Below are 55,719 nucleotides of genomic sequence, written 5' to 3'. Positions count from 1 at the left end.
TGCTGAACGCCGTCGATGTGCAGGTCGGGGCCGATGGCTCGGTGACGACCGTTGCGGCCGATAGTGCCGTTTATCGTGCAGCTTTTGCACGCACGGTGACGATCAGCGCGACCGTCACCGTGTTATGCCTGCTGTTCGGCTACCCGGTGGCCTATCTGCTCGCGACGTTGCCGGAAAAGCAGAGCAACCGCCTGATGCTCTTCGTGATCATCCCGTTCTGGACGTCGCTGCTCGTGCGCGCGACTGCGTGGTATGTGCTGCTGCAACCCGGTGGCGTCATCAACAGCGCATTGATGAGCTTCGGGATCGTCGGTCATCCATTACCGCTCGTGTTCAACCGCACCGGAGTGTTGATCGGCATGACGCATATCCTGCTGCCGTACATGATCCTCGCGATTTACTCCGTGATGAAAAACGTTTCGCCGGTGTACATGCGCGCGGCGAAATCGCTCGGCGCGCACCCGGCGGAGGCTTTTGCGCGCGTCTATATTCCGCAGACGCTGCCCGGTGTCGGCGCCGGATGCTTTCTCGTGTTCGTGCTCGCGCTCGGCTATTACATCACGCCGGCCCTGCTCGGCGGCGCCGGCGACGAGATGATCAGCCAGCTCATCGCATCGCAAACCAACGATCAGCTCAACTGGGGCCTCGCGGGTGCGCTGTCGTGCTATCTGATCGTGTTCACGGCGTTGTTCTATTTCATCTTCAACCGGCTGGTCGGTATCGACCGCTTGCGCTTCGGCTAACGGCGGCGGCAAGACTCGACGATCCTTCATATTGCTCACCAACAGGCGGACCCGATGAAAGACGGACGGACCCGGCTACTTTCGGAGCGCATCGCTGGCGCCGGATTGCGCGTGCATTGCGCGATCATTTTCTTTTTCCTCGTTGCGCCGATTCTCGCGATCGTGCCGCTGTCGTTCAACTCGGGCTCGTTCTTCTCCTACCCGATGCAGGGCTTTTCGCTGCGCTGGTATGCGCAGGCGCTGAGTTCGCCGGACTGGCAACGCGCGTTTGCGAACAGCATCGGCATCGGTGCGGCCGCGACGCTGATCGCGACGGTGCTCGGCACGCTCGCCGCGCTCGGGTTGAGCCGGACGCAGTTTCCGTTCCGCTCGATCGTCATGCCGATCATCGTGTCGCCGATGATCGTACCGATCGTGGTCGTCGCGGCGGGTTTCTATCTCGTCTTTTCGCCGCTCGGGCTCGTGAATTCGTATGCGGGCGTGGTGCTCTCGCATGCTGCGCTCGGGACGCCGTTCGTCGTCATTACCGTGACGGCATCGCTGCTCTCGTTCGATCAAACGTTGCTTCGCGCCGCGGCGGGCCTTGGTGCTCCGCCGTGGGTGACTTTCCGGCGCGTCACGCTTCCACTGATCGCGCCGGCTGTCGCGACCGGCAGCATCTTCGCCTTTGCGACTTCGTTCGACGAAGTGATCGTGATTCTGTTTATCGGCGGGCCGGAGCAACGGACCGTGCCGCGCCAGATGTGGAGCGGTATCCGCGATCAGATCGATCCGTCGATCCTGGCCGTGGCCACGCTGTTGATGGCGTTCGCCATCGCTTTGTTCGCCTGCATGAACTGGTTGCGCAAGCGCGCGGCGGCGGCCAGCCGCTCGTTCGCCTGAGTTCGCCCGATCACTGTAGGTTCGCCGGTGGTGCAATTAGAAATTGCAGAGTAATAAGATTAAAATCTCGCCACGCCCGGCGTTCCTCCAAAAGGCAGTCCGAACAAACCCACCCATGAACAAGACCGATTTCGAAGTGCATGACGCGCGCTTTCGCGCGCTGATCCAACCGAATGCGCCGCTCGAAAAGCTCTACGGCGAGTGCCTTTGGGCCGAGGGCCCCGTCTACTTTCCGGCGGGCGACTATCTCGTATGGAGCGACATCCCCAATAGCCGCATGCTCCGGTGGGTGCAGGGCATGGGCGTGGGGGTCTTCCGCGCGAATTCAAACTTTTCGAACGGCAATACGCGGGACCAAGAGGGTCGTCTCGTGACATGCGAGCATGGCCTGCGGCGCGTCACGCGCACCGAGCACGACGGCAGCATCACCGTTCTGGCCTCGGCTTATGACGGCAAACGGCTCAACTCGCCGAACGATGTCATCGTCAAATCGGATGGCTCGGTATGGTTTACCGATCCCGATTACGGCATCCTCAGCGACTACGAAGGCGGCCGGGCCGAGAGCGAGATCGGCCGATGCAATGTCTATTGCGTGCAGCCGAAAAGCGGCACGGGCGAGGCTGTGCTCGTTGCGGACGACTTCGTGAAGCCGAACGGTCTTGCGTTCTCCCCCGACGAGAGCCGGCTCTACATCGCGGATTCTGGGGCATCGCACTTCGAGAATGGGCCGCATCATATCCGCGTATTCGATGTCGTCGACGGCAAGTTGCGCAACGGCCGCATGTTTGTCGAGATTCAGGAAGGCATCCCCGACGGCATGCGGATCGACGAGCAGGGCAACGTCTGGACCAGCGCGCTCGACGGTGTACACTGCTACTCGCCCGCGGGCGAGCTGCTCGGCAAGATCTTGATTCCCGAAGTCGTCGCCAACCTGACATTCGGCGGGCGGCTGCGCAACCGCCTTTTCATCACGGCGAACTCCTCGCTTTACTCTCTATGCGTTGCAGTGCGCGGGGTGGCGCCATAACCCTTTAAGGCCAAGACACTGAATGAGTACAATGAGCTCGACGCAGCGATTCTTCTCCAATCGTCCCCGCTTCATCATCGGTCTCATTTTCGGTGTCGTTGCCTACCTTCTGGATCCCTGGCATTTGCGTCCCATTCAGCACGCGCTGCTGGCATGGGATAGTTGCATGTGGGTCTTTCTGATCCTGATCTGGTTCAGGATGGCGAAGGCGAGCCCGGCCGAAGTGCAACGCGTGGCCGAGCGCGAGGACGAGGGCGCGACGGCCATGCTGACGATCATTACAATCGCGGCCGTCGCGAGTATCGTCGCGATCGTCGTCGAGCTCTCGCAGGCGAAGGGACTCGGCGGCCGCGCCGCGCTTGTGAATTACACGCTCACAGGGGCGACGATGGTCGGCACATGGCTCCTGATTCCAACGATTTTCACGCTGCAGTATGCGCGTTACTACCATCAGTCGGGCGACAAGACATCGTTGAAATTTCCGGAAGAAAACCCAGAACTCGACTACTGGGACTTCCTTTATTTCTCGTTCACGATCGCCGTGGCATCCCAGACGTCCGACGTCACGGTTTGCTCGAAAGAGGCGCGGCGTACCGCGCTCGCGCAATCGATCCTGTCATTCTTCTTCAATGCGGCGGTGCTCGGGTTATGCGTCAATATCGCAGCCGGGCTGTTGGGATCGTAACGGAGAAGCGCTGAGCCGCTTCGGTTCGGCCCCGGATTCGACATCGCGGCCAACGGAATGTAAATTGGTTGGCGTCCGCATACATCGATGCGGACGCGACCGATGCTTCCCGACCCGCGGGCATCATCGCCATCGGGAGGTGACTGCGATGAGCGAACAACCTGGCAAAAGCGAAGCGCCTGACGAGGCGCCGCTAGAACGCCCCACCGATCTGCCCAAGCCAATTGGCGACGCCGTGCCCGCGCCGGAGGAGCCGGGCCTCGATCGGCCACTGCCGCCGACAACGCATCCTGATCAGACTTCCGACGAAACGGGCGAGCATCCCGAGGAGCCGACGGAGGCGCCGCCGGCCGAGACTTCGGAGCCGCTCGGTGATGCTATCCCCGCGCCGGCGGAGCCCGGCCTCGATCAGCCGCTGCCTCCGAAAAAGCCGCCGCCCCGTTGACAGGGTCCACGCTTACCGCACCGATGACCGGTGTGCTTGGCCGACTGGCCGTCTCACCGGTCACTTCAGGTCGGCTGTCGTGGGGATCATCGCGGCAAGCCCGTGCCGCATGCCATCGTCAGCAACGAGCTGCCACAGGCTCGCCTGCTCGATCCAGAATTGCTTGCCGGACTTCGCGATGCGAATGCCTCGATAGTTCCTGGCGTACCCGTCTTTCGTCACCCGCTCGATAAAGTTGCTGCGCTCGTTGCGATCGGGCGCCGCGGCGGAAAGGCGCGAGGGAAGTCCGACCAATTCATCCCATTCGTATTCGAACCGCCGCTGCGCAGTCTTGTTTCCATAGATGAACAGCGGATCGGCCGCGGTATCGTGCGCAAGCAAAAGGAACGGCGCCGACTCGTAGAGCCAGCGTGCGCCTTCGGGCCCGCTCATGCCTGCCGGTACCAGCTCCTCGCCGAGGAACCGGCGGTAGCTTTGCGTCAGAAGGTCGAAGAAGGGGGCATCAGTGCGTCGATCCATCAGGGAGGCTCTCCATTTCGTGCGGGTGCGTAGCTTTACGTCGCGCCAATTAAACCAGGATTGGCGAAGCCGTGCTCGCACGACGGACGATAGCTGATGGGCTGATGGCGTTTCTTTCGTGGTGCTAACGGATTGCGGACCTTGTCGTCATTCCGGTTGCCCGCGCTCGCGCAGCAGGTCGGACAGGCTGCGCGCAGCCGGTTTCAGCGGCAGCCGATGCTGAGTCCACCCCATTTGCCGTGCGGGCGTCAAGGCGCGCAGCCGCGTGGCAGACCAGCGGAAGAATCGATACACGCGCGGATGCGAGAACGCACCGCTCCAGAATCGCCAGATGAGCTGCTCGCCGCGACTATGGTTCGCGCCTTGGCCGCGCAGCGGGTGCGCGACCTGCTCGTCCGGTGCCCGATTTGCCTCCGTTCTCAGTCGCACCAGCAATTGCGGAATCGGTATGCGAACCGGACATACTTCGCCGCAGGCGCCGCAAAGGCTCGAGGCTGTCGGCAAATCGGCGGTCGCGTCGAGCCCCAGTAAATGAGGGGAAATGATCTTGCCGATCGGTCCAGGGTAGGTCGTGCCGTACGCTTGCCCACCGATGCGTGAGTACACCGGGCAGTGGTTCATGCATGCGCCGCAACGAATGCACTGCAGTGTCGCGCGCAACTGTTGGTCGGTATAGGCTTGCGTGCGGCCGTTGTCGAGCAGCACGAGATGCATTTGGCGCGGGCCGTCGAGCTCGCCGGGCCGTCGCGGGCCGGATATCAGATTGAAGTAGGTGGTGATCGCCTGCCCGGTTGCCGAGCGCGTGAGCAGGCTCGCGAGCGGAACGATGTGCTCGAGCTTCGCCACGACCTTCTCAATGCCCATGATCGCGATGTGCACGCCGGGCACCGTCGTGGAAAGCCGGCCGTTGCCTTCGTTCTCGACGAGCCACAACGTCCCCGTGTCAGCCGCCGCGAAGTTGACGCCCGAAATGCCGACGTCGGCTTCGACGAATGCGCCCCGCAATGCTCGCCGGCCCGTCTGGATCAACTCGTCGACGTCTTCCGTATACGGAGTATCGGGTATGTGCGCTTCGAACAGCTCGCCGATCTGCTCGCGCGTTTTGTGGATGGCCGGCATGACGATGTGCGAGGGCTTCTCGCCAGCCATCTGCACGATGTATTCGCCCATGTCGGACTCGAGGCAATCGATGCCGCGCTCGCCGAGGTAATGGTTGAGCTCCATCTCCTCGCTCGCCATCGATTTTCCCTTGATGACGCGACGCGCGCCGTGGCTTGCGACAATGTCATGAATGATGGCGTTCGCTTCGTCGCTCGTTTCGGCCCAATGGACGCGGACGCCCGCGGCCGTCAGCTTCGTCTCGAGTTGCACGAGCAATTCGGGCAAGCGCGCGAGTGCGTGCCGGCGAACGGCTTCTCCAAGGTCGCGCAGCGCTTCGCGCTCGTCTTCGTCGGGAAACTGCGCCGCGCGTTTCGTTTGCAGAAAGTTCATCGCTCCGCGCATGCTTTTGCGCAGCAACGGGTCGTCCAGTGCGGCTCGTGCGCGCGCCTTGAAATCCGCGGCGGGAACGAATTGCATCGGGCTCGTGCTCATCGGCGGTCTCCTTCGATATCGATCGATTCGGTGACGATGACGACCCATAGCCATCGAGGGCCGTGTGCCCCGTAGGCGAGCGTTTGCTGAATGTCGGAGGTCTTGGACGGCCCCGAAACAAGGACGAGGTTCGTCGGCATGCCTTCATGCCAGCGCTCCGCTTGCGCCGCCGCATGCAGGTCCGGGTGCAACGTATGTTCGTGAACGAGCGTGATATGGAGTGGCGGCGCGAGCGAAGCGGTGCGCGGCGAGCCGGCATCGGGTGCGAGGACGAGCGTTCCCGTTGCGGCGATACCCGAGCGCGCGACGGTGAAACCCGCGTCGACCGTCTCGAACAGCTCCCGCTTCCAGGCTTCGATCGGCCGGTCATAAGACAGCGCTTCGACAGTGGGCGGCAGCGCGTGCGCCAATGCGGCACCTTCACGGCTGCCTTGGTCGACGAGCAGCCGCCGCACGCGATGTTCCGCCAGACGTCGAGCGATTTCGCCAGGCCACGACGTTGCGCTCGAACACCATACCTCGGCATGCGAGGTTTTCAGCGATGAATGCATCGCCTCGATCAGTTCGCGCTTCGATGTCGGGCCTGCGGCGCGGCGGCGCTCGTCGTAGTGCGCGTCGATGCGTTTGTCGATTTCGGCAACTTGCATTTCAGGCTGTGAGGCGGCGGCGCGAAGACGGCCGAGAATTCGCTCGCGCGCAGTGAGTGCGCTCATGCCGTTTCTCCCGTGTCGCGCTGATCTCCGCCGGCGCCGCCCGTGCGGCGCCATAGAAAGCTCGCGAGATGCTCGACCGGTAGTGGGGCGCCATGATAAGCGGCGGCATTGCCGATGTTGAGCAGGCAGCCGCAGTCGGCCGACACGAGGCGATCGCAGCCCGTCGCGCAGGCAGAGGCGATCTTGTCATAGACCATCGCACCCGAGATATCGGGATGTTTCAGCGAAAACGTGCCACCGAATCCGCAGCATTCCGACTCGCGCTCGTGATCGATGCGGGTGACGCCCGGCATTGCGTCGACGAGCGCCACGCCGTGCTGACGCGTGCCCATCTCGCGTCGTGCCGCGCAGGAAGTGTGCAGCACCACGCGCTCGGGCGTCGGCTTGGTAGCAAGGTAACGGGTGACGTCGAGCTTGACCACGTTCAGCAGGAATTCGCCGAGCTCGTAGATGCGCGCCGCAAGCTCACGCGCTTTCGCGCTCGCCTGCGGGTCGCCTTCGAACAGCTTCGGCCAGTGATGGCGCATCATGCCCGCACATGAACCCGAAGGAACGATGACCGGCCATGGCTCGGCAAACAGATCGAGCTGCGCACGCGCTACTTCGCGCGCGTGCTCCGGATTGCCGCTGCTGTAAGCGGGCTGTCCGCAACAGCTTTGCGCACGCGGGAAATGCACGGTCAATCCTTCGCGCTCGAGAAGACGGACCGCATCGAGCCCGGCCTGCGGGACGAACAGGTCGACGAGACAGGTCGCGAACAGATAGACGTCGTTGGGCGGGACCGAAGGATACTGCCGTTCCTGCATGATTTTCTCCATCGCGCCGCTTGCGCGCCTGACGCGCGATGAGAGGGTGCGGCGATCCGGGCATAATCCTGTCCACGGGCCTGATGCACAAATTGGTTGGACCACTTCGCGTCGCTGGCCTGCGTGATGGACGTGTGGATTCCGGCTTGTCAGCCGGCTCAGCGACGGTGGGAATTGGAACGATGATGAAAGGCGAAGAAGGCGGACGCGTCGAAGCGGTCATGCGTCGGCTCGAGACGGCCTTGATCGATGGCACGTGGCCTGCCGGTGCGCGCCTGCCGGCCGAGCGCACGCTGGCGAACGAATATGCGGTATCGCGCAATACGGTTCGCGAGGCAATCCAGCGCTTGGCGGCGCGCGGGCTCGTGCAAGCGAGACATGGAGCGGGCGTATTCGTGACGGACCGCTTGCGGACCGGAATCGCCTCGCCATGGGGGCAGCTCGTTGCCGATCACCCCGTGCTGCGCGACGATATGCTCGAATTTCGCCGCGTCCTCGAAGGGGCGACGGCTTATTTCGCCGCATTGCGCGCGACGGCCGAGGACCGCAAGCATATCCGCGCGCTCCTGCGCGACCTCGAGAAAGCTCGCCGAGCGAACGATATGGCGGCCGAAGCACGGGCCGATACGAGCTTCCACGAGGCGATTGCGCGCGCGTCGCATAACGCGATGTTTCTTCATCTGCACGCGAGCGTGATCGGCATGCTGCGCGAACATATCGCGACGAGCGGCACCGGCCTGCGTGAAAACGACGAAGAGGCGTCGGACGTTTTGTTGCTGCAGCACAAGGCGCTTTGTGAGGCGATATGCACTCGCAAGCCAGAAGAGGCGCGCACGGCCATGCAGACACATATCGATTTTGTCCGCGGTCGGTCCGGTGCGCGCGCTGCGTGATGACGCGGCTCGGCGTCGCGTCGCTACGCCTCCTATATCAAGCAGGGTTAGCTGGTTCGCTGCAATTGGGCGACCACGACGCGCGCGGCGTCAGCGATGGCCTCATCGCGTCCGCGCGTGTCAGGTTTTTCCTGCGTGTGATAAATGGCCAAGACGATCGGTTTGCGTGAGGGCGGCCAGATGACCGCAATGTCGTTGGCCGTTCCGTGGTCGCCCGTGCCTGTCTTGTCGCCGACATCCCAACCGGCCGGCACCGCGGCCCTGATTCGCTTCGCGCCGGTCTGACAGCCGCGCAGCCACGTCTGGAGCATATCGCGTTGCATGTCGGGGAGCGCATTGCCGAGCGCAACGGCTCGCAGCGTGTGCGCCATCGCCGTCGGCGTGGTCGTATCCCGCGGGTCGCCCGGTATCGCGGTATTGAGCTCGGTTTCCCAGCGATCGAGCCGGAACGTCTTGTCGCCGATCGAGCGCGCGAAGGCGGTCACCGCGGCAGGACCGCCCAGCAGTTTGATCAGCTGGTTCGCGGCCGTGTTGTCGCTCAATTCGACGGCGGCGCGGCAAAGCTCGTCCACCGTCATGCCGTCGGCGACGTGCTTGCCCGAAATGGGCGAGTAGCTGACGAGATCGCTTTGCGCGTATTGGATCCGTCGCTGCATGAGACCTGCCTCGTGGACACTCTTCGCGAGTACCGCGGATGCGAGAACCATCTTGAACGTGCTGCAAAACGGAAAGCGCTCGTCGGCGCGATGACGGATCTCGGTACCGCTACCCGTGTCGAGGGCGTAGACGCCGAGCCTTCCTCCGAATTGTTTTTCGATCGCCGCCAGCTTGGTCCGTGACGTTTCACGTTCCTCTCCTGACATCGCGCGTGCGTCGAGCGCCAACGCGAATGGTGCCGCGACCGCGGCTAGCAGCAATGCACGGCGGTTGGGTGAATGAGCCATCTTTGTCGTTTGCTCCTTTTAATCGAATGGTCTTGGACGAAGTCGTCCGGAGCACGACTATCGGGCAGTTCAACGGTATCGACAAACGGCAAAATCTGAAGCGTGTCACAAGAAAAACTAGGGGCAGGGTCGACTCGAACGAGGCGATAGCTTTTGCCAATTGCATAGATTTAGATTATCGAATTCACTGCTCGATAGTCTGGCTGCATAATGGCCACACTTTCACCCAACCATGAGGATCCAGGCGAAATGTCGATCATCAACAGCCAAGTCAAACCGTTCAAGGCCACCGCATTTCACAACGGCGATTTCGTGACCGTTACCGACGAAACGCTGAAGGGCAAGTGGTCGGTCGTCGTCTTCTATCCGGCGGACTTCACGTTCGTCTGCCCGACCGAACTCGCCGACCTGGCGGACCGCTACGCTGAATTCCAGAAGCTTGGCGTCGAGATCTACAGCGTGTCGACCGACACGCACTTCACGCACAAGGCGTGGCACGACACGTCGGACGCCATCGGCAAGATCAAGTATCCGATGATCGGCGATCCGACCGGCGCGATCACGCGCAACTTCGACGTCATGATCGAAGAAGAAGGCCTCGCGTTGCGCGGCACGTTCGTGATCAACCCCGAAGGCCAGATCAAGCTCTGCGAAATCCACGACAACGGCATCGGTCGCGATGCGGGCGAGCTGCTGCGCAAGGTCCAGGCCGCGCAATACGTTGCCGCGCATCCGGGTGAAGTCTGCCCCGCGAAGTGGACGCCGGGCGCCGAGACGCTGAAGCCTTCGCTCGATCTCGTCGGCAAGATCTAATCGCTCCCAGTAGCACCCCGCAGCCGACGAGGCTGCATGAGCGGCGTCATCCAAGAGATGACGCCGCGGCTCTCCCTCGCCCTTCGCAAAGCTCAATCGGACGAACCATGCTCGACGCCAACCTCAAGACGCAACTGAAAACGTACCTCGAAAAAGTCACGCGGCCGATCGAGATCGTCGCATCGGTCGACGATACTGCAAAGTCGCAAGAGCTGACCGAACTCCTTCGGGACATCGAGGCTTTGTCCGAGCACATTACCGTCATCGAACGCCGCGGCGACGATGCGCGCAAGCCGTCGTTCTCGATCGGCGAGCTTGGCAAGCCGGCCGGTATTCGCTTTGCCGGTATTCCGATGGGCCATGAATTCACTTCGCTCGTGCTGGCGCTGCTGCAGGTGGGCGGCCATCCGGTGAAGCTCGACGATGCGGTGATCGAGCAGATTCGCGAGCTGGACGGCGACTATCAATTCGAAACCTATTTCTCGCTGAGCTGCCAGAACTGCCCTGAAGTCGTGCAGGCGCTCAACGTGATGGCGATGATCAACCCGCGCATCCGCCACGTCGCGATCGACGGTGCCTTGTTCCAGCAGGAAGTCGAGGCGCGCGAGGTCATGGCCGTGCCGACGATGTTTCTGAACGGCGAAGTGTTCGGGCAGGGCCGCAGCGGCGTGAAGGAAATTCTCGCGAAGCTCGATACGAATGCGGGAGCGAAAGCGGCGAAAGCGCTCGAGAACAAGCCTGTATTCGACATGCTGATCGTCGGCGGCGGGCCGGCCGGTGCGGCTGCCGCGATATACGCGGCCCGGAAGGGGATCGCGACGGGCGTCGTTGCGGAACGATTTGGTGGTCAGGTGCTCGATACGCTCGCCATCGAGAATTTTGTTTCCGTGCAGGAGACAGAAGGACCTAAGTTTGCCACGGCACTGGAACAGCACGTGAAGCAGTACGAAGTCGACATCATGGACGTGCAGCGCGCGCAAGCGTTGATTCCGGGCGCGGTGAACGAGGTCCGCCTCGCGAGCGGCGCCGTGCTGAAGGCTAAAACCATTGTTCTTGCGACCGGTGCGCGGTGGCGCGAGATCGGCGCGCCCGGCGAGCGCGAGTATCGCAACCGCGGTGTCGCCTATTGCCCGCACTGCGACGGCCCGCTGTTCAAGGGCAAGCGCGTCGCCGTCATCGGCGGCGGCAATTCGGGCGTCGAAGCGGCGATCGATCTCGCGGGTATCGTTCGCGAGGTGACGCTGATCGAGTACGGCGAGAGCCTGAGGGCCGACGAAGTGCTCCAGCGCAAGCTGAGGAGCCTTGCCAACGTGACGGTTGTCACGCGTGCGCAGACTACCGAAATCGAAGGCGACGGTGCGAAGGTCAACGGCCTCGTCTATAAGGACCTGCGTACGGGTGAGGCGAAACGCGTGGCGCTCGAAGGCGTGTTCGTTCAAATCGGTCTCGTGCCTAACACGGAGTGGTTGAAGGGCACGGTCGAGCTGTCCGAGCGTGGCGAGATCGTCGTCGATGCGAAGGGAGCCACGTCAGTGCCGGGCGTCTTTGCCGCGGGCGACGTGACGACCGTGCCTTTCAAGCAGATCGTCATCGCCGTCGGCGAAGGCGCGAAAGCCGCGCTCGGCGCGTTCGATCATCTCATTCGTAGTGCGCCTCAAGAAACCGTCTCGGCAGACGAAGAACGGGAAGCGGTGGTCGCCTGATGGTGAAACGGAGGCGCGATGCGTCTCGCCGCTGACGCTGTGCGCGATATCGGATCTTCTTCGGATTCGATATCGCGCACGTGCGTTGAAATGTGTTGCGTCAATTTCCGATGATATGAGCCACGACGTCACGCGAATGCGCGCGTTGCCGGTGCTCGAACAGATAGATACCCTGCCAGGTGCCGAGCACCAGGCGACCCTGTTCTATCGGGATCGATAGTTGAACCTGCGTCAGAGCCGTGCGTAGGTGAGCCGGCATATCGTCGGGCCCTTCCGTGCCGTGCTCGTAACGCTTCGGGTCCTCGGGCGCGATCGTTTCGAAGTACCGTTCGAGGTCGCGCTGCACGGAGGGATCGGCGTTTTCCTGAATCAGCAGTGATGCCGACGTGTGACGGCAAAAGAGCGTCAGAACGCCGATGTCGACCGACTGCCGATCGACGAACTCGCGGACCTGCTCCGTTATTTCGACGAGCCCGCGTCCGTCGGTCTCGACTTCGAGGTGTTCAAGTGCTTGGCGCATCAGGGGCCTCCGTAGTGCTGATTCGGTCGCGTTTGTCGATCCGATATGTTACTGCTGCACTCGGAAGGCGGAAATTGCGGTTTCGGTTACCGTTAAGAGCCTCATCGACGGTGATCGGTGCGCATTTCGGCCTTGCCTTTCGACTCGCCTTACCTTACAGTAAGGCGCATTGGAGGTGTCCCGATGACAGCAGCAACAATCACTTCGAAGGGCCAGGTCACGATCCCGGTGGACGTGCGCAATCAGCTTGGCTTGGAGGCCGGCGACCGGATCGAATTCAGCTTTAACGAGGAGACGGGCCGGTATGAGGTCTATCCAGCAACACGCTCGCTGGTGACGCTCAAGGGCATCGTGAAGAAGCCCGCGAAACCGGTGTCGATCGAAGACATGAATCGCGCCATCGCTGAACAAGGGGCATCCGCGCGATGATCGGGCTGGATACGAACGTGCTGGTCCGCTACTTTGCCCAGGACGACGCCGTACAGTCGAAGAAGGCGACGGCGCTACTGGAGTCGCTGTCAGCCGAGCGGCCCGGATACGTGTCGCAGGTTGCCCTGGTCGAGGTCGTGTGGGTGCTCGGACGCTGCTACGGCGTCGAGCGCGAGCAGGTGAAGGAGATTCTCGATTCGATGATCGGCACGAAGGAACTGGTCGTTGAAGGTGCTGACACGGTGCGAAAAGCGCTTCGCGTTTTCGGGGCATCTGCGAAGGCGGATTTCGCGGACTGCTTGATCGAGCGGTCGGGGCACGTTGCTGAGTGCGAGTACACGGCAACTTTCGACGCGACGGCCTCTAAGGTCGCGGGAATGCGTTTGATCAAGTAATCTCGGCGCGAGCCCATATCGGGAAAAGGAACACGGAAACAGAAACAGAAACGGAGCGAACGGGGGTGACCTATGAGGCAACACGGCCGCTAGGTAGAAGGACATACAAGTCAGCGAGAAAGCCGATGGTTACGGACGAGAAGCCGCTCTTGGTCGGCGCCGACGAGTACCGGCGATTGGTTGACGCTGACGCGTACGACGCGCAGGCTTCGATCGAATGGGCCGCGCGGCAAGTCGAGCAGTTGCGGCGCCGAATCGCTGATGGGCAACCTGTTGTCATTTTGGGCGCCGGCGCGCCGCTGTCGATCCCGAGTGTAAAGGCACTCGACGAGTGGATCTCGGAGGCACTGCCAAACACCTGGCGCGTGATGCAGGACGACACCGGGAAAAGCGTGTCCACACCCTACGGCTCCACAACTTAAGGCGAAAACAACAACAAATGGCTATTTCCGCTAACACTCGTCCTATCGGCCCTCGTGCTATCGGCATTGCAGTTGCCGCCGTTGTCGCGCTTACGCTCATTACCGGCTGTTTCGTGACCGTCGGTCCTGGACAACGTGGAGTGCTCATGACCTGGGGTGCTGTCGCGCCCGGAGTGCTGGACCCCGGCCTGCATCTGAAAATCCCTTTCGCGCAGTCAGTCGCCAAAATGGACGTTCAGGTGCAAAACTCGCAGGCCGCGGAGACCGCCGCGAGTCTAGATCTACAAGATGTAACCACGACGGTAGCCACTAACTGGCACATTCTGCCGGCCGACGCAGAGTGGGTATATCAGCACATCGGCAACGAAGCCTCCTTAGTCGACAAGATAATCAAGCCCGCGATCAGCAACTCTGTGAAGGCGGTGACCGCGCATTACAACGCAGAAGACTTGATTACGCACCGCGACCAGGTGCGCGGACAGATCGAGGCGCAGATCACCGGCGAGCTGAAACCATACCGACTGGTGGTCGACTCGGTAAACATCACCGACTTCCATTTCAGCACCCAGTTCGTGCAGGCGATCGAGCAGAAGCAGGTAGCGCAGCAGCGCGCACAGCAGGCGCAATACGAGTTGCAGAAAGCCAGGGTTCTCGCTGATCAAAAGATTGTTGAGGCGCACGCGCAGGCCGAAGCGCAAAAGCTACTTCAGCAGACGATAACGCCCGAGATTATTCAACAGCAGGCAGTCGCCAAATGGGACGGCCACCTGCCGGAGGTGATCTCGAGCAGTGGAGTCCTGCCGATGCTAGGTAACGTTGGCATCGGCAAAGCAGATCGATAGGAAAACGGGATGGTGCTATGACGACAATGACCGCTATCCGCTCCCTATTGGCAGCGGGGCTCTGTTCTCCTTCTCAATGGTCATGCTTCGCGACGGCTATGGCGGTGCGCTGGCCGGCTTTGCGGCTCAGCAACAGCGTCACGATCGCCGATACCGCGAGCGTTGCGCCGACGACATACAACCCCGCCGCGTAGCCGCCCGTCGCGACCTTGAGCGCGCCGATCACGAACGGACCGACGAAGCCGCCCAGATTGCCGATCGAATTGATCATCGCGATGCCGGCCGCCGCGCCTGCGCCGGACAGGAACATGCTCGGCATGGCCCAGAGCGGAGCCTTGGCGGCGCTGATGCCGATGTTGACGACGACCAGCGCGAGCACGACGAACAAGGCCGTGCTGGCCTGCCCCGCGAGGATGAAACCGAGGCAGCCCAGCGCGCACGGTATGACGACATGCCAGGTGCGTTCCTGCGATTTGTCGGAGTGCCTTGCCCAGACGATCATCGCGATGACGGCCAAGACGCTCGGAATAGCGTTGAGCAGCCCGGTCTCCATCGGCGTGAAGCCGAACTGCCGAATCATCAGCGGCGCCCAGAGCCCGAGCGTGTAGAGCCCCGCCGACGTTCCGAAATAGATGAGCGCGAGCGCAAGGACACGCGGATCGCGCAATGCGTTCATCGCGCCGGCGGTATGCCCTGACTGGGCCTTTGTCGTGCCGCCTTCCGCTTCGAGCTTCGCGATCAGCCAGCGGCGCTCTTCAGGGCTCAGCCATTGCGCTTGCGAGGGCTTGTCCGTCAGAAACTTCAGCACGACGAATCCGAGCAAGACGGCCGGCATGGCTTCGAGAATGTAGAGCATTTGCCAATCGGCCAGCCCCCATACCGGCGGCAACTGCATGATCGCACCCGAGATCGGAGAGCCGATTGCGGTCGAGATGGGCGCCGCCGCCATGAACCATGCGGCCGCTACCGCACGCTGCTTCACCGGGAACCACAGACTCAGATAAAGAATGATGCCGGGAAAGAATCCCGCTTCCGCGATACCCAACAAAAAGCGCATTGCGTAGAAGCTCGTTGGGCCCGCCACGAATGCGGAGGCGGCAGATACGATGCCCCAGCTGACCATCACGCGCGCGATCCAGATGCGCGCGCCGATGCGATGAAGAATGAGGTTGGAGGGAACCTCGAACAGGAAGTAGCCGATGAAGAAGAGACCGCCTCCGAGACCGAATGCGCTCGGCGAGAGGCCGATGGCCTTGTTCATCGTCATCGCGGCAAATCCGACGTTGACGCGATCGAGAAAGCTGACGAAATAAAGCAGCATGACGAACGGAATGATCCGCCACATCAATTTCCGCGAGACTCGATGCTCGAGGTCGATGTTCATGTCTCCTCCCTTGGAGCTTTCAGTTTTAGCGGCGCGCCCCTTCGAGAGGCGCGCTCTGTCCAACCGCAGCGCCTGCCGCTACGGGCAGGCGTCCGTTCGTGCGCGGTGTGCGTAAGAGCCTGAGATCGCTACGCGCTAGACGGTTGCCTGACTGTTCGCGACGAGGTCACACACGGCCTCGGTCACCTGCGCGGTGGTCGCGCTGCCTCCGAGGTCCCCGGTGTGAAGCTTCGGGTTCGCCGTGACGGCTTCGATCGCGCGCATCAGGCGCTTGGCGGCGCCGAATTCGCCGAGATGTTCGAGCATCATGACGACGGACCAGAAGGTGCCGATCGGGTTGGCCAAGCCCTTGCCCATGATGTCGAATGCCGAGCCGTGGATCGGCTCGAACATCGAGGGATAGCGGCGCTCTGGATCGATGTTGCCCGTCGGCGCGATGCCGAGGCTGCCGGCGAGCGCGGCGGCGAGATCGCTGAGAATGTCCGCATGCAGATTCGTCGCGACGATCGTATCGAGCGAGGCGGGGCGATTGATCATGCGTGCCGTCGACGCATCGACGAGTTCCTTGTCCCACTTGACGTCGGGGAACTCCTTCGAGATCCGAAGCGCGACCTCATCCCACATGACCATTGCGTGCCGCTGGGCGTTGCTTTTGGTGATGACCGTCAGCTGCTTGCGCGGACGCGACTGCGCGAGCCGAAAGGCGAAACGCATGATGCGCTCGACACCGGCGCGCGTGAGGATCGATACGTCGGTTGCCGCTTCGATAGGATGCCCCTGATGCACGCGCCCCCCGATGCCGGAATATTCGCCTTCCGAGTTTTCGCGCACGATGACCCAGTCGAGATCGCCGGGCTTACAGCGTTTGAGCGGAGCGTCGATGCCCGGCAGGATTCGCGTTGGCCGCACGTTGGCGTACTGATCGAACCCTTGGCAGATCTTCAAGCGCAGACCCCACAGCGTGATGTGGTCGGGGACGTCGGGATCGCCGGCCGAGCCGAAGAGAATCGCGTCCTTGTCGCGCAGCGCGTCGAGGCCATCGGCCGGCATCATGACGCCATGCTGGCGGTAATAGTCGGCGCCCCAATCGAAATCCTCGAATTCGAAAGCGAAGCTATCGGCGGTCTTCGCGAGTGCCTCGAGCACGTGTTTGCCGGCCGGAATCACTTCCTTGCCGATGCCGTCGCCGGGAATCGCCGCAATGCGGTACGTCCTCATTTGGTCAGTCCTCGATACGTTGTCGTCAGGACTCCGAAATTAACGCAACGTGAGTTGAGATGACCGGTGCTAAACTCAAAGCATTCTTAACTTAAATTCACAAATGCGGCGTGTCGGAAACCGTCCTTCCGTCCGATCTAAGATTCATTTCGACGCTTGCGGCATGGAAGGTGGAGCGATTGAGGGTTGTCCAAGAGTAAGGATTTTCCTGGTTTCATGTCGGCATATCGACAATCGGCTTTCGTTCAAGAACCGCCTATCGCGCACCCTAAAGTTAGAAATCGAGCGGTCGTTTACGATAGTGGTTGGTGGTAATTTTGTTGGCGAGACGCAGCGTCGGACAAGCCGGCGAGCGCTCTTCCTCCATCCGCCCCGATACCTTCGATTGCGAGCACGTCGATGGACAACCTTCAGCCGAGTCTGGCTGCTCACGAGCAGGCCCTGATCGAAAGCGAGACGCGCCTGTTGCATGAGGTGCCGCCCGCGGGTTCGCGACACCCCCCAAAACCGCGGCGCCCATTGCCTGCTGCGCTCGACGATTGGCGCCTCGCTCACGCCGTACGCTTCATGGAACGCAACATAGCTGAATCGGCGCGACTGAACGACATCGCCGCGCACGTCGATCTGAGCCCGTTCCATTTTCAGCGCTATTTCAAGCAGGCGATGGGTGAGACGCCCGCGGCCTATGTCCGACGCGTGAAGCTGGACGAGGCAGCAGTCAGCCTCTGGATTAACGACAAGTCGGTGATCGAGCTTGCGCTCGGCTCCGGCTACGGAAGCCATGAAGCATTCGTGCGCGCGTTTCATCGGCAGTTCGGCCTCGTCCCTTCGCAGTACCGGGCATACGCGAGACGAGCGGCAAGCCAGCCGGATCCGGCCGATCTCGAGCGCGCCAAAACGGTGCGCGTGCAACAAATGCAGCCGATTCCGTTGCTCGCAATGCGCTTTTACGGTTCTTACGCCAATGTGGAAACGCACTGGCAGACCTTTGCCAAAGCGGTTCGCGCCGCCGGGCTGAACCTGGACGATCTGCAAGCGATCGGCGTTGCCTATGACAGCCCGGAAATCACGCCGAACGAACTGATCCGCTACGATTGCGCGATCGTGGACCCCGGATTCGATACGCGCGGCTCATCACTGACGCCACTCTCGTTGGCATCCGATTTATACGCAACGCTAGGGCACCACGGCCCCTATCACGAGATCTTTGCGACGTATCGCGTCCTCAGCGTCACCTGGCTCGCGGGCGCAGCTCACCAGTACGGCGTCGAAATCATCAAGGCATACGAGTTCTATCGAGAACTGCCTTGGGAAAACACGGGCCGCACGCAGCGCTTCGACCTGATGTTGCCGGTTAAAAAAAGAAAATAGCCATTGCCTCAAGCGCAAGTTTTATCAAGCTTCCTCAATTCTGCGTCGCTATATTCGTCCCGGACCAAACCAGTCGGAAATGGCCCGGCCGAGCGACGATAAACGCCGGCGGGACGAGCCATTGAGCCCGTAGATGCGCCCCGAGAGGTGCTGGTGAAGGTATGTGAGGAATGCACGAAATGACCGAAGCGATTGGGGCGGCGCAGCAGCGTCTTCGCGCGATCAACCCCATGTTCCCGGCGTTGATCCGACTGCATGAGGCGCTGCATCGCTGCGCCTACCCAGTCGACGCGATGGATGATGAGACACATCAGCGGCGTTTGAACGATCTCGCGGGAAAGACTGTCGAGGTGGCCGCGGCGTTCCTTTCTTGCCGCTCGGATCTCAACCTCGACACGAAATCGAAGATCGAGGAAATCGTCACCGCGCTGACAACGATGCCGTCGTGGGCGCATCGTGATTTCTCTCGCTCTCGTCTGATCGAGCTCGAGCGAGATCTGCGCGCGGTAGCGGGAGCCATCGCGGCGGCACGCGACTGAAGAGCCTGCCAGCGGTCAGTGTTTGTTTCTTGAGCGTAAGGATTGGAAATTGAACATTTTCGCGCTATCGGGATTTAGCGGATCGACCATCGCGATGCTCCTGCTGATCCTCTGGTTGTCCGCGGTCATGAGCGGTCTGTCCGGCTTCGGCTTCTCCGCCATCGGCGCGATCTGCCTCTGGCTGTTGCCCCCGACGCTTGCCGTCCCACTGCTGATGGCGTTGTCGTCGGCAAACCAGATGATGTCGCTTAGGCAGATTCGCGCCGACATGAAGCCGCTCCGTCAGTGGTGGCCCCAAGGTCCTGCGCCCTTCATTGCAGGAGGCTTGATCGGCGTCCCTATTGGCCTATGGCTGCTGCATTCCCTGCCGACCCCTGTCCTGATGGTGATCTTCGGCGCATTCCTCGTCGCCTACGCCGCTTATTCCATGGCGACGCCTGCCAATCCGCGCAAGCTAACCGGCGGCTGGGCGCTAGCCGCGCTGGTCGGCATGGCGGGCGGCGTCATCGGCGGCTTCACTGCCTTTCCCGGCGCCGCCGTCGTCGTATGGATCGGGCGGCTCGGCTTGCCAAAAAAAGAATCCAGGGCAATTGTGCAGCCTTACATCTTCGCCATGCAAATGGTGTCGCTTGCCATGCTGACCGTTCAGCACTCGTCCACGTTCAGCGCTACGTTCTGGAGTCTCTTCGCCCTGACCATCGTAGCCGTGCTGCCCGGCACGTTATTGGGCGTGTATATCTACAAATCGCTTTCAGACATCAACTTTCGGCGCGTCTCTTTTTCTCTGCTTGGCACGTCTGGGCTCGCGATTTTGACCAAAGGCATTGGCGGACTGGGGATTGCGACCGGACTGTTGTCGATGATGTCGCATTAGACGCGCCGGCGATAACGCCAGGCTGCGGAGGAGGGCGGTACGTAGCCCCTCGCCCTATTAATTTCGCTGCACCAAGCATGCCCCGATGCTAGACTCGAACGATTCTTAACTTGCATTCACAAGTCGGGGCCGTGTCCGAAACCGTTCTCCCGTCCGATCTGAGCTTCTTTTCGACCCTCGCGGCCTCGGGCAGTCTCAGTGCCGCGGCGCGTGAACTCGGGCTGACGGCGGCTGCCGTCAGCAAGCGGCTCGCGCTGATGGAAAGTCGCGCCGGCGTCGCGCTCGTCAATCGCACCACGCGGCGCATGATGCTCACACCGGAAGGCGAGCTCTATCTCGCGCACGCGCGCCGCATTCTCGATGAAATTGGCGAACTGTCGGAATTGCTGGGCAGTGCGAAGAAAAGCCCCAAGGGATTGTTGCGTGTCAATGCAACGCTCGGTTTTGGCCGAAGCCACATCGGGCCGGCGATATCGCGCTTCGTTGCCCAGTACCCGCAGGTTTCGGTGCAGTTACAGTTATCGGTGGCACCGCCGCCGCTGACCGACGATGCGTTCGATGTCTGCATCCGATTTGGCGAGCCGCCGGACACGCGCGTGGTGGCACGCAGGCTCGCGCCGAATCGCCGGCTGCTTTGCGCGGCGCCGTCCTACATCGCCTCGCACGGAATGCCCGCGTGCCCGCGCGATCTCGCCAAGCACAACTGCATCGGCATCCGGCAGGGCGACGAGGCCTACGGCGTATGGCGGCTCACGTCGGGCAGGGGCGCCGCGCGCAAAACCGAAACGGTGAGAATCAACGGCAACCTGACGACGAACGACGGCGAAATCGCCGTGAAGTGGGCGCTCGAGGGCCACGGCATCCTGATGCGGGCCGAGTGGGACATCGACGAGTACTTGGCCGACGGCCGCCTAGTGGCCATTTTGCCAGGGTATGACACGCCGAGCGCCGACATCTATGCCGTTTATGCGCAGCGGCATCAGATGTCGACGAGGATTCGCGCGTTCGTCGATTTTCTGGCGCGGCACCTGGAAGGCGCTCGTGGCTCATCGTAGCGGATGAGCGGCGACAGGCACACGAGCACGTCCAGCCCATCGAGAAAATTTGTCAATATGTGGGAGCCGGCGAACGTCTCGTTGCGAGGGGCTGTCTCGGTGAATGGCCCATCACGGCGCACCCGACCAGTTTCCATCTCTTACTGGACCTGCCAAGATACTGGAGGCCTGACACCTTCGTGGACGCGTTGGGACGGCGAGGTGTGGCGATTACGCCTTTGGCCGCGTTTGCTGCGCCTAATGTGCCGATAAGCCGTACTGTAAGGATCGCTATGGCCGCCCCCATGACAATCAAGCAACTGGAAATCGGGCTCCTAACCGTGGCGGATACGTTGAAGAACGGACCGTGCTAAGCATGCGTCCAGCAGCATTATTGCCTTGCTCTCGCGTCGCCTCGCGAGCGCGCTTGTCGATCTTCCACTGTCATCGAACATACGTAGCGAAAAATCGCGGAAACAAAAAAATCAGTTTTGGTTTTTCTGAAGTAAACCGATCGACTTGGCCATTTCCGTCGTTGTGCCCCAGTCGAGGCCCGAGTAAAGGCTGCGCCCCTGTTCGGTCGCATGCAGGATGGCGTATTCGATGCCGCGTTTCGCAAACTCGGCTTCCGCCATCCGCATGAGCTCGCGCGCCAGACCGCGCTTGCGAAAGGCCGGTTCGACGTAGACATTGAGGACGTACCCGCGCTTGTCCGTCGCTGGATGCAACGGATGCGGCGGCCAGTCGAGTTCCATCAGACCGATACCGGCGACGGCCTTCCCGTTTTCGACGAGCATGAAGCCGAAATAGCGGCCGTCACGGAGCCTTGGCGCGAGCCAATGCCGGAAGTGTTCCGTCATTGTCCGTAAGATCTCTTCGCTGCGGCCCGCCTCACGAAACATTTCTTCACGATGGCGGCAAATGAGGTCGAGGTCTGCTTCGCAAAGCTCACGCACGTTCATCGGAGTAGTCCTCTCCTGTGGAATCGCGATTATAGGCAACGCGGTTCAGGCGGGCGGCATGCGTGCCATCACTTCGAGCATGAGCGCGACGCCTGTTTGAGCACGTCGTTGCCGGAGGGATTTTGAAAGAACGCTTCAAGACTCGCGTGTGCGTCATTGGCGGCGGTGCTGAGGCACGCTTTGCCGCCATCGACGTGGGTAACGCGCGACGGCGCATCGGTGCGGATCGCGGTGATCGACAAAACAACTGCGACGAAAGCGAATGCGGTCAGGATCGCGATGACCCACCGCCTGCCGTCGTTCATGTCCGTTTTTTGATTCATGATGGGGGACCTCATGAGTGCGAGGACGTCTGAGGCAACTATCTTCCAGTGAAGGTAACATTGAGAAAAGTTGAATTTGCTGATCAATAGATTCAGTAATACTGAACTAAGACCAAGGGACTCCGTCGACATGCGTGAGATCAGCCTCGATCGATTACGTACGCTCGTTGCCATCGCCGATTGCGGTTCGTTTGCCGACGCCGCGCGGGCGTTGCACCTTGCTCCGCCGACGATCAGTCTTCACATCGCCGATCTCGAGGAACGAGTCGGCGCACCGCTTTTGTCGCGCAAGCGAGGGCAGGTGCGGCCGTCGGCCGTCGGTGAGACGCTCGTCAAATACGCGCGACGGCTGCTGGCCGAAGCCGAGCAGGCATTGCAGGATGTAAAGCGTCAGGTCGAAGGCAAGGGCGGCCGGGTACGGCTCGGTGCATCCACGGGTGCGATCGCGAATCTGTTGCCGCGGGCGTTGGAGTTGCTTGCTCTGCACCATCCGGGCATCGACGTGCAGATTGCGGTACTGACTTCGCAAGAAACGCTGGCGCGGCTTACGTCAGGCGCGCTCGACGTTGGCCTCGTCGCGCTGCCTCAGCAGGCCGCGGACGGACTCACGATCAGGCCTTGGCGTCGCGATCCCGTTATGGCGTTCATGCCGGAGGCATGGAAGTGCCCAGCGCGCGTCACGCCGCAATGGCTCGCGGCACGGCCGCTCATTCTGAACGATTCGAGCACTCGGTTTTCCCGCCTGACTGAGGAGTGGTTTGCTTCCGGCGGCCAGCATCCGGTGCCGCGCATCCAGCTCAATTTCACCGATGCGATCAGGAGCCTCGTGGCGGCCTGTTACGGCGCGGCGCTGCTTCCTCAGGAGGCAGTTGCGCCGGTCCCGGATCCTCGCATTGCGATGCGGCCCTTGCGGCCGGCGCTGTGGCGCGAACTGGGAATCGCGCATCGTGCGGAGGCGGTCGATCGCCCAACTCAGCACGTGCTGGATGCGTTATGGAGCTTGCGGTTGCGGTAGGGTCCGGGCGGATTTATCGTGGCTGGCGCGCTCGTTGCTCGCTTTGACATGATCGGTGAAGCGAATGCACAGGAGGCAATATGGGTTCGACGAATGACAAGCCGCAACAACCGGATCTCGCGCATCCGAAGCCCGCTGAACATAACGACGACGAGCGGAGCCGTATGCCCGAACGCGAGGACAAGCAGCGCAAACAGTCACCTGCCGATAAGCCGGGCAAACAACCCGGAGAGGGCGAGGCGTCGGTGGGGTGAGGCATGGAAGGGGAGCGCGAGCCGGTCTTCGGGCGGCCGGCTTCGCCCTACTCGGACAGACATTGTCAAACGCGCGCGGAAAGCTAGCCATTTTTGTCGAGATCATCAAGCAGGTCCTCAGAGGACCGATAACGCGCGCGACCCCTCATCGCCTCCGACTCGTGAAGTGCCTGCAAGGTATTCTCGTTCGGAATGCGGACCTCGAACGGCAACCCTCCGGTCATTATTGCGCCGTGTAGGATCCTGCTGACATGGGTGAGAGCGTTGACTACGCAAAGCTCGGCGCGAGCTGATTTGAATTGCCAAATTGCCGATCAATAATAGTTGCGTCTTGGGGAGGCGTCCTATGACGGAACATGCGAATGAACGGGCAGTCGCTTCAAATACGGAGGCACTCACGCAGCCGTTGCGAGAAAATGAAGTGCCGGTCGGCACGCCACTCGCGTGGCCGATCGTCGACGAAAACGGTACGCTTCTCGTTGATCGCGGCACAGTGCTTCCCGACGGCGAAGCGCGTACATTCCTGTTCTCGTACTTCGCGCCTCGCCGGGGCGATTCGGCTTCCGACGAAGTAATTGTCAACGGCGATAGTGCGGCGAACAAGTCGCGACCAATTAGCGTCGAGGACATGGGCCTCACGATTGGCGCGAGATTGGGCCTTGCCGCGATTCGGTGCGGGAGCCGCAATGCGTTCCAGCCACCTCATCGGCATTGCACCGAATCATGCGCTGTTCGCGACACCGCCGGTCCTCTCAGGTCAGCCTGCTACGGTTGTGCCGGGCGAGCAAGTGGACGTCGTCGCGCTATCCAACAAAGCCGTTTTCCGGTTCCTTTGCTTGGTGGACGGGGTGTGCAAAACGCCGTTCGCCTATATTGTGCTATCCGAACCGGCGGCGGTACGCCGGCTGAGGGAACGCCGATGCGCGCGTCTTCGGACGAAGCTGGCTGCGCTTTATGCGACGGACATCAGCGGGAACTACGACGGCATGGGTATCCTCGGTGATCTCAGTCCGCTTGGGCTTTCGCTCGCTACGTTGAAAACGCTGGGGCAGATAGGGATGCGCGTGCGCGTGGCCTTCCGCCTCCGAACGCACCGCCTGGATGCTGAGGTGGAGACTATTGGGACGATCCGCGACGTACGTGCTGCGGCACCGGGTAGCACACTGATCGTCCATGGAATCGAATTCCAGCAACTGGACGCCTCGCAAGCGGCCCATATTAAGGCTTTCATTTTTGATCAGCAGTGCGCTTCCCTGTAGGCGAACGTGCGGTCCAAAAACCGAAACTTCGCCGAAGCCGGACGCATCGTGATGATGCGCGCGAGGTATCTGGCGACTGCCAAGATTCCGAGCGATCAATTGCGGGCGGTGCAAGTGAAGTCGCTCAGCATCGAGCGTCGCACCTCCTTCCATTCAATCCACGTTGAAGTGAACCCGTACATCCTGACGACTCTCGACGGGATGCCCGGCCGCTGTCGCTGGGACGAAGCGCCATCTATGCAGTGTCGCGATGAGTATCTGATTGAGGCGGGGATTCGGTGTCGGCTTGATCAGTTCGACATCGAAGGTCCCGTTCGCGTGAATGACGAAGCGCGCGACCGCGACGAACTGGTAACCGTCTTCACGAAGATCGTCCGGCAAGTCGGGCAGGGGTTGGGCGACGAGGCGCGCAGGGCCGCTTTCCTGTGTGTCCGAATGGCCCTCTGTCGATTGCTGAGTGTCAAGCGGCGACCCTGCGCTTGCACTCGACTGGCGGGCTGAGCTTTCCGTTGGATTTGACGACACGCTCGGCGTCACGGGCGGCGCGGTTCGCCGTACCGTCTCGGTGGTCGGCGGCGGGACAGGTGGCGGGTTCTCGGCTTTCGGCAACGGATTTCGCGCTATCTCATGCCGGCGCGCCACGGGGCGCATGGGTTGCTCGGCCGGACGCGGAAACGCGTGCGTTGCCGCATCCGGCGCCCTCGCAATCGCACTATTGCGCCCGGCATCTTGCGGCGTGACGGGCCATTCAACCAGCCGCATGTCGATCGGTTCATCCCTGCGCTTCAAAGGTTCGCTGCCGGAGAAGAGCCAACGCGAGTTCGAGAGAAACAAACCCCACGCAGCCGAGGCCAGCAACGCTGCAACAACGAGCCGCCAACATCTGCTCCGTTCTGCGTCAGACGAGACCCATCGCTTATTCACGGTGCACGGCAACGAGAAAGTGCTTCGCGCCGGCCTTTCGCGCCTCGAGCATGGCTTGCACGACGATGCCATGAGATGCGCCGTCATCGGCGGCCACTACGAGATCGCCGCCGGGCCCGATTAGGCGCTTCACGCTGCCGACGATCTGATCGAGCGTAACCGGTTGCTGATTGATATAAATCCGATTCTCGCGATTGACCGAGAGCGTCACCGGCTGATCCGCCGGCATCTGCTGCGCCTGCCCACGCGGCAAATCGATGCGGACGGTATCGAGGCGCTGCATCGCAAGCGACGTCAACATGAACGTCGCGAGCAGAAAAAACATCACATCGATCATCGGAATGATTTCGATGCGCCCGCGCTTCGGCACTCGAGAGCGGCGCAGTTTCAAGGCTGCGCTCCTGCGTTGCCCGTTTCGCGGGAAAGGCGAATGTCGCCGAGCCGTTCGTTTGCAAACGATTCGATCTCATCCATCAACCGGTCGATGCGTCGCGAAAAGTAGTTGAACGCGAAAAGAGCGATGAGCGCAATGACAAGCCCTATCGCCGTGGCGACCAGGGCCTGTGCAACACCGCCTGACACGCCGGCGGGGCTCACGAGACCGTCTCCCCCAATCAATCGGAACGAGCGCATCATGCCGACGATCGTCCCCAGCAGGCCAAGCAGCGGGGCGGCCGTCACGATCGTTTCGAGGAGCCAGAGTCCGCGGCTCATGTCGCGCTCGATATTCGCCGCTGCCGTTTCGATTCGCGCTTCGGTTCGCCAAAGCGGCGTCTCGTCATGATCGGAGAGAATGGCGTCGATGCGGCGCCAGGCATGTCTTGCCGGCAATGTTCTCGCGCTCGGATGCGCCATTCCGTTGCTGGCGCTGATTTCAGCAGCTCCGTGTTCGCTGCGCAACGACAGGTCTCCCGGAATACGCGCATAACGCCAAAAGACGTACGCACGGTCGATCATGATGGTCAACGCCACGATGGCGAGCACGCTCAGCGGGTAGACCACCCAGCCGCCTGTACGTACGGCTTCGGCGATACCAGTCCAGTCGTTCATAACGCTTTGCTCCAAAAATGCTCAAAAGTGCTTCGTGATGCCCGCGTAAATCGCGCGTTGCGGGCCGAACTGCGGCGCTTGCACGCCAATGCCGGAGCCGTCGCGCAGCTCATAGACGCTGTTGAACGCATTGATGAGCACGATCCGGCCATCGAACTTGCCGATAAGCGGCGCGTTGAAACGTTCGATTACGCCGAGATTGAGTTGCCAGTACCACGGCAGTTTGTCGGTATTGTCAAAGCCGCTGCGCAAGCCGCTGCCGACGATGCCGTCGAGCGTGAACGTCGTTCGACCTAGTGTGTAGGCGCCGCCGAACGATGCCGTGACGCGCTGGTCGTGATCGAGATAGATCCAGTTGCCGGCCGCGAATGCGAGCTCGTCGGCGCCGAAGTTGAACTGCGCCGACTCGATGTTCTTGCCCTGCGCGCGGCTCCAGGCGACGTTCGCGTAAGCCGAGATGTTTTCGTGCTTATAGTTCGCCGTGAACTCGAGACCATAGACGCGGCCCTGCTCGTAATTGAACGCAGTGAAGATGAGCGCATTGCCGAACTGCCCTTCGTCGATCAGGTCACGCGCTATCTTGTAGTACGCGTCGAGGCCCAGCGTGAGGTCCGACGTGACGCGCTGCGAGATACCGATGTCGAAGTAGTGGCTGCGCTCGGGCTTTACAGGGTCGTTTTGTGAGCCTGTCGCTTGATTCGTCGTGCCGTTGAAGAGGCCGATCGTCGAGTCGGAGACGAGCTCCATGGGCGGCGGCGTGAAATAGCGGGCATAGCCTGCGTGGAGCGTCGTCGCGTTGGTTGGCTGATAAACGAGCCCGATGCGCGGGCTCAGCTGCCCCGCTTGAACGAATTCATCCACACGGTCATAGCGTACGCCGTAGTTCAGTGTCAGCTTGCTCGTGAGTTTCCATTCGTCCTGCAGATAAAGCCCGTATAGGTAGCCCGTCTTGCTGTTCGAATCGTTGATCGTGAACGGCCGATCCGAAAGCTGATTGCCGTTTGCATCGACGGAGAAGACGGCGACGCTATCGTTGAAGCTCGCGTGCTCCTGCTCCAACATGATCCCCGCGCGCACGGTGTGCGCTTCGCCGATCCGGTACGTTGTATCGGCTTGCAGCCCGTTGGCCTGATTGCTGTGAAAGTCGCGGGACGCCACGCCATCGAAGATCAGGTCGCCGACAGGATCGGGGTTGAACTGCGTGCGCGTATAGCGTGTGTAGAGCGCGATCTGATAGTCGAGCGCGGCTCCATTGGTACCCTGCAGCGCAACGACGGCGAAGTTATTGAGCTCCGACTGCGTTTCGTCGAGGTTCGCCGAATTGAATGCAGGCGTCCCGTTCAGCGTGAAGACCGGCGTCAACCCTGGCGTATTTGGAATCTGAAAATGATTGGCCGCGGCGCCGAACATGACGCTCACGCGCGTGAGCGGATCAATCATGTACGACAGGTAGCCGAAGCCGTTGCCCTGGCGCGTGTGATCGTGCAGGGGATTGGCGTCGGACGTGGGCGCTTCGATGCCGAGATTGTTCTCGCCGAGCGTGCCGGTGAAGTAATAGCTGAACGGGCCGCTCGAGCCAAACAGCTCGGCGCTCGTCTGGATCGTTTGATGGCTGCCCCCGTAGACGTCGATCGTGCCGCCGTTGCCCGCGTTGCCTTGCTTCGTGCGAATGTCGACGATCCCCGCGGTCCGATCGCCGTATTGCGCGGGCAACGCACCTGTCACGAGGTTGACCTGATCGACGATCCGCGAATCGAACGATTGGCCGAAGCCGCTGATCGGCTCGGGAATCATGATGCCGTCGATCCGATACTGCAAATTCGCATGCTCGCCGCGCACGTGCAGTTGACCGAACGAATCGTTCGCGACGCCGGGCGCCTGCAGCAAGACCTGATTGAGCGGCGTGTTCGCGCCCTGCGGCATGTTGTCGATATCGGATTGAGTCATCCGGTAGACACTGCTCCCCGTTTCGGGCAGCAGTCCGTTGCGGGCGCGATCGAGGCGCTTGGCACTGACCGTGACGTCGAGGCTCGCTGCGTCGCCTTCTCGCGCATTTGGATTCGAAGGCGTTGCCTGACTTGGCGTGCCGCTGGCTGCATCGGCAGCAGCGTCCTGAGCATGAGCCATCAGCGCATATGACCCAAGAATCGACGCTGCCGCCACCGCGCAGGCTCGGGCTATCTGTGAGCGTTCCATCTTCGTCTTCTCGTTCGGCTTTTAATGGGGAGCCCGTTGCATCGAGGGGTGCTCGACGATCCGCAAGCCGCTCGAAACCAAGGGAAATGATATAACGTATCAACGATGGAGCGCGATGATATAACGTATCAACGAAGGTGACAAGAAGTTGACGCGGGAAGGGCTGCAGTCTTCCCCGTCGCCCGTCGATGCCGGTGAGGTCAGGAAGGCAGCGCGAAAGCTGCCTAGGGGTAGATTCGGTGGGTCTCGCCGACCGCGGAGGCGTTGCGCTTATCCTGCAGTTCGATACCGCTCAGCCGCATGCGATTGCCCGAAGTTCGGCATCATCGCTAGCCGCGCGGCCTGATATGCCTCCCATTGCCCAGCGTCAGGCAGCGGCGGAATCGTAATGGCCTCGCGGCGATCGAAGCCGACGAGCGCCGCATCGACGAGTTCTTCAACTTCCATGACGCCGGGCATCGTGTCCACGTCCTTGCCGCTGTGCGACCAGATTTCGGTCCTCGTCGCGGCGGGCAACACCGCCTGCACATAGACACCTTTCGCGCCGAGCTCGAGCTGCAAGCCTTGTGAGAGAAACGTGATGAAGGCTTTCGTCGCGCCATAGACGGTCGAGCCGAACTCCGGAATCAAGCCGACGACCGAAGCGATATTGACGATGGCGCCCGAGCCCGCCGCGACGAAACGCGGTGCGACTGCGGCGGCGAGGCGCGCGGGCGCCGTCGTATTGAGGGCGATGAGCCGTGCAACGTCTTCGGGCGCTTGATCGAGAAACGTGCCCGGCAATGTCGTGCCCGCGTTGTTGATCAGCACGCCGATGCGCGTGTCTGCGCGCAACCGCGTTTCCACTTTCGCCACGTCGGCGGCTTCGGCCAGATCCGCTTTTACGATGTCGATCGCGATGCGGTTCTCCGCTCGCAATCGCGCTGCAAGTTCTTCCATACGCTCGACGTTTCGTGCAACGAGCACAAGGTCGTGGCCGCGCTTGGCGAAACGGTCGGCATAGATGGCGCCGATGCCGGTGGAGGCGCCCGTCACGAGGACGGCAGGTTTCGTGGACATTCAGTTCTCCGAAGAAAGTTTGTTTACATGATTGTCATCATGTATGCGCTAATGATGATGAGCATCATGTATAATGTCAAGCGTCAGTTCAGGGAGGAAACGTGAAGGTCAGTCGAGAGCAAGTTGCTGAGAACCGGCAGAAAATTCTGGACGCCGCGAGTGATCTGTTTCGCGCCAAAGGCTATGAGTCGGTCACGGTCGCCGATGTCATGAAGGCCGCTGGGCTCACGCACGGCGGCTTCTATGGTTATTTCAAGTCGAAGGACGACCTGATCGCGCACGCGCTCGCGCACGTCTTCGAGCGGGCGGCGGCCAGCGACACGGAAGTTGTCCGATACGCGGCGAAGTACCTGTCGCCGGCGCATCGCGATGATCTTGCCTGCGGTTGCCCTGTTGCCGCGCTTGGCGGCGAAACGGTACGGCAGACGCCGGAGGCGCGCGCCGTCGTGACACGGGCGCTGCGCGAGCGGATCGAGCGGGTCGCCGCAAGCATGGCACATGTCGATCCTGTGATTGCGCGTAGGGAGGCGATCGGAAGCTGGTCGGCGATGGTGGGCGGACTGATTCTCGCAAGGCTAGCGGATGATCCGAAGCTTGCCGACGAGGTGCTCGAAGAGACGCTTGCATGGATCGACGCGCGCGCGACACAGCATGAGGTGACGGAGAATATGTAGGGCGCGAATACGTGGTTTCCCTAATGCCAGTAGAATCGCCGTTTCGAAAAGACGAATTCATCGACGAATCGGCGAGCGAACTGATGCACCAGGTAGGGACGGGAAAAAAAACGGGGCTGGTGCTTTTTGCACTGGCGGTGGGCGGGTTCGCGATCGGTACGACGGAGTTCGCGACGATGAGCTTGTTGCCCTTGTTCGCGCAAGGCCTGGGCATCGACGCGCCGACGGCCGGCCACGCGATCAGCGCCTATGCGCTCGGCGTTGTCGTCGGTGCCCCGGCGCTCGCGGTGATCGGTGCCCGGCTCGATCGGCGGACGTTGTTGATCGCGCTCATGGCGATGTTCGCCATCGGGAACACGTTGAGCGGCCTTGCGCCAAGCTACGAATGGCTACTCGTCTTCCGCTTCTTGACCGGGTTGCCGCACGGCGCGTATTTCGGCATCGCCGCGCTCGTCGCGACTTCTCTCGTGCCCGAGGATCGACGCACCGTTGCCGTCGGCCGCATGTTCCTCGGGCTGACATTTGCGACCATCGTTGGCGTGCCACTGTCGAATTGGCTAGGGCATGCGATCGGCTGGCGCTGGAGTTTCGGCTTCGCCGCCTCGTTAGGAGTCCTGACGATGACCTGCGTTCGGCTGTGGGCGCCTTCGGTGCCCGCATCGGCCGAGGCGAGCCCGCTGCGCGAATTGGGCGCGTTGCGGCGCCCGCAAGTTTGGCTGACGCTCGGCATCGGCGCGATCGGCTTCGGCGGTCTTTTCGCCGTCTACACCTATCTCGCCGACATCCTCGCATCGGTCACGCATGTTTCCGTTGCGGTCACCGGCCTGATTCTGAGCCTATTCGGCGTGGGCATGACGATCGGCAACGTCGTCATCCCGGTGTTCGCGGATCGCGCATTGATGCGCACCGCAGGCTTGCTGCTGCTTTGGAGCGCCGTCATGCTGCTGCTCTTTCCGCTTGCCGCCCATAACGTGTGGACGATCACAATCGTCGTATTCCTGATCGGCATCGGCGGGGCACTCGGCACGGTGCTGCAGACGCGGCTCATGGATGTCGCCGAAGACGCGCAGGGGCTGGCCGCGGCGCTCAATCATTCGGCGTTCAACACGGCCAATGCGCTCGGTCCGTTTCTCGGCGGTCTCGCGATCGCCGGCGGATTCGGATGGACGTCGCCCGGATGGGTCGGCGCGTTGCTCGCCCTTGGCGGGATCGGCATCTGGGCGCTTTCGCTCTACGTGCAGCGGGCAAGCGCAGCGGCGGCGGTGCGGCGCGTCGAGAGCCGCGTGTATGCCGAGTCGGAGCGGTAGCGAGCGCGATGACCGATTAGCGTCGTAGTAAGGCACATCATCGGTATGGCATCACACGCAGCACATCACGCAACCGGTTGGGCCGCGGGAACGATTGCAGCCGTCCTCGTCGCGCAAGCTGGCGCGGCGGGCCCATGGCACCTCGGAATCCTGGCTGCGTTCGTGGCCGGCATCGCCGGCGGTACAGCGCCCGATTGGCTCGAAATCGCCTGGTGGAGCCGCTCGCGACGGCTCTGGATCACGCATCGCACCGCAACGCATTGGGGGCTCGGCTGGGCAGTCGTGCTCGCTTTTTCCTATCACTCGCTCGGCCGCGCGCAACCGCTAGCGGCGCCGCTCTTCGGCTTTGCCTGCGGCGGATTCATGCATCTGCTAGCGGATTGGCCGAACCCGCTCGGTGTGCCGTGGATTTGGAAACGCCATTCCCTGAACTGGTGGAAGAGTGGACGCTGTGACCTGCTCGTCGTCGCCCTCGCGTGGGCGGCCGCATGCTGGGTTGCGCGGCCGTTATGGGTGACGCGCGTCGGTCATCTCGCGCGCTGGCTGCATGCCCTTTCAGGCGGCGCCTTTTAGACGTCGTTCCCTGCTCTCGCCGATTTGCCGGTCCGTACGCCGTGCTCGAGGCAGGGCGGCGCGGCGCTGCCGAAGCCATGTCTACGACGCGTCCGCGGGCCCGCCTTTGAAGTGCTCGATCAGGAAATCGATGAACGCTCTCGCTCGTGCGGACTGATTGCGTTTGTTCGGGTAGTAGACGAAGAGATCGGCCGAGGGCTGCACGAATTCCGGCAATACCACGCGCAGCCTCCCGCTTTCCAGATATTTCGCGAGGTCCCATTCCGAGCGCACGAGGATGCCGTGGCCTTCGAGCGCCCAGCCGAGCACGATGTCGCCATCGTTGCTGGAAAGCATGCCATGCACCTTCACCGATTCGATTCGCCCGTTGTGCGCGAGACGCCAGACGCCGTACGCATCGTCGTTCTGGCGATGAAGGATGCACGTATGCCGGGCAAGGTCGGCGAGGCTCGTGGGCGTCCCATGTTTTTCGAGGTAGCGAGGCGATGCGCATAGAAACCTGCGATTCGACATGACACGTCGCGCGTTGAGCCTCTTGTCAGGAAGCTCGCCGAAGCGGATGGCGAGGTCGATGCCGCTTTCGACGAGATCGACCGGGCGATCGGTCACGTCGAGCTGCACCTCCACGTGCGGGTATCGCTTCGCAAACGACGAGACGATCGGCGCGATCGTCGTACGCCCGAAGCCGAGCGTGGCGTTGACGCGCAGCAGGCCCTTCGGGACCGAGTGGCTCGACGATACGGCGTCTTCCATCTCCCGAATCTCGGCGAGGATCCGCGTGGCGTGATGCAGGTAGGTCTCGCCTTCCGACGTCAGGCTGATGTGGCGCGTGGTGCGGTTCACGAGCCGCACCCCGAGCCTCGCTTCCAGTTGCGACAGCCGTTTCGTGGCGGCGGGCGGCGTCAGATCGAGCGCTCGGGCCGCCGCCGCAAGGCTGCCATGGCGTGCGAGCAGCACGAAGAATTCGAGCTGAGAAGCGACTTCCGTCTTCACTGAAAGTTAATAAAGAAGTGAGTTTCGGTGAATCATAACGCCGCTATCGGCGAATAATCTAGCGGCTCTTGGCGCTGGATGCCGCTTCGCGGCGGTGATGCGCGATGCAACGGAGACCCTATGAGAATCGTCGAAATCCGCGAGAAGACCGTTCCGATCAGCTCGTCCATTCGCAATGCCTACATCGATTTCAGCAAGATGACGCTGAGTCTCGTCGCCGTGATCACCGACGTGATCCGCGACGGCAAGCCGGTGATCGGTTACGGCTTCAACTCGAACGGTCGCTACGGACAGGGAACGCTCATGCGCGAGCGATTCATTCCGCGCCTGATGGAGGCGGATCCCGCTTCGCTCGTCGATGACGAGCGCGACAACCTCGATCCTCACAAGATCTGGGCGACGATGTTCAAGAACGAGAAGCCGGGTGGCCACGGCGAGCGTTCAGTCGCGATCGGCACGATCGATATGGCCATCTGGGACGCCGTCGCGAAGATCGAAGGCAAGCCGCTCTTTCAGTTGCTGGCCGATCGTTATGGCAACGGCCAGCCGAACCGGAAGGTTTTCGTCTACGCGGCCGGTGGCTATTACTACCCAGGCCAGGATCATGGGAAGCTCAAAGACGAAATGCGCAGCTATATCGACCGTGGGTATACGGTCGTCAAGAAGAAGATCGGCGGGGCGTCGCTCGACGAGGACCTGCGTCGCATCGATTCGATCCTGAGCGTGCTCGGCGATGGGCAAAAGCTCGCGGTCGACGCGAACGGCCGCTTCGATCTCGACACGGCGATCCAGTACGCCAAGGCGCTCTCGCGATACGACCTCTTCTGGTACGAAGAGCCGGGCGATCCGCTCGATTTCGAACTGCAGGCGACGCTGCGCAACTACTACGCGAATCCGATGGCGACGGGGGAAGATCTGTTCTCGATGCAGGACGCTCGCAATCTCATTCGCTACGGCGGCATGCGGCCCGACCGCGATTGGCTCCAGTTCGACTGTGCGCTCAGCTATGGCCTCGTCGAATATCTGCGGACGCTCGAGATGCTGCGCCAGCACGGCTGGTCGCCGAGCCGCTGCATTCCGCACGGTGGCCATCAAATGTCGCTGAACATTGCCGCGGGTCTCGGCCTCGGCGGCAACGAGTCCTACCCCGACTTGTTCCAGCCTTATGGCGGCTTTCCCGACGGCGTCAAGGTCGACAACGGCTACATCACGATGCCGGACCTGCCCGGCGTCGGCTTCGAAGGCAAGGCGGACCTCTACGCCGAAATGCAAAAACTCTCGGCATAAAACGATCGCGGCGCACCCGGCCTGCGCGAACAGAACGAATACGCAAGGAATGGAGACAGCCATGCGGGTTTCAACGATAAGGAAGTACCTGTCGAGACTCTACGTTCAGGTCTTGATCGGCATCATCGCCGGCGTCGTCGTCGGGCATTGCTTTCCCGATCTGGGCACCGAAGCCAAACCGCTTGGCGATCTCTTCATCAAGCTCATTCGGATGCTGCTCGCGCCTATCATCTTCGCGTCGGTGGTCGTCGGCATCGCGCGGATGAACGACATCCATTCGGCCGGGCGAGTGGGTGTCAAAGCGATTCTCTACTTCGAATTCGCATCGACGATCGCGCTCGCAATCGGGCTCGTCGTCGTCAATCTCGTGCATCCGGGCAGCGGAATGAATGTCGATCCCGCCCATATCGACAAGGCGGCGATCAGCGCCTATACGCATTCCGCGCACCAGCATACGACGCTCGATTTCTTCATGAATATCGTGCCGAACAGCGTCGTCGGCGCATTCGCCAACGGTGAAATGCTGCAGGTGATCTTCTTCTCGGTGCTGTTCGCCATTGCGCTCGCGAAGCTCGGCCCACGCACGGCACCTTTCGTCGACATGCTCGACATGTTTTTGCAGGCGATGTTCGGCGTGGTGCGGATCGTCATTTATGTCGCGCCGATAGGCGCGTTCGGGGGGATGGCATTCACCGTCGCCAAATATGGCATCGGCACGCTGGCTTCGTTCGGCGAGCTGATGTTGAGCCTCTATCTGACGACGATCGCGTTCATCGTCGTCGTGCTGGGCAGCGTGATGCGTCTGAGCGGATTGTCGCTGTGGAAATTCCTGCGCTACATCAAGGACGAAATCTTCGTCACGTTCGGGACGGCTTCAACCGAGGCCGTTTTGCCGCAGATGCTCATCAAGCTCGAGAAGCTCGGGTGCTCGCGCCCCGTCGTCGGCATGGTCTTGCCGACCGGCTACACGTTCAACGCGGACGGCACCGCGATCTATCTGACGATGGCCGCGATCTTCATCGCTCAGGCGATGAACATTCATCTGAGCCTATGGGACCAACTGCTCGTGCTCGGCGTGCTGCTGTTCACTTCGAAAGGCTCCGCTGGCGTGGCGGGCGCGGGGTTCGTCGCGCTCGCCGCGACCCTCGCATCGATGCAAAAGATCCCCGTATCGGGCCTGGTTCTGTTGCTCGGTGTCGATCGCTTCCTGAACGAGGCGCGCGCCGTGACGAATCTGATCGGCAACGGTGTCGCGACGATCGTCGTCGCCCGATGGGAAAAGGCCATCGACATGGAGCAAGCGCGAACGATGCTCGAGCGGGGAGCGCTCGACGCGGCGGAAGTGGAGTCGCCCGAGGAAGATGCAAGCCAGCGTCCGATCGGCGCGGGACGATCGCTCTGAATCGCGATCGGCCCGAAAAAGAAAGCACGCTCGATCGCACGGCTCAAGTCCGACGGGAGGGTGCCGTTAACGGTATTGGTGGCCTCTGTCTATCGACATTGGGCGAGGCGAGAATTTTCCACATACCTATCGGCACCCTTTCAAATGTTTAGACGTCTCTCCATTTCCGCGCGTCTGTGGCTGACGATGGCCGTCCTCGGCGCGATGCTCATAGCAATCGGAGTGCTCGGCGTATACGGCACGCGACGCTCCGACCAAGACCTCAATTACGCGTATTCGAATCAGCTCAGCGCGGCGATTGCGATCGGCAAGGCCAACTTGAACCTCACGATCGTACGAACCACGCTCGATCGCGTCCTGCTTCACCCCGAGGCGCCCGACACGGCAACCCTGATCGACAAGGCTCTCAACTATCTTTCGATCTCCAATCGCGCATGGAATGAATACGCTTCGCAACCGCATAGCGTCGACGAGCAGGCGCTGGCCGATGCGGTCGGCACCGCGCGTTCGGCGCTGATTGACAAGGCGATCATGCCGATGATCGATGCGATGAGGAAAGGAGACCACCCGAGCGCGGACGACATCGCGATGAAGGGCGTGCCGCCGCTGTCGGTCGCATTGACCAAAAGCTCCGACGCGCTCGCTGCCTGGCAAAACCAGCACGGCAACGAAGCATTCACGGCGGCGAAGGTGCGTTCGGGGGCGGTTCAGGCGATCGGCGGCGTGCTTCTCGCGGCGGGCCTCATCGTCTGCGCGATCTGCGCCGTGGCGCTCAACCGCTCGATCGCACGGCCGCTCGCGAATGTCCTTGCGCAAATGCAGCGAATCGCCGCGGGCGACTTGAGCGAGCGATTGGAGGTGCGATCCGATGATGAAATGGGGCAGCTCGTCAAAGGCCTGATGGCGATGCAAACATCGTTGACCGAAACGGTCCGGCAAGTGACGCGCAGTGCCGAATCGATCGCCGCGGCAACGAGGGAGATCGCCGCCGGCAACAGCGACCTGTCTCAACGTACCGAAGAGCAGGCGGCGTCGCTGCAGCAAACGGCTGCCAGCATGGAAGAGCTCACGGCGACGGTCAAGCACAACACCGACAATGCCGTAAACGCGCAAACGTTGTCAGGCGGCGCAAACGATGTCGTGGCGCGCGGGGCCGCGGTGGTCGAAAGCGTCGTGGAGACGATGAACGGAATCGACGCAGCCTCGAAGAAGATCGCCGATATCACGGGCGTGATCGAGGGCATCGCCTTTCAGACGAACATTCTGGCGTTGAACGCGGCAGTCGAAGCGGCGCGGGCCGGCGAGCAAGGCCGGGGTTTCGCCGTCGTGGCCGGGGAGGTTCGCTCGCTTGCTCAGCGGGCTGGTGCCGCCGCCAAGGAGATCAAGGAACTGATCGGCGATTCGGTAGCGCGCGTCGATGCCGGAGCCAAGCTAGTCGATACGGCGGGGCACACGATGCAAGAAATCAAGGAAGCGATCGCGAAGGTGGCGGCGATCATGGACGAGATTGCCAGCGCGTCGGGTCAGCAAAGCGACGGCATCGAGCAGGTCGGCATCGCCGTGTCGCAAATGGATCAGGTCTCGCAGCAGAACGCGGCGCTCGTCGAGGAGGCGGCCGCGGCGGCTGCGTCGCTCGACGATCAGGCTGCGTTGCTCAAGCGCGCAGTGGGGGTGTTTCGCTTGGAGAAGGCTGCAAGCTTGGCGTGAAACGGCGCTCGCCGACGCCCGGCGAGTCGCCTCGGCGAGATTGCTCGGTGAGCGCTAGTGGACGACGCCGCTCGCGGCGCTTGGGGCTTGGCCGTCCAATAGGCGCTGGCTCACGCCCCCTTTCGCCCGCGTTGCTCGGACTTGAGCATGGCGAGCGCCGCGCTCAACGGCGAGGCATCGCCGCCCAACATCTCGCTTGCCGTAATGGCGGCCTCGAGCAGCGGCCGGCGCATCCGCATCATCAGCATCTCATCGACACGCGAGCGCGGGCCAGCCAGCGTGAACGCGCCTGCAACCGGTTGTGCCGCGGAAAACACGGGGGCGGAAATGCCGGCCGTCTCCGCATCGCGCTCGCCAATCGACATGTAATAGCCGGCACGCCGGATTCGTTCGAACAGCTCTCCGCGACCTCCGCCGAACGCGTTTAGGACACGGCCCCCCGATCCTTTGTCCATCGGCAGTACGTCGCCCTCGCGGACGTGATCTCGAACCGCATGCGTGGAATCGACACGGTGCAGACAAACGCGGACGTTCTTTTGTCGCACGTAGAACGAGACGCTTTCTCCGCTTTCATCGCGAAGTGTGCGCATCAGCGGAAGAACGATATCGGCAAGCTGCATGCTGCGCTGATAAAGCGCGCTGAGCCGCAGTGTGGCCGGTCCGATGTAATAGCGGCCGTCGTCGGAGCGCAACATCATGCCGTGGTGGATGAGAGACGCCATCAATCGCAGGATCGTGCTCTTGTAGAGGCCGGTTCGATTGGCGAGCTCGGCAAGCGACAGGCCTTTGTCGTCGGGCTGAAACGCAAACAGGATCGCAAACGCGCGGTCGAGCGCGGCGACACCGTCCGGGGAAGCCGAACCGCTCGTCGCAGGCTCGGCGCCGGCTATTGTTTTCTTGGGATTGACCATACGAGGCAAGGCGGGAGCGGCTGGCGCTCGACACGGTTGCACGACGAACCGGATCCGCGGTGCCTGCTCCATGCGTTATGTCTGACAGAACGCCATTTTACGCGCCTATCGGCGCGCGAGCACCCGCGATATGCCAGTCGGCATACAGGATCGAGCCCGTGCTGGAATCCGTGATGAACAGCGTGGCGTGCTGCCGGCCGCCGAATGTCACGTTGGTAATGGTGCGGCCGGCGCATGATTCGATCTTGGCGATTCCTTCGCCATGTGGATTCAACGCGAACACGGCGCCGAGCGAGGCGTGAGCGACGAACAGATTGCCTTCGCTGTCGATCGTCAAGCCATCGGGTCCGCTTACGCCGTGGAACGAGGCGAAGCGTCCCACCTTGCTCGTGCTGCCGTCGGGCAGCAGCGGCAGGCGCCACACCGCGTTGTCGCGCGTCATCGCGACGAAGAGGACTTTTTCGTCGGGACTTAGCACGAGGCCGTTCGGGCTCGGACCATTCGCGAGCAGACAGTCGAGCCTGCCGTCCGGGCCCAAGCGGTAGACGCGGCCAGTCGGATCGTGGAGGCCCGTCTGACCTTGATCGGTAAAGTAGATGTCGCCGTTCGAGGCCACGACCAGGTCGTTCGGGCCTTTAAAGCGCTCGCTGTTGCGCCTCGTGACGATGGGCCTCACGTCGCCGCGTGCGGGGTCGAGCTCGAGAATGCCGTTCTTGTAATCGGCAATGAGCAGACGACCGTCGGGATGCCACGCGAGTCCGTTCGGCTCGCCGTCGTAATGGGCGACGATATCCCATTCCAGTTGCGGCGAGACGCGAAATATTCGGCCGTGAGGGATGTCGACGACGAAAAGGTTGCCTTCCGGGTCGAAGCATGGTCCTTCGAGAAAGGAATCGATGGCTGCGCCACCCTTGTTCGCGCGCGACCACTCGGAGGCCTCGTGGCGCCTCAGTCCCTCGGGCAATGCTGTGTGAAGATGCGTTTCGATTGTCCGCGGTGCCGGATACCAGCTCATTGGCCATGCTCCAAATGACGCGTTGCGGGACCGGTGTATCGATATGGCATTTGGCGCGGCATCGGCCCCTTGTTGCGTTCGCCGCGTCCGCGCTGCTCCCATGCATGCGAGAGAATGCCGACCGCGCGAGACAGGCAAAAAATCCCGCGCGCCAGTTCCGGCGCGAATCCGAGCTCGGCATAGATGACAGCGGTGGCGCCGTCGATGTTCATCGGGATCGGCTTGCCCTTTCGAGCGGCGAGCAGCGCCTCGATTGCGCGAGCGATGCGCGCATAATCGCCCGGCACGGCGCCGCTCGCTCTCGCGTCATCGACCATCTCCAGCAGCTTGCCCGCCCGTGGATCGACGGGATGAAAGCGATGGCCGAACCCCGGCACATATTTGCCGTGGGCCTCGATGAACTCGTCGATGCATGCGACGACCGCTTCTTCGAGCGGTATATCGCGGGTCGTGCGTTCCCTGATCCGTTCGAGCAGTTCCACCGCTTGCTGGCCCGCGCCGCCATGGACATCGTCGAGCGTGTTCAACGCGGAAGCCATTGCGCCGTTCAGCGGCAAACCGCAGCTGATCGCCATCCGTGAAATCGCGATCGACGGTGCGTGCGGCCCGTGATCGACCGACGCGACCAGCGCCGCTTCGAGGAGGCTCGATTGCTCTGCGGTGGGGAGTTCGCCGCGCAGCATGAGCCAAACCATGTCGGGGAAACTTAGCTTCCCGATCAATTCCTGAATAGGGTATCCACGTACATGAATTCGGCCAGGCTCGATATCGATGATGTCGGTTCGCCAATAGTCGGCGCCAAGCTGGCCGTAGTCCGGCGAGTTCGAAGTGGCAGGCATTACACGACTCCTTCCGTATGCAAGGTTTCGATCGCGCTAGCGTCGTAGCCCAGGCGCTCGAGCCATGCGCGCGTGTGTTGCGCCAGTCGAGGCGCCGGCGATTGCGGCGCGACTTCCGCGTCGGATAACCGGAAGCCCGCGCGCGTGACGCTTTGCCCTTCTTCGTCGAAGCGCGTCACGAACCGGCGCGTTTCGATTTGCTCGTGCGCAAGAATTGCGGGCACGTCGAGAACGAGGCCGGCTGGAACGCCGGCGTCAACCAGCTCCTGTTCCCAGGCCGCGGCCGAGCGGCTCGCGAGCGCCGCTTCGAGAGCCCCGGTCAATTCGGTGCGATGCGTTTTACGCGCGTGGCGGTCGTTGAAACGCGGATCGCCGAGCCATTCCGGATGGCCGACGATGCGGCACAGCGAAGCGAACTGCTTATCCTCGTTCGCCGCGATGTTGATGAGGCCGTCCCCGGTCCTGAATGTACCGGAGGGGGCGGCCGTGAAGTTCTGATTGCCCATCGGGGCGGGCTTGACGCCAGCGTTCAGGAAGTTCGACACGACCCAGCCCATCGCTGCGAGCGTCGATTCGAGCATCGATACGTCGATCATCCGGCCCGCGCCGGTTCGTACCGCATCGACGAGCGCAGCGGCGATCGCAAAGGCGGCCGTGATGCCGCCGACCGTGTCGCTGATCGGAAATCCGACGCGCAAAGGGGCGGAATGCTCATCGCCCGTCACGCTCATGGCGCCCGACATCCCCTGAATGATTTGATCGTAGGCGGGGCGATCGGCTAGCGGCCCGTCTTTGCCGAATCCCGAGATCGCGCAGTAGACGATGCGCGGGTTGATGGCTTTCAGCACGTCGTAGCTCAGTTCGAGACGGTCCATGACGCCTGGGCGGAAGTTCTCGAGCAATACGTCGGATTCCCCGACCATGCGCATCAGAATTTCGCGCCCGCGCGGATCCTTCAGATTCAGTGTGACCGACTGCTTACCCGCGTTGACGGCGACGAACGATGCGCCCATTCGTCGCGCGGCGGCCTGAGGGTCCGCACCGAGGCGGCGTGCAAGGTCCCCTTCGCCAGGCACCTCGATCTTGATGACTTCCGCGCCCATCAGCGAGAGCTGATAGCCGCAAAACGGGCCGGCGAGCACGTTGGAAAGATCCAGAACGCGTATGCCATGCAACGGTAACTTCATTTCGCTTCCTTGCTGTTTTGTCGCCGCGCATTGGGCTAACGCGGCGGCAAAGAGGGAGGTAGTTGATTCTGCCGAACAGAACGACGTTCTAATAATATCGCCGTTGCTACTGCGAAGGGATCGGGTAAACCACCACGTTTACCGCTGCCGAGGGCGAGCCTATTATTTTGTTGGGAGAAACGATGTTCTGCCAAACAGAACGGTGATGGTTCGAGAGAGAGGCGGCGTCAGCGCCGCCGCACATCGCATTCGCTTCTTTGCGAATGCCAAGGAGACTGATGATGAATGAACCGGCTGGTCTGGGCGCTTTCGATGCCGAAGGGCGAAGTACAGCTTCGCAGCGCCGCATTTCCGCCGATCCGGCACTCGAACTCGAGCCGGCGCGAAGCGACGCAGCGTTGGCTCGCGCAGCACGGATCAGTGCAAGGCTCGACCGAATTCCCGCAAGTCGCCCGGTCTGGGCAATGGTGGGCATGCTCGCGATGGGCGCCTGGTTCGAGATCTACGACATGTTTCTTACCGCCTACATCAGTCCGGGGCTAGTCAAGGCGGGCCTGTTTACGAGGACCACTTCGTCATTCTTCGACCTGACGGGACTCGGCGCGTTCGTCGGTGCGCTGTTTCTGGGCCTTTTCGTCGGCACGTTCGGCGTAGCGTTCGTCGCCGACAAATATGGGCGCCGAAAGGTGTTCGTCGTGGCGCTGCTCTGGTACACCGCCTGCGCCGCCATCATGTCGTTTCAGACGACTCCTTACGCGATTGTCTTCTGGCGTGTCATGGCCGGGATAGGCGTGGGGGCGGAACTCGTCACGATCGACGCCTATGTGTCCGAGCTCGTGCCCGCGAGCGTTCGAGGGCGTGCGTATGCATTCATGCAGGCTGTCCAATACACGTCGGTGCCTGTTCTCGCGTTTCTCGCCTGGAGACTCGTGCCGTTACAGATCGCGGGTCTCGACGGTTGGCGCTGGGTCGTGCTCACGGGCTGCGTCGGTGCCGTCGCCGTGTGGTTCATTCGACTGGGTCTGCCTGAAAGTCCACGCTGGCTCGTGCAGAAAGGCCGCCTCGATGAAGCCGATGCCATCTTGACGAAACTCGAGCGCAAGGTCGAACGCACGCAAGGAAGGGCTCTGTCAGAGCCCGAGGCAGCGGTGCGAGTGCGCGGCGACGGGCGCGGGAGCTTTCGTGAGATCTGGATGCCGCCTTATAGGAGGCGGGCCGTCATGCTGACCGTATTCAACTTCTTTCAATCGATCGGCTATTACGGCTTTGCGAGCTGGGTGCCGACTCTGCTCGTCGCGAAAGGCATTACCGTTACGCATAGCCTCATGTATTCATTCATCATTGCGATCGCGAATCCGCTTGGGCCGCTAGTCGCCACCTTGTTCGCGGATCGTATCGAGCGTAAATGGATCGTTTGTATATCGGCGGGGCTCATTGCCGTCGTCGGTATCGCGTTTTCGCAGCAGCACGAGCGCGCCGTGCTGATTGCATTCGGCGTTCTCATGACGCTGCTCAGCAACTGCATGACATTCTCATATCGGACGTACCAGGCGGAGCTGTTTCCGACTCGCGTGCGCGCACGGGCGATCGGTATGGTCTATTCGGCGAGCCGAGTCAGTGCCATGTTTTCCGGTTTCATGATCGCGTTTTTCCTGAAAGACTTCGGCGTCACCGGTGTCTTCGCGCTGATCGCGGGATCGATGGCCATTGTAGTCGTGACGATCGGCGCGTTCGGGCCGAGGACCAGCGGATTGCAGCTGGAAAAAATATCTCGCTGACGGCGGCGGGGCGACTAGCCGCTGCAATCGGGGTAAAAAAAAAACGGGCAGCACACCGCCGTCGCGTGTTTGCGGCGTTCGCTGCAGGGATGCCGAACTTCTGCAACAATCGCATCCTTTCGCTGGACGGGCATTTCGATGACTCGCCCATCGAAAGCTTTCCGAAATGCACCCGCCGTTTGGCCCTATGACGAGGGCGCGTTGCAAACGCGCCCTCGTCGTGGCAAACCGTCCGCGAGCTAGCCTTGTCCGACACACCGACCACCGACGCTGCGACGTCCGACATCGATGCACCGATATCGGGCAAAAGCCGCTGGGGTATGGCAGCGATCCAGTTGACCGTTGCGCTTGCAACGATCGACACGGCAATCGCCAATACAGCCTTGCCCGCGATCGCCTCTGATCTTCATGCCACGCCGGCGGCCTCGGTGTGGATCATCAACGCCTATCAACTCGCGCTCGTCGCGACGATGCTCCCCCTCGCCGCGCTCGGCGAAATCATCGGGCATCGCCGCGTCTATATCAGCGGCATCGTCGTATTCACCGCCGCGTCGCTCGCGTGCGCCATGGTCTCCACGCTGCCGATGCTCACGGCCGCCCGCATCGTGCAAGGTCTGGGCGCCAGCGCGATCATGAGCGTCAACGCCGCGCTGATCGGCTGTCTCTACCCGCCGAGCCGCCTGGGCCGAGGGATGGGCATGAATGCGTGCACGGTCGGCGTGTCGTTTGCGGTCGGCCCGACGGTCGCGTCGATGATTCTCTCGGTGGCCTCATGGGCGTGGCTGTTCGCGGTTAACGTGCCGCTCGGTATCGCGGCGCTCGCGTTGGCGCTGCCCGCGTTGCCGCGGACGAAGCGCGGCAAGCATGCATTCGATCCGGTGGCTGGGGTGTTCAACGTGGTGGCATTTTCATCGTTGATATTCGCGCTCGGCGAAGCGGCGCATCGTGAGCCCACGTCGCGGGTGCTGATCGCCGCGGCGGTCGCCGTAGTTTTCGGCGCGCTGCTCGTGCGCCGGGAGGCCGGTCACCCGGCGCCGATGCTTCCGGTCGACCTCTTCAAGCGTCCGGTCTTCGCGCTTTCCATCGTGACGGCGATCTGCTCCTTTGCCGCGCAGGGCCTCGCGTTCGTCTCATTGCCGTTCTTCTTAGAGGACATCCTCCACCGCAGCCAGGTCGAGACGGGTTTTCTCATGACGCCGTGGCCCGTCGTCGTCGCGCTCGCCGCACCGATCGCCGGACGCCTTTCCGATCGCTACCCGCCGGGGTTGCTCGGTGCGATCGGGCTCGCCATTCTCGGTATCGGCATGGCGTCGCTCGCACTGTTGCCCGCCTATCCCTCCGTTCACGCCATTGCCTTGCGGATGGCCATATGCGGCGCCGGATTCGGCTTTTTTCAATCGCCGAACCTGAAAGCGATCATGTCGAGCGCGCCGCCCGAGCGTAGGGGAGGCGCGAGCGGCATGATCGGCACGGGCCGGCTGCTCGGGCAGACCACGGGCGCCGCGCTAGTGGCGCTTTGCTTCAGTATCGCGGGCCGCCACGGACCGACGCTCGCGCTGGCGACTGGTGCGGTGTTCTCGGGCGCGGCCAGTATCGCCAGCGGACTGCGGCTCTTTGCGCCATCGCACCGCGGGGGAGCCGCGGTACGCTAATCAGACATGCTTGTAATAGAACGTCGTTGCGCAGAACGCGCCGTCCGGCATCAGCGCGTACTTCGGCACAACGCCCACGCGTTGCCATCCAGCTCGTTGATAGAGACGTTCCGCGTCGCCGTCCGTTACGGTATCGAGCACCAGTACCGACTTGCCTTCCTCGCGCGCAACGTCTTCGAGTGCGCGCATCAGGCGCTGCGCGATTGCCCGCCTGCGCGCCTTTCGATGCACTAGCATTTTTGCGACATCGGCTCGGTGCGGCTGGTTTTCGGGCTGAGCAAGAACGAGTTGGACGGTCCCCACGATATCCCCGTGTTCGTCTTCCGCGATCAGCAATGCGCGCTCGCCGCGCGCGACGCCTTCAGCAACATTGCGCCAGAACGCCAGTGCCGTCTCGCGTGAAATAGGCAGCATGAAGCTGACTGATGCGCCACCCTCGACGCAGTCGACCAGCACATCGGCCAGCGCTTCGGCGTAGTCCGGTGCCTCGTTCGCGTGAACACGCCTGATTGTCACCTCATCGCTCATTTTTTTTCCAGACTCGTTGAATGGGGGACCTCGCCAGCGCCACGAATAGCAATGGCGGCTTTCGAGCGGGATTGCGAAAGCTATGAGCCAGGCGATTTAATTCTCAACGCAATCGCCCGGCTGCATGCAGCAGCATAAACGACAAAAATCCAGCCGAGCTGTAAGCCGCATGTAAAGCGTGGGTGTGGCGACTGCCCTATCATTGGCAGCACGGTTCCACGGCGTTCAATAAGAAGAGGGCCTCGTAATGAAATCTCGGTTCATGAAGGTGACCCGCCTAGGCGCCGCCAGCTTGATCGTTTTGGCTGCGGCTTGCGGCGTCGCCCTGGCGTTTGCCCTGCCTGCGGCCGCGGCAGCGGTGTGTCCTTCCTGCTATGGCTTCGAATATGCGGCCGATCGCACGTTCATCGAGAGGGGAGCGAGTCCCGAGGAGCGGGCGCGGCTCGTAGCCGTCGTGGCGGAAGGCCGGCAGCGTGTACAAAGGTTCTGGGGCACGCTCGGCGCGGCTCCGAAAGTGCTGGTCTGCACGACCGACAATTGCTTTCGACGTATCGGAGGCGGGCGTCGCCGGGGGATGTCGGTGTTCGATCGCGTGGCGATCCTGTCGCCGCTCGGCAGCGATGCCGTCATTGCCGCGCACGAGCTCTCGATGAACGAGCTCAATCATCGCATCGGCGCGCTGGGCGTGCTGCGCGGTGCCGTGCCGATCTGGTTCAACGAGGGCATCGCGATGTACGCGTCCGACGACCTGCGTTATCTCGCGCCCTCCAGTGCGGGAGATCGTTGCCTCGTTCCGGCTGCCGAGCCATTGCCCGTCGGCGTATTCGAATGGAACCGACGCGCGCTCAACGACAACCACCTGTATGCGAAGGCCGCATGCTCGACGAGCCGATGGATCGCGCTGCATGGCGGTTCGTCCGCGGCCGTCAGCCTGGTATCGAAGGTGTCGGCGGGTGCCGCGTTTCAAGAGGCGGCTCGCTGAAAAGGACACAGCGGCCTGGCATTGAAAACGGGGCGTAGATACATCGACGCCCCAGGTGACCCCGGGATGCTGTATGTTTACACAGCATCCGCGTCCTCGAACGTTGCGTGTCGGACGTCGGATTTGAGGGCCTGCCCCGATGTCGAGGTAAGATTAGCACTCCTACTGATCTCAGCACTACCCCGCGGTCGCGCGTTTCGCCTGACCTATTCGCGAGCGCATCGTCGGTGGCGATTGGTCGGGAACGGCGGCCGCTGAACGGCTGGACCGCGCGGGCACGCGCGGAGCCAGCGGCCGAACAGGACTAGTTTGGAGGTCACGTGTCGCATTCGCCTCTTGGCATTCCGGCTGCAAGCGAGTGGCTTTCGATTTGGGAGAAGGCGACGATCGACTATTGCGTCGCCTTGCTGAGCCCCACGGGCATCGTGCTCACGTGGAACGCAGGCGGTGAGCACATTCATCGCTACCGGCCGGATGAAATCATCGGCCGTCATTTTTCGGTGTTCTATACCCGCGACGATCGCGCCGCCGGCGTACCGCAAGCGGTGCTCGCGTCGGCGCTTGCCACGGGCCGCCACGAGCTCGAAGGCTGGCGATTGCGCAAGGACGGTTCGTCGTTTTGGGCGAATGTCATCATGACGCGGCTCGACGATCGGGACGGCAAAACGATCGGCTTCGCCAAAGTGGTACGCGACGTGAGCGACAAGCGCGCCGCGCACGAAGCCGTCGTCGAGAGCGAAAGGCGCTTCCGCCTGCTCGTCCAGGGCGTGACCGACTACGCGATCTTCATGCTGTCGCCCGAAGGATATATCACGAACTGGAACCCGGGCGCTCGCCGCATCAAAGGCTACACCGCCGAAGAAATTATCGGCTCGCACTTTTCGCGCTTCTATACCCCCGAGGACCGGGCAGCCGGCGTGCCGCAGCGGGGACTCGAAACCGCCGCGCGCGAGGGGCGTTTCGAAGCCGAAGGGTGGCGCGTGCGGCGCGACGGCAGCCGCTTCTTTGCGCACGTCATCATCGACGCGATTCGCAACGAGGAGGGGACGCTGCTCGGGTTCGCGAAGGTGACGCGTGACATCACCGAGCGACGCAAAGCGGCCGAGCAGCTCGAACACACTCGGGCTCAGCTGTTTCAATCGCAAAAGATGGAGGCCATCGGCAAGCTGACCGGCGGCGTCGCGCATGACTTCAACAACGTGCTGCAGGTGATTCGAGGCAACCTCGAGCTGTTGCGCGCTCAGGCTGCGCGCGACGTGTCGAGTGCTCAGCGCATCGACAACGCGCTCGAAGCGCTCGAGCGCGGGGCGAAGCTGGCGTCGCAGCTGCTCGCGTTCGGTCGCCGGCAACCGTTGCAGCCGACGGTAGTCAACTTGTCGCGCGTCATGGCCGGGATGGACGACATGCTGCGTCACGCGCTCGGCGAGCGTGTCGAACTGGAGACCGTCGTTTCGGGTGGACTGTGGAATACGTTTGTCGATACCCACCAGCTCGAGAACGTGATCCTGAATCTCGTCATCAATGCGCGCGATGCGATGCCGGAGGGCGGTCACCTCACGATCGAGCTTCTGAACGCCGTGCTCGACGATCGATATGTCGCGTCAACTTCGGACGTGCCGGCGGGGCAGTACGTCATGATCGCCGTGACCGATACCGGCACCGGCATGCCGACCGATGTCGCCGAGCGCGCGTTCGATCCGTTTTTCACGACGAAGCCTGAAGGCAGCGGCAGCGGCCTCGGTCTGAGCATGGCGTATGGATTCGTCAAGCAAAGCGGCGGGCATATCAAGATCTATAGTGAAGTGGGCCACGGCACGACCGTCAAGCTCTATCTGCCGCGCTCGACTGACGCCGAAGAGGTGACGCAGCAGACGAACGAAATGGTCCCGGTGATGCTCGGCAGTGAGACGGTGCTCGTCGTGGAGGATGACGACAAGGTCCGGGCGACCACCATCGAAATGCTGGCCGCGCTCGGCTACAAGGTCCTCCAGGCCGATAGTCCGGAGGCCGCGTTGACGATCATTCGTAGCGGTGTGTACGTCGACTTGTTGTTTACCGACGTCGTCATGCCAGGCCCGATGACGAGTACGGAAATGGTCCGTCAGGCGCAGCTGCTGCGGCCCACCATGAAGGTGCTCTTCACGTCGGGCTATACCCACAACTCGGTCGTGCACGGCGGGCGGCTGGATCGCGGCGTCGCGTTGCTATCTAAGCCGTATGGCCGCGAGGAGCTTTCGCACAAGATTCGCCAAGTGCTCGGCCGGGGCGGCACCCCGGACCTTGCGGCCGCCTTCGAACCGATCGCCGCGGCTGCGGCGTCGACATCGCTGAGCCGTCCCGCAGCCGATTCGCTGCGCGTGCTCGTCGTCGACGACGAGCCCGGCTCGCTCGATGCCGTCGCCGAGATCTTGCGCCTGCTCGGGCATGACCCGCATAAGGCCGCCAGCGCGCACGAGGCGCTCGATGCGATCGCCACCATGCATTTCGATGCTTTGCTCGCGGACATCCGTTTGCCGGACATGTCGGGGATCGATCTCGCGAGAAGCGCCGCGAACGCGGCGAATGGCATGCGCATCGTGTTCACGTCAGGGGAGCCGATGTCAATCGATGGCGCTTCGTTGCCGTTCGAATGGCGTGCGATTCGCAAGCCGTTCAGCATGGACGAACTGCAGCAAGCGTTGAGTGCGTGAGCGTCGTTGATTTTCGCGGCGAGCGCCGGATCGCACGCCATCGCGCGCTCGACTCTTCGATGACAAACAGCTGCCGCCGCGGTTTATTCCCGCGGGACCGGCCGCACCGATTCTCGCTGAGCGCAGAGGAACAGGCATGAATGCGAGACGATTGGGTATCGGATCGAGGCAACCGCGGGTCCATACTTTGCGCTCCGGTCGACCGTGCGCCGACGGCTCAGTGTGATCCAGCGCCCGGCATTTGCTGTTGACGAAAGGGCGCGCAGGCATTGGGTTCCATCCGCGAGATCGGCGCGCGGCGACGGCGACATTTGGCACGAATGCGTAATGGAGGGAGTTGAGTCATGCGTTATGCAAAATTCGGTTCCACAGGGCTTTTCGTTTCCGAGCTGTGTCTCGGCACGATGACATTCGGCGGAGAAGGCGCGGTTTGGGAGCATATCGGCAAGTTGCAGCAGACGGAGGCCGACACATTGATCGGCCGCGCCATTGATGGCGGCATCAATTTCATCGATACGGCGAACGTCTATTCCGGAGGTCTCTCGGAAACGATCACGGGCACGGCACTGAAGAACCTCAAGGTGCCACGTGAAAACGTGGTCGTCGCCACGAAGGTCTTCGGCGAAACCGGCACGAAAGCGGTCAACTCGCGCGGCCTCTCGCGCTTTCATATCATGGAGTCCGTCAAGGCGAGCCTGCGGCGTTTGCAGCTCGATTACGTCGATCTGTATCAGGTGCACGGCTTCGACCCCGCGACGCCGATCGAAGAGACACTGCGCGCGCTGGACTCGCTCGTTCAGCAGGGCCATGTCCGCTATATCGGCGTATCGAACTGGGCGGCATGGCAAATCATGAAGGCACTCGGCATTTCCGAGCGGCTCGGCCTCGCGCGCTTCGAATCGTTGCAGGCGTACTACACGATCGCGGGCCGCGATCTCGAGCGTGAGATCGTCCCGTTGCTGCAGAGCGAAGGCGTGGGGTTAATGGTCTGGAGCCCGCTCGCGGGTGGGCTGCTCTCGGGGAAATACGGACGCAACGTGAAAGCCGAAGAAGGAAGCCGGCGCACGACGTTCGACTTCCCGCCCGTCGATCTCGAGCGCGGCTACGACTGTATCGACGCAATGCGCGGCATCGCCGAAGCGAAGGGCGTATCGGTCGCGCAGATCGCCCTTGCATGGCTACTGCACCAGAAGGTCGTGACGACGGTCATCATCGGCGCGAAGCGCGTCGAACAGCTCGAGGACAATCTCGCGGCCACTTCGGTGCGCCTCACGGCGGATGAGCTCGCGGCGCTCGACAAGGTCAGCGCGCTGCCGCCGGAATATCCAGGCTGGATGCTGGCGCGTCAGGGCGAAGTCAGACGCACGCAACTGCTGCAGTCGGCCAATCGTTGAGCGTCGGCGCTCAGACGATCTTCGGGTCCGGGCTCACCGTGGAATCGTTGGCGGCGGGGCCCGGCTCCACAGAAAGCGACGCGACCGTATAGCCCGCATCGCGCCACGCGTCGATGCCTCCGCGCAGCGGCAACACATCGCTGAAGCCGCTATTCATCAATTGCTTGGCCATCCATGCCGCCGAGACTTCGTTAGGGCACGAGCAGTAAATCACGACCTTCTGATTGCGGCGATACGCTGCGAGGATACTGTCGAGATCGCGCTCATCGGCAAAGCGCGCTCCCGGGATGACGTACGGATCGAGCTGGCGCTTTTCGTCCGAGCGGATGTCGAAAATGACAGGGGGCTCCTCGCCGTCGATCAAGCGATAGAGCTCGTCCACGTCGATGCGTGCCGCCGCGAGCTGACGCAGCAGGGCGCGGCGGCGCATCCAGCGAAATCCGGCGTAAAGCACGGCCAGCACGGCGACGATGAGCGCCGTAAAACGGCCGAGACGGCTCGCTCCCTCCAGCAGCACGTCGATTTCTGGCGCGAGCAGCACGCCGATCACGAGACCCAGGGCCGCCCATATTGCCGCGCCGATCCCGTCGTGTGCGAGGAAGGTGCGATAGCGCGTGCCCATTGCACCCGCCATCGGCACGGAGACGATCGAAAGACCGGGCACCAGTTTCGCCACGGTGAGCACGCGCACCCCCCAACGTCCGAAGAACCGCTCGGTCTTCTTGACGCACGAGTCGCGCGAAAGGGACAGCCTGCATAGCTGTTTCAGCGTGGCGCCGCCATAGATGCGACCGGCAAAGAACCATACCGAGTCACCGATGAGCGTGGCGCAGACTGTCAGGATCAGCACTGTGGCGAGCTGGCTGCCGATCGCAAGCGGATGAAGCGCGGCGAACGCGCCGAAGACGACGAGCGTCGGCATGGCGGGCACGGGCAAACCCAGCGACGCGGCGAGGGCGTTGGCGAATACTAGCGCGGCACCGTAACGCGCGACGAGATCGTGAAGCATCGGCTGTTTCCTGGCAAGGCGAGGCGGAACGTGGCCGCACCCGCGAATTATGCCGCTAGTTGCGCCGCTTCGCTGCAATCCCGTACATGGGCGTTGAGGTACACAACGAAAAAGCGCCTAGCCGTTCTTTCGCGGCTAGGCGAAACCGCCGGTTTTCCGGCGGCGGAGGTACCGACGCGACACAGGCTGGTCGCCGCTTTCGGCGACGACCAGCCAGCTTCGTTCAGCGTGCCGACCCTCTGTCCCCCGACGACATTTCGGCGACGTTTCTTCGGCGACGTTTTAATGAGTGCGTCGTTGGAGCGCGGTAGGTGTTCTCTCGATGCTCTCTCGATGGCTTGGAGCTTATTCGCCGAAGTAGAGCGACTTCGCGCCAGGCGCGGCCGTCGACCGACTGCCCGATGCCGAAGTGCCGTTCGATTCACCGCCGATCGCGACCGAGCTGCCGTTCGCCGCCGCAATACGCGTTCCGGCGGCTTGCGTGGAAATGGGGTAGTACGGATCGCGGCCGAATGCGCTGCGAGGCGCGCTCTGCTTGAATTGCACGAGGTCTGCCTGCACTTGCGCGCGTGTCAGCGGAGCCTCCGCTTGCGCGAACGAGAGGGCGGGAACGGCGAGCACCGACGCGATCACCGCGGCCTTGACGAGCGATTTCATGTTTCTTACCTCCGAAGTCTTTGAGCGGATCGGTTGCATCGGCCTTTCTTTCTCGCCTGCAACCCATACGAGCAGTCTATCGAGGCAAGCATTAAGGGTTAACTCCTATTCGAAGAAATCACCGTTACGTAATTGGCGATAATCGCCGATGTGCCCGGTCCGGGTGTCTGTCTGCGAGGAGGCTTCGTCACCACCATGCGCATCTCCCTACGAAACGCTTTCATCGTGCTGGTATCGCTGCTTGCGTGCCGGATCGTCTCGGCGCAGCCACCCGACAGTGTGCAACTCGAAGACTTCACGTGGACCGAGTTGCGCGACGCCGTGAAGGCGGGCAAGTCGACGATCATCGTTCCGATCGGCGGCACGGAGCAAAGCGGCCCCTATGTGGCACTCGGGAAGCACAACGCACGTGTGAAGGTGCTCGCCGCGCGGATCGCGCAAGGGCTCGGGAATGCGCTCGTTGCACCGGTGATCGCATACGTCCCCGAAGGGAGCGTCGCGCCGCCGACTTCGCATATGCGCTTTCCCGGCACGATTACGATCCCTGACGACGTCTTCGAGAAAACGCTCGAATCGGCGGCCAACAGCTTCAAGGTGCACGGGTTCAAATACGTCGTGTTTCTCGGCGATCACGGTGGCTATCAGAACGACATCAAGCATGCGGTCGTGCAATTGAACCGGACGTGGGCCGGCCAGGCGCATGCGCTGGCGCCGCCCGAATACTACGGGACGAGCTCCGACGGCTATGCGCAAATCCTGCGGCAGCACGGCTACCGCGATGACGAGATCGGAACGCACGCCGGGCTCGCCGATACGGCGTTGTTGCTTGCCGTCGCGCCGCAGATGGTGCGGCTGAACCAGTTGCACGACGCGCCGAAGCCCGGCCCGGCGGAGGGCGTCTATGGCGGCGATCCGCGGCGCGCCAACGCGGACATCGGACGGCTCGGGACCGATGCGATCGTTGCCCGGACGATCGAAGCGATCAGGAGGGATACGGGCGTCAAGTAACGATCAACCGGATCGATGCTGTCTAGCATTGCTGTGCCGGCTCGCGGCTTTTTGCTTCGGCTTTTCGTTTGCGATCTTTCGTTTCCACATTCGACAACGGATCCCGTTATGCGTCCAATCAATCGAAACGCGCTGCGCGTCGTCTTCACGGTTTTCCTGGGCATTGCCGCATTGTTGATCGACTGCTCGCGCGCCGCTGTCGCCTCAGGCATCGCAACGGTTGCAGGCATGCCAGCCGTCATCGATGCTTCGAACCTCTATAGCGAGGCCGGCGCCACGCATCTCTCTCGCGCTGTCGCGGGCGCGTTGCCGCGCGTCTACGTGCCGAACCTGCGTTCCGACGATGTCTACGTGATTGACCCGGCGACCTTCAAGGTCGTCGACAAATTCAAGGTCGGACGCAGTCCGCAGCACATCGTGCCTTCATGGGACCTGCAAACGCTGTGGGTCACGAACAATGCCGAAGGACGGACCGACGGCTCGCTCACGCCGATCGATCCGAAGACAGGGAAACCGGGCAAGGAAATACTCGTCGACGATCCGTACAACATGTATTTCACGCCCGACGGCAAGGAGGCGATCGTCGTGGCCGAAGCGCATGCGCGGCTCGACTTCCGCGACCCGCACACGATGGCGCTGCGCTCGAGTCTCGACGTACCGCAGTGCAAGGGCATCAATCACGCTGACATTTCGATCGACGGCAAATACGCGATCTTTACCTGCGAGTTTGGCGGCGGGCTGGCGAAGATCGACATGACGGCACGCCGCGTTGTGGGCTATCTGACGTTCGGCAAGAAGAGCATGCCGCAGGACGTGCGCGTATCGCCCGACGGCAAGCTGTTTTATGTCGCGGACATGATGGCCGATGGCGTGCACGTGGTGGCCGGTGACAGTTTCAAGGCGATCGGCTTCATCAAGACGGGCGTCGGCACCCATGGTCTTTATCCGAGCCGCGATGGCACGAAGCTCTATGTGGCCAATCGCGGCTCGAACCTCGTGCACGGGCCCCGGCATGGGCCCGGTAGCGTGTCCGTCATCGATTTCGCGACGCGCAAGGTCGTGGCGAACTGGCCGGTACCCGGCGGTGGAAGCCCGGATATGGGTAACGTCAGCGTCGATGGGAAGACGCTTTGGCTGTCCGGGCGTTTCGACGATGTCGTCTATGCGATCGATACGGCGACGGGCACGATGAGGTCGATCCGCGTGGGAATGGAGCCGCATGGGCTTACGGTGTGGCCGCAGCCGGGGCGGTATTCGCTCGGGCATACGGGAAATATGCGGTGAGGCGGCCGATGCCGGTAAAGGCTCCCCGGTCGGTTCACGCAGGAAGCGTCTCCACTCCGAACCACGCGGCAACGTGCTCCATCGCGTGATTGAGTGTCTCGAGCATCGTCAGGCTAACGCCGATGACGTCCTCCGACGGCTCTTTCAAATCCGGCACGGTCACGACCTGGATCCCGGCGCGATGCGCGGCGCGCACGCCGTTCTCGCTGTCTTCGAATGCAAGGCACTCGCTCGGCGATTTCTTTAGCCGGGAAGCCGCGAGCTCGTAGACGGCCGGATCCGGCTTCCCCCGGGCGACTTCATCGCCCCCTGCGATCGCGTCGAACAAATCGAGCACCCCGACTCGTCCAAGCCGAGACTTGATCTCCTGTGCGCTCGAAGACGAAGCAACGGCACATGGCACGCCGGCATTGACCAACGCAGTCAGTAGGCCATGCGCTCCCGACTTGAGCGGAAACACCGGAGGATTCGTCGGAGACTGTAACCGCTGCCGAACGAACTTCAGCGCTTCCTGAAATGCCGCCTCCGAGCCGAACATCGTGGCCAGCATCGCGTGGCACTCAGGTAACGACCTCCCAATGATCTGAACATAGTCGACGGGGAGGATATGAATCCCGAGTTCACGTCCGGCGGCTATCCAGGTGTTCATGATCGTTCGTTCCGAATCGATCAGTAGCCCGTCCATGTCGAAGATTGCCGCGGAGAACATATGCACGAATCGTTGGGAAGTGTGAGATGGCCGCACTATAACGCCTGCGCAGCTGGCTCTGCGTGAACGATTCCGACATAAAGCTGGTTCATTTCCGCCCATGCCTGTATGCATTGCTCAATCAGCGACCGGCGCCTCACAGACCGATTGATATTCAGAGTTGAAATAGTACCTGCAAGCGAGTGCGACATTGATCATGAGCGCAGCGCAGACGACCACGCAGACGGTGGCTGCTACGACATTCGTCGCCTGCCGATACCGCCATGCTTTGCCTATGAAGCAAGCCAGGCCGACCAA

At 62.1% G+C, this 55,719-nt stretch carries 57 protein-coding genes (2 of these 57 cut by a window edge); 32 read left to right on the top strand and 25 right to left on the bottom strand.

Annotated features, from left to right (window positions below):
- The 5 genes from C9I57_RS02015 to C9I57_RS01995 form a co-directional block, all read left to right on the top strand.
- Window positions 1-743, top strand: the 3' portion of a protein-coding gene (locus tag C9I57_RS02015) for an ABC transporter permease subunit (RefSeq protein ID WP_107148959.1). 514 nt of this gene lie to the left of the window's left edge; the window shows 743 of its 1,257 coding nt (coding positions 515-1,257); the start codon falls outside the window, past its left edge; its stop codon occupies window positions 741-743.
- A 54-nt stretch (window positions 744-797) separates the two neighbouring features.
- On the top strand, window positions 798-1,625 hold the full coding sequence (locus C9I57_RS02010) for an ABC transporter permease (RefSeq protein ID WP_107148958.1): 828 nt from the start codon (window positions 798-800) through the stop codon (window positions 1,623-1,625).
- Between the two features lie 115 nt (window positions 1,626-1,740).
- On the top strand, window positions 1,741-2,652 hold the full coding sequence (locus C9I57_RS02005) for an SMP-30/gluconolactonase/LRE family protein (RefSeq protein WP_107148957.1): 912 nt from the start codon (window positions 1,741-1,743) through the stop codon (window positions 2,650-2,652).
- Window positions 2,653-2,683: 31 nt separating this feature from the next.
- Window positions 2,684-3,337, top strand: coding sequence for a DUF1345 domain-containing protein (locus tag C9I57_RS02000; protein ID WP_107148956.1), 654 nt, complete (start codon window positions 2,684-2,686; stop codon window positions 3,335-3,337).
- Between the two features lie 148 nt (window positions 3,338-3,485).
- The gene (locus tag C9I57_RS01995; protein ID WP_107148955.1) at window positions 3,486-3,782 is read left to right on the top strand and encodes a hypothetical protein; all 297 of its coding nucleotides are present in this window, start codon (window positions 3,486-3,488) and stop codon (window positions 3,780-3,782) included.
- Between the two features lie 60 nt (window positions 3,783-3,842).
- On the opposite strand, the gene C9I57_RS01990 is transcribed toward C9I57_RS01995, so the two are convergent.
- From C9I57_RS01990 to C9I57_RS01975, 4 genes are all read right to left on the bottom strand, one after another.
- The gene (locus tag C9I57_RS01990) at window positions 3,843-4,301 is read right to left on the bottom strand and encodes an MEKHLA domain-containing protein (RefSeq protein ID WP_107148954.1); all 459 of its coding nucleotides are present in this window, start codon (window positions 4,299-4,301) and stop codon (window positions 3,843-3,845) included.
- Between the two features lie 147 nt (window positions 4,302-4,448).
- Window positions 4,449-5,894 carry a LutB/LldF family L-lactate oxidation iron-sulfur protein gene (locus tag C9I57_RS01985; RefSeq protein ID WP_107148953.1) on the bottom strand — a complete coding sequence of 482 codons (1,446 nt, stop codon included), beginning with the start codon at window positions 5,892-5,894 and terminating at the stop codon, window positions 4,449-4,451.
- Window positions 5,891-6,607, bottom strand: coding sequence for a LutC/YkgG family protein (locus C9I57_RS01980; RefSeq protein ID WP_107148952.1), 717 nt, complete (start codon window positions 6,605-6,607; stop codon window positions 5,891-5,893). Before C9I57_RS01980 ends, C9I57_RS01985 begins: the two co-directional genes overlap by 4 nt.
- Window positions 6,604-7,413: a (Fe-S)-binding protein gene (locus C9I57_RS01975; protein WP_107149246.1), complete on the bottom strand. Its 810-nt coding sequence runs from the start codon at window positions 7,411-7,413 to the stop codon at window positions 6,604-6,606. The genes C9I57_RS01980 and C9I57_RS01975 overlap by 4 nt, the downstream gene beginning before the upstream one ends.
- Before the next feature lie 182 nt (window positions 7,414-7,595).
- Here C9I57_RS01975 and C9I57_RS01970 point away from each other — a divergent pair, with 182 nt between their 5' ends.
- Complete coding sequence (locus C9I57_RS01970; protein WP_258187451.1) at window positions 7,596-8,306, top strand: FadR/GntR family transcriptional regulator; 711 nt, start codon at window positions 7,596-7,598, stop codon at window positions 8,304-8,306.
- A 47-nt stretch (window positions 8,307-8,353) separates the two neighbouring features.
- Here the strand turns inward: C9I57_RS01970 and bla are convergent, their stop codons facing one another.
- Complete coding sequence (gene bla, locus C9I57_RS01965) at window positions 8,354-9,250, bottom strand: class A beta-lactamase (RefSeq protein ID WP_107148951.1); 897 nt, start codon at window positions 9,248-9,250, stop codon at window positions 8,354-8,356.
- Window positions 9,251-9,499: 249 nt separating this feature from the next.
- Between bla and ahpC the strand changes: the two genes are divergently transcribed.
- Complete coding sequence (ahpC, locus tag C9I57_RS01960) at window positions 9,500-10,063, top strand: alkyl hydroperoxide reductase subunit C (RefSeq protein WP_018444283.1); 564 nt, start codon at window positions 9,500-9,502, stop codon at window positions 10,061-10,063.
- 107 nt (window positions 10,064-10,170) lie between these two features.
- Window positions 10,171-11,766, top strand: coding sequence for an alkyl hydroperoxide reductase subunit F (ahpF, locus tag C9I57_RS01955; protein WP_107148950.1), 1,596 nt, complete (start codon window positions 10,171-10,173; stop codon window positions 11,764-11,766).
- A gap of 100 nt (window positions 11,767-11,866) precedes the next feature.
- Here ahpF and C9I57_RS01950 read toward each other — a convergent pair whose 3' ends face one another.
- The gene (locus C9I57_RS01950) at window positions 11,867-12,286 is read right to left on the bottom strand and encodes a secondary thiamine-phosphate synthase enzyme YjbQ (protein ID WP_107148949.1); all 420 of its coding nucleotides are present in this window, start codon (window positions 12,284-12,286) and stop codon (window positions 11,867-11,869) included.
- A 183-nt stretch (window positions 12,287-12,469) separates the two neighbouring features.
- Here C9I57_RS01950 and C9I57_RS01945 point away from each other — a divergent pair, with 183 nt between their 5' ends.
- The 4 genes from C9I57_RS01945 to C9I57_RS01930 all read left to right on the top strand — a co-directional run bounded on the left by C9I57_RS01945 (window position 12,470) and on the right by C9I57_RS01930 (window position 14,374).
- Window positions 12,470-12,715, top strand: a complete 246-nt coding sequence (locus C9I57_RS01945) for an AbrB/MazE/SpoVT family DNA-binding domain-containing protein (protein ID WP_107148948.1) — start codon at window positions 12,470-12,472, stop codon at window positions 12,713-12,715.
- A complete protein-coding gene (locus tag C9I57_RS01940) occupies window positions 12,712-13,110 on the top strand; it encodes a PIN domain-containing protein (protein WP_107148947.1) in 399 nt (132 codons plus the stop codon). The genes C9I57_RS01945 and C9I57_RS01940 overlap by 4 nt, the downstream gene beginning before the upstream one ends.
- A 125-nt stretch (window positions 13,111-13,235) precedes the next feature.
- Window positions 13,236-13,532 (top strand): hypothetical protein, encoded by a 297-nt coding sequence (locus C9I57_RS01935; RefSeq protein ID WP_107148946.1) that lies wholly within the window; start codon window positions 13,236-13,238, stop codon window positions 13,530-13,532.
- 17 nt (window positions 13,533-13,549) lie between these two features.
- Window positions 13,550-14,374: a prohibitin family protein gene (locus C9I57_RS01930; RefSeq protein ID WP_107148945.1), complete on the top strand. Its 825-nt coding sequence runs from the start codon at window positions 13,550-13,552 to the stop codon at window positions 14,372-14,374.
- Between the two features lie 73 nt (window positions 14,375-14,447).
- Here the strand turns inward: C9I57_RS01930 and C9I57_RS01925 are convergent, their stop codons facing one another.
- Both C9I57_RS01925 and C9I57_RS01920 read right to left on the bottom strand, forming a co-directional pair.
- Window positions 14,448-15,758: an MFS transporter gene (locus C9I57_RS01925; RefSeq protein WP_107148944.1), complete on the bottom strand. Its 1,311-nt coding sequence runs from the start codon at window positions 15,756-15,758 to the stop codon at window positions 14,448-14,450.
- 135 nt (window positions 15,759-15,893) lie between these two features.
- A complete protein-coding gene (locus C9I57_RS01920; protein WP_107148943.1) occupies window positions 15,894-16,976 on the bottom strand; it encodes a tartrate dehydrogenase in 1,083 nt (360 codons plus the stop codon).
- 399 nt (window positions 16,977-17,375) lie between these two features.
- Between C9I57_RS01920 and C9I57_RS01915 the strand changes: the two genes are divergently transcribed.
- The 4 genes from C9I57_RS01915 (at window position 17,376) to C9I57_RS01900 (ending at window position 20,815) form a co-directional block, all read left to right on the top strand.
- Window positions 17,376-18,347 (top strand): AraC family transcriptional regulator, encoded by a 972-nt coding sequence (locus C9I57_RS01915; protein WP_107148942.1) that lies wholly within the window; start codon window positions 17,376-17,378, stop codon window positions 18,345-18,347.
- 179 nt (window positions 18,348-18,526) lie between these two features.
- Complete coding sequence (locus C9I57_RS01910; protein WP_146166160.1) at window positions 18,527-18,886, top strand: hypothetical protein; 360 nt, start codon at window positions 18,527-18,529, stop codon at window positions 18,884-18,886.
- A gap of 49 nt (window positions 18,887-18,935) precedes the next feature.
- Window positions 18,936-19,760: a sulfite exporter TauE/SafE family protein gene (locus C9I57_RS01905; protein WP_107148940.1), complete on the top strand. Its 825-nt coding sequence runs from the start codon at window positions 18,936-18,938 to the stop codon at window positions 19,758-19,760.
- Between the two features lie 131 nt (window positions 19,761-19,891).
- On the top strand, window positions 19,892-20,815 hold the full coding sequence (locus C9I57_RS01900; RefSeq protein WP_107148939.1) for a LysR substrate-binding domain-containing protein: 924 nt from the start codon (window positions 19,892-19,894) through the stop codon (window positions 20,813-20,815).
- A gap of 464 nt (window positions 20,816-21,279) precedes the next feature.
- Here the strand turns inward: C9I57_RS01900 and C9I57_RS01890 are convergent, their stop codons facing one another.
- Window positions 21,280-21,756 (bottom strand): GNAT family N-acetyltransferase, encoded by a 477-nt coding sequence (locus C9I57_RS01890; protein ID WP_107148937.1) that lies wholly within the window; start codon window positions 21,754-21,756, stop codon window positions 21,280-21,282.
- A 68-nt stretch (window positions 21,757-21,824) separates the two neighbouring features.
- A complete protein-coding gene (locus C9I57_RS01885) occupies window positions 21,825-22,211 on the bottom strand; it encodes a hypothetical protein (protein WP_146166158.1) in 387 nt (128 codons plus the stop codon).
- Here C9I57_RS01885 and C9I57_RS01880 point away from each other — a divergent pair.
- From C9I57_RS01880 to C9I57_RS01870, 3 genes are all read left to right on the top strand, one after another.
- A complete protein-coding gene (locus C9I57_RS01880) occupies window positions 22,210-23,094 on the top strand; it encodes a LysR family transcriptional regulator (RefSeq protein ID WP_107148935.1) in 885 nt (294 codons plus the stop codon). The genes C9I57_RS01885 and C9I57_RS01880 overlap by 2 nt on opposite strands.
- Window positions 23,095-23,174: 80 nt before the next feature.
- Complete coding sequence (locus C9I57_RS32605) at window positions 23,175-23,348, top strand: hypothetical protein (protein ID WP_181321690.1); 174 nt, start codon at window positions 23,175-23,177, stop codon at window positions 23,346-23,348.
- Between the two features lie 686 nt (window positions 23,349-24,034).
- Complete coding sequence (locus C9I57_RS01870; protein WP_107148933.1) at window positions 24,035-24,607, top strand: flagellar brake domain-containing protein; 573 nt, start codon at window positions 24,035-24,037, stop codon at window positions 24,605-24,607.
- 153 nt (window positions 24,608-24,760) lie between these two features.
- Here the strand turns inward: C9I57_RS01870 and C9I57_RS01865 are convergent, their stop codons facing one another.
- The 5 genes from C9I57_RS01865 to C9I57_RS01845 all read right to left on the bottom strand — a co-directional run bounded on the left by C9I57_RS01865 (window position 24,761) and on the right by C9I57_RS01845 (window position 29,836).
- A complete protein-coding gene (locus C9I57_RS01865) occupies window positions 24,761-25,369 on the bottom strand; it encodes an energy transducer TonB (RefSeq protein ID WP_258187450.1) in 609 nt (202 codons plus the stop codon).
- Window positions 25,370-25,523: 154 nt separating this feature from the next.
- Window positions 25,524-25,922: an ExbD/TolR family protein gene (locus tag C9I57_RS01860; protein ID WP_107148931.1), complete on the bottom strand. Its 399-nt coding sequence runs from the start codon at window positions 25,920-25,922 to the stop codon at window positions 25,524-25,526.
- Window positions 25,919-26,581 (bottom strand): MotA/TolQ/ExbB proton channel family protein, encoded by a 663-nt coding sequence (locus C9I57_RS01855; RefSeq protein WP_107148930.1) that lies wholly within the window; start codon window positions 26,579-26,581, stop codon window positions 25,919-25,921. The genes C9I57_RS01860 and C9I57_RS01855 overlap by 4 nt, the downstream gene beginning before the upstream one ends.
- A gap of 21 nt (window positions 26,582-26,602) precedes the next feature.
- On the bottom strand, window positions 26,603-28,777 hold the full coding sequence (locus C9I57_RS01850) for a TonB-dependent receptor (RefSeq protein WP_258187449.1): 2,175 nt from the start codon (window positions 28,775-28,777) through the stop codon (window positions 26,603-26,605).
- A gap of 270 nt (window positions 28,778-29,047) precedes the next feature.
- Window positions 29,048-29,836, bottom strand: coding sequence for an SDR family NAD(P)-dependent oxidoreductase (locus tag C9I57_RS01845; RefSeq protein WP_107148928.1), 789 nt, complete (start codon window positions 29,834-29,836; stop codon window positions 29,048-29,050).
- Between the two features lie 101 nt (window positions 29,837-29,937).
- On the opposite strand from C9I57_RS01845, the gene C9I57_RS01840 reads away from it, so the two are divergent.
- The 3 genes from C9I57_RS01840 to C9I57_RS01830 all read left to right on the top strand — a co-directional run bounded on the left by C9I57_RS01840 (window position 29,938) and on the right by C9I57_RS01830 (window position 32,390).
- Window positions 29,938-30,510 carry a TetR/AcrR family transcriptional regulator gene (locus C9I57_RS01840; protein WP_107148927.1) on the top strand — a complete coding sequence of 191 codons (573 nt, stop codon included), beginning with the start codon at window positions 29,938-29,940 and terminating at the stop codon, window positions 30,508-30,510.
- Window positions 30,511-30,593: 83 nt separating this feature from the next.
- Complete coding sequence (locus C9I57_RS01835) at window positions 30,594-31,817, top strand: MFS transporter (RefSeq protein ID WP_107149244.1); 1,224 nt, start codon at window positions 30,594-30,596, stop codon at window positions 31,815-31,817.
- Between the two features lie 45 nt (window positions 31,818-31,862).
- A complete protein-coding gene (locus tag C9I57_RS01830; RefSeq protein ID WP_107148926.1) occupies window positions 31,863-32,390 on the top strand; it encodes a metal-dependent hydrolase in 528 nt (175 codons plus the stop codon).
- An 81-nt stretch (window positions 32,391-32,471) separates the two neighbouring features.
- On the opposite strand, the gene C9I57_RS01825 is transcribed toward C9I57_RS01830, so the two are convergent.
- Window positions 32,472-33,383, bottom strand: coding sequence for a LysR substrate-binding domain-containing protein (locus tag C9I57_RS01825; RefSeq protein WP_107148925.1), 912 nt, complete (start codon window positions 33,381-33,383; stop codon window positions 32,472-32,474).
- A 120-nt stretch (window positions 33,384-33,503) separates the two neighbouring features.
- On the opposite strand from C9I57_RS01825, the gene C9I57_RS01820 reads away from it, so the two are divergent.
- From C9I57_RS01820 to C9I57_RS01810, 3 genes are all read left to right on the top strand, one after another.
- On the top strand, window positions 33,504-34,670 hold the full coding sequence (locus C9I57_RS01820; protein ID WP_107148924.1) for a mandelate racemase/muconate lactonizing enzyme family protein: 1,167 nt from the start codon (window positions 33,504-33,506) through the stop codon (window positions 34,668-34,670).
- A 61-nt stretch (window positions 34,671-34,731) separates the two neighbouring features.
- Window positions 34,732-36,072: a C4-dicarboxylate transporter DctA gene (gene dctA, locus C9I57_RS01815; protein ID WP_107149243.1), complete on the top strand. Its 1,341-nt coding sequence runs from the start codon at window positions 34,732-34,734 to the stop codon at window positions 36,070-36,072.
- 144 nt (window positions 36,073-36,216) lie between these two features.
- Window positions 36,217-37,779, top strand: a complete 1,563-nt coding sequence (locus C9I57_RS01810; protein WP_107148923.1) for a methyl-accepting chemotaxis protein — start codon at window positions 36,217-36,219, stop codon at window positions 37,777-37,779.
- A 110-nt stretch (window positions 37,780-37,889) separates the two neighbouring features.
- Here the strand turns inward: C9I57_RS01810 and C9I57_RS01805 are convergent, their stop codons facing one another.
- The 4 genes from C9I57_RS01805 to C9I57_RS01790 form a co-directional block, all read right to left on the bottom strand.
- Window positions 37,890-38,690: an IclR family transcriptional regulator gene (locus tag C9I57_RS01805; protein WP_107148922.1), complete on the bottom strand. Its 801-nt coding sequence runs from the start codon at window positions 38,688-38,690 to the stop codon at window positions 37,890-37,892.
- A gap of 97 nt (window positions 38,691-38,787) precedes the next feature.
- On the bottom strand, window positions 38,788-39,705 hold the full coding sequence (locus tag C9I57_RS01800) for an SMP-30/gluconolactonase/LRE family protein (protein WP_107148921.1): 918 nt from the start codon (window positions 39,703-39,705) through the stop codon (window positions 38,788-38,790).
- The gene (locus tag C9I57_RS01795; protein WP_107148920.1) at window positions 39,702-40,544 is read right to left on the bottom strand and encodes a citryl-CoA lyase; all 843 of its coding nucleotides are present in this window, start codon (window positions 40,542-40,544) and stop codon (window positions 39,702-39,704) included. Before C9I57_RS01795 ends, C9I57_RS01800 begins: the two co-directional genes overlap by 4 nt.
- Window positions 40,544-41,731 (bottom strand): CaiB/BaiF CoA transferase family protein, encoded by a 1,188-nt coding sequence (locus C9I57_RS01790; RefSeq protein ID WP_107148919.1) that lies wholly within the window; start codon window positions 41,729-41,731, stop codon window positions 40,544-40,546. Before C9I57_RS01790 ends, C9I57_RS01795 begins: the two co-directional genes overlap by 1 nt.
- Before the next feature lie 278 nt (window positions 41,732-42,009).
- Here C9I57_RS01790 and C9I57_RS01785 point away from each other — a divergent pair, with 278 nt between their 5' ends.
- Together C9I57_RS01785 and C9I57_RS01780 are read left to right on the top strand one after the other, a co-directional pair.
- Window positions 42,010-43,509 (top strand): MFS transporter, encoded by a 1,500-nt coding sequence (locus C9I57_RS01785; protein ID WP_219909848.1) that lies wholly within the window; start codon window positions 42,010-42,012, stop codon window positions 43,507-43,509.
- Window positions 43,510-43,829: 320 nt separating this feature from the next.
- Window positions 43,830-45,161, top strand: coding sequence for an MFS transporter (locus tag C9I57_RS01780; RefSeq protein ID WP_440130173.1), 1,332 nt, complete (start codon window positions 43,830-43,832; stop codon window positions 45,159-45,161).
- Here the strand turns inward: C9I57_RS01780 and C9I57_RS01775 are convergent, their stop codons facing one another.
- Entirely contained in the window at window positions 45,162-45,689 is a 528-nt protein-coding gene (locus C9I57_RS01775) for a GNAT family N-acetyltransferase (RefSeq protein ID WP_107148917.1), read from the bottom strand.
- A gap of 262 nt (window positions 45,690-45,951) precedes the next feature.
- Between C9I57_RS01775 and C9I57_RS01770 the strand changes: the two genes are divergently transcribed.
- The 3 genes from C9I57_RS01770 (at window position 45,952) to C9I57_RS01760 (ending at window position 50,755) form a co-directional block, all read left to right on the top strand.
- Complete coding sequence (locus tag C9I57_RS01770) at window positions 45,952-46,671, top strand: hypothetical protein (RefSeq protein WP_107148916.1); 720 nt, start codon at window positions 45,952-45,954, stop codon at window positions 46,669-46,671.
- A gap of 320 nt (window positions 46,672-46,991) precedes the next feature.
- On the top strand, window positions 46,992-49,361 hold the full coding sequence (locus tag C9I57_RS01765) for a hybrid sensor histidine kinase/response regulator (RefSeq protein ID WP_107148915.1): 2,370 nt from the start codon (window positions 46,992-46,994) through the stop codon (window positions 49,359-49,361).
- 344 nt (window positions 49,362-49,705) lie between these two features.
- The gene (locus C9I57_RS01760; protein WP_107148914.1) at window positions 49,706-50,755 is read left to right on the top strand and encodes an aldo/keto reductase; all 1,050 of its coding nucleotides are present in this window, start codon (window positions 49,706-49,708) and stop codon (window positions 50,753-50,755) included.
- 10 nt (window positions 50,756-50,765) lie between these two features.
- Here C9I57_RS01760 and C9I57_RS01755 read toward each other — a convergent pair whose 3' ends face one another.
- Window positions 50,766-51,764 (bottom strand): DedA family protein/thiosulfate sulfurtransferase GlpE, encoded by a 999-nt coding sequence (locus tag C9I57_RS01755; protein ID WP_107148913.1) that lies wholly within the window; start codon window positions 51,762-51,764, stop codon window positions 50,766-50,768.
- A 345-nt stretch (window positions 51,765-52,109) separates the two neighbouring features.
- Window positions 52,110-52,421, bottom strand: a complete 312-nt coding sequence (locus C9I57_RS01750) for a DUF4148 domain-containing protein (protein ID WP_107148912.1) — start codon at window positions 52,419-52,421, stop codon at window positions 52,110-52,112.
- Window positions 52,422-52,616: 195 nt separating this feature from the next.
- Between C9I57_RS01750 and C9I57_RS01745 the strand changes: the two genes are divergently transcribed.
- Window positions 52,617-53,429 (top strand): creatininase family protein, encoded by an 813-nt coding sequence (locus C9I57_RS01745; protein ID WP_107149241.1) that lies wholly within the window; start codon window positions 52,617-52,619, stop codon window positions 53,427-53,429.
- A 108-nt stretch (window positions 53,430-53,537) separates the two neighbouring features.
- Window positions 53,538-54,713 (top strand): YncE family protein, encoded by a 1,176-nt coding sequence (locus C9I57_RS01740; protein WP_107149240.1) that lies wholly within the window; start codon window positions 53,538-53,540, stop codon window positions 54,711-54,713.
- A gap of 34 nt (window positions 54,714-54,747) precedes the next feature.
- Here the strand turns inward: C9I57_RS01740 and C9I57_RS01735 are convergent, their stop codons facing one another.
- Both C9I57_RS01735 and C9I57_RS01730 read right to left on the bottom strand, forming a co-directional pair.
- The gene (locus C9I57_RS01735; RefSeq protein WP_107148911.1) at window positions 54,748-55,422 is read right to left on the bottom strand and encodes an HAD family hydrolase; all 675 of its coding nucleotides are present in this window, start codon (window positions 55,420-55,422) and stop codon (window positions 54,748-54,750) included.
- 117 nt (window positions 55,423-55,539) lie between these two features.
- A protein-coding gene (locus C9I57_RS01730) for a hypothetical protein (protein ID WP_146166157.1) crosses the window boundary here: on the bottom strand, window positions 55,540-55,719 show its final stretch. It continues 192 nt past the right edge of the window; the window shows 180 of its 372 coding nt (coding positions 193-372); its start codon lies off the right edge, out of view; the stop codon is at window positions 55,540-55,542.

This window comes from Trinickia symbiotica (assembly GCF_003028655.1).
In the GTDB taxonomy this organism is placed as follows: Bacteria; Pseudomonadota; Gammaproteobacteria; order Burkholderiales; family Burkholderiaceae; genus Trinickia; species Trinickia symbiotica_A.
This window is presented reverse-complemented; position numbering and strand designations above follow the sequence as displayed.

Coding starts and splice junctions, on each gene's coding strand:
- C9I57_RS01995 (WP_107148955.1), top strand. CDS start 3,486: ATGAGCGAACAACCTGGCAAAAGCGAAGCGCCTGACGAGGCGCCGCTA.
- C9I57_RS01940 (WP_107148947.1), top strand. CDS start 12,712: ATGATCGGGCTGGATACGAACGTGCTGGTCCGCTACTTTGCCCAGGAC.
- C9I57_RS01775 (WP_107148917.1), bottom strand. CDS start 45,689: ATGAGCGATGAGGTGACAATCAGGCGTGTTCACGCGAACGAGGCACCG.
- C9I57_RS01785 (WP_219909848.1), top strand. CDS start 42,010: ATGATGAATGAACCGGCTGGTCTGGGCGCTTTCGATGCCGAAGGGCGA.
- ahpF (WP_107148950.1), top strand. CDS start 10,171: ATGCTCGACGCCAACCTCAAGACGCAACTGAAAACGTACCTCGAAAAA.
- C9I57_RS01935 (WP_107148946.1), top strand. CDS start 13,236: ATGGTTACGGACGAGAAGCCGCTCTTGGTCGGCGCCGACGAGTACCGG.
- C9I57_RS01745 (WP_107149241.1), top strand. CDS start 52,617: ATGCGCATCTCCCTACGAAACGCTTTCATCGTGCTGGTATCGCTGCTT.
- C9I57_RS01855 (WP_107148930.1), bottom strand. CDS start 26,581: ATGAACGACTGGACTGGTATCGCCGAAGCCGTACGTACAGGCGGCTGG.
- bla (WP_107148951.1), bottom strand. CDS start 9,250: ATGGCTCATTCACCCAACCGCCGTGCATTGCTGCTAGCCGCGGTCGCG.
- C9I57_RS01810 (WP_107148923.1), top strand. CDS start 36,217: ATGTTTAGACGTCTCTCCATTTCCGCGCGTCTGTGGCTGACGATGGCC.
- C9I57_RS01890 (WP_107148937.1), bottom strand. CDS start 21,756: ATGAACGTGCGTGAGCTTTGCGAAGCAGACCTCGACCTCATTTGCCGC.
- C9I57_RS02010 (WP_107148958.1), top strand. CDS start 798: ATGAAAGACGGACGGACCCGGCTACTTTCGGAGCGCATCGCTGGCGCC.
- C9I57_RS01760 (WP_107148914.1), top strand. CDS start 49,706: ATGCGTTATGCAAAATTCGGTTCCACAGGGCTTTTCGTTTCCGAGCTG.
- C9I57_RS01930 (WP_107148945.1), top strand. CDS start 13,550: ATGGCTATTTCCGCTAACACTCGTCCTATCGGCCCTCGTGCTATCGGC.
- C9I57_RS01820 (WP_107148924.1), top strand. CDS start 33,504: ATGAGAATCGTCGAAATCCGCGAGAAGACCGTTCCGATCAGCTCGTCC.
- C9I57_RS01735 (WP_107148911.1), bottom strand. CDS start 55,422: ATGTTCTCCGCGGCAATCTTCGACATGGACGGGCTACTGATCGATTCG.
- C9I57_RS01985 (WP_107148953.1), bottom strand. CDS start 5,894: ATGAGCACGAGCCCGATGCAATTCGTTCCCGCCGCGGATTTCAAGGCG.
- C9I57_RS01990 (WP_107148954.1), bottom strand. CDS start 4,301: ATGGATCGACGCACTGATGCCCCCTTCTTCGACCTTCTGACGCAAAGC.
- C9I57_RS01805 (WP_107148922.1), bottom strand. CDS start 38,690: ATGGTCAATCCCAAGAAAACAATAGCCGGCGCCGAGCCTGCGACGAGC.
- C9I57_RS01800 (WP_107148921.1), bottom strand. CDS start 39,705: ATGAGCTGGTATCCGGCACCGCGGACAATCGAAACGCATCTTCACACA.
- C9I57_RS01835 (WP_107149244.1), top strand. CDS start 30,594: ATGCACCAGGTAGGGACGGGAAAAAAAACGGGGCTGGTGCTTTTTGCA.
- C9I57_RS01950 (WP_107148949.1), bottom strand. CDS start 12,286: ATGCGCCAAGCACTTGAACACCTCGAAGTCGAGACCGACGGACGCGGG.
- C9I57_RS01885 (WP_146166158.1), bottom strand. CDS start 22,211: ATGTCGACGGAGTCCCTTGGTCTTAGTTCAGTATTACTGAATCTATTG.
- C9I57_RS01910 (WP_146166160.1), top strand. CDS start 18,527: ATGACCGAAGCGATTGGGGCGGCGCAGCAGCGTCTTCGCGCGATCAAC.
- C9I57_RS01780 (WP_440130173.1), top strand. CDS start 43,830: ATGGCAGCGATCCAGTTGACCGTTGCGCTTGCAACGATCGACACGGCA.
- C9I57_RS01865 (WP_258187450.1), bottom strand. CDS start 25,369: ATGCGGCTGGTTGAATGGCCCGTCACGCCGCAAGATGCCGGGCGCAAT.
- C9I57_RS01790 (WP_107148919.1), bottom strand. CDS start 41,731: ATGAAGTTACCGTTGCATGGCATACGCGTTCTGGATCTTTCCAACGTG.
- C9I57_RS01925 (WP_107148944.1), bottom strand. CDS start 15,758: ATGAACATCGACCTCGAGCATCGAGTCTCGCGGAAATTGATGTGGCGG.
- dctA (WP_107149243.1), top strand. CDS start 34,732: ATGCGGGTTTCAACGATAAGGAAGTACCTGTCGAGACTCTACGTTCAG.
- C9I57_RS01755 (WP_107148913.1), bottom strand. CDS start 51,764: ATGCTTCACGATCTCGTCGCGCGTTACGGTGCCGCGCTAGTATTCGCC.
- C9I57_RS01770 (WP_107148916.1), top strand. CDS start 45,952: ATGAAGGTGACCCGCCTAGGCGCCGCCAGCTTGATCGTTTTGGCTGCG.
- C9I57_RS01870 (WP_107148933.1), top strand. CDS start 24,035: ATGCGTTCCAGCCACCTCATCGGCATTGCACCGAATCATGCGCTGTTC.
- C9I57_RS01830 (WP_107148926.1), top strand. CDS start 31,863: ATGGCATCACACGCAGCACATCACGCAACCGGTTGGGCCGCGGGAACG.
- C9I57_RS01850 (WP_258187449.1), bottom strand. CDS start 28,777: ATGGAACGCTCACAGATAGCCCGAGCCTGCGCGGTGGCGGCAGCGTCG.
- C9I57_RS01750 (WP_107148912.1), bottom strand. CDS start 52,421: ATGAAATCGCTCGTCAAGGCCGCGGTGATCGCGTCGGTGCTCGCCGTT.
- C9I57_RS02005 (WP_107148957.1), top strand. CDS start 1,741: ATGAACAAGACCGATTTCGAAGTGCATGACGCGCGCTTTCGCGCGCTG.
- C9I57_RS01920 (WP_107148943.1), bottom strand. CDS start 16,976: ATGAGGACGTACCGCATTGCGGCGATTCCCGGCGACGGCATCGGCAAG.
- C9I57_RS01880 (WP_107148935.1), top strand. CDS start 22,210: ATGCGTGAGATCAGCCTCGATCGATTACGTACGCTCGTTGCCATCGCC.
- C9I57_RS01975 (WP_107149246.1), bottom strand. CDS start 7,413: ATGCAGGAACGGCAGTATCCTTCGGTCCCGCCCAACGACGTCTATCTG.
- C9I57_RS01740 (WP_107149240.1), top strand. CDS start 53,538: ATGCGTCCAATCAATCGAAACGCGCTGCGCGTCGTCTTCACGGTTTTC.
- ahpC (WP_018444283.1), top strand. CDS start 9,500: ATGTCGATCATCAACAGCCAAGTCAAACCGTTCAAGGCCACCGCATTT.
- C9I57_RS01945 (WP_107148948.1), top strand. CDS start 12,470: ATGACAGCAGCAACAATCACTTCGAAGGGCCAGGTCACGATCCCGGTG.
- C9I57_RS01915 (WP_107148942.1), top strand. CDS start 17,376: ATGGACAACCTTCAGCCGAGTCTGGCTGCTCACGAGCAGGCCCTGATC.
- C9I57_RS01980 (WP_107148952.1), bottom strand. CDS start 6,607: ATGAGCGCACTCACTGCGCGCGAGCGAATTCTCGGCCGTCTTCGCGCC.
- C9I57_RS01845 (WP_107148928.1), bottom strand. CDS start 29,836: ATGTCCACGAAACCTGCCGTCCTCGTGACGGGCGCCTCCACCGGCATC.
- C9I57_RS01795 (WP_107148920.1), bottom strand. CDS start 40,544: ATGCCTGCCACTTCGAACTCGCCGGACTACGGCCAGCTTGGCGCCGAC.
- C9I57_RS32605 (WP_181321690.1), top strand. CDS start 23,175: ATGGGTTCGACGAATGACAAGCCGCAACAACCGGATCTCGCGCATCCG.
- C9I57_RS02000 (WP_107148956.1), top strand. CDS start 2,684: ATGAGCTCGACGCAGCGATTCTTCTCCAATCGTCCCCGCTTCATCATC.
- C9I57_RS01970 (WP_258187451.1), top strand. CDS start 7,596: ATGATGAAAGGCGAAGAAGGCGGACGCGTCGAAGCGGTCATGCGTCGG.